The sequence below is a fragment of the Paraburkholderia sp. J11-2 genome (assembly GCF_905220185.1).
Lineage (GTDB): Bacteria > Pseudomonadota > Gammaproteobacteria > Burkholderiales > Burkholderiaceae > Paraburkholderia.
This window is the reverse complement of the sequence record NZ_CAJMYY010000010.1, coordinates 1-57,671: the sequence shown is the minus strand read 5'-3', so window position 1 is coordinate 57,671 and position 57,671 is coordinate 1. Positions and strand designations below refer to the sequence as shown.

Here is a 57,671-nt window from a genome sequence, read left to right as displayed (position 1 = left end):
CGTTCCATTTCGAAAGAGATCTACGATTCGATCCGGCGCGAACTGGACGTCGCGTGGAAGCTCGCGGTGCCGCGGGCGCACCCGGATCTGGTGCCGGGCGAGGCTGAAGCGAAGGCTAAGGCGGTTCATACGCGCATCGACGCATTGAACGGCGCCAATGCGCACACGGAGCCCGCTGCATCGGAAGCACCCGAAGCGGCGCCCGGCGATGCGGCCGCGCCGGTGGAAAACGCCTCCGCCGAGGAGCGGAGGGCGTCGCCATGACCGAAGTGCAGCAGGCCGTGCTCGTATTCGTGCTGCTGCTCGGAGGCACGGGCCTGGGCGTCCTGCTGCGGCCGTTGTTGCCCGAGGAGCATCGCAAGCATGAAACCGTGCAGCTCGTGCAACTCGTGATCGGCATGCTGGTGACGTTTGCGGCGCTCGTGCTGAGCTTGCTCACCGCGTCGGCGAAATCGAGTTTCGATACGGCGACCAACGACATGCGCACCTACGCCGCCGACCTGATTCAGCTCGATCAACGCCTGCGCGATTACGGTCCCGACGCGGCAACGGCGCGCACCTTGCTGCGCGCCTATACGGCAAGCGCCATCGCCTCGACCTGGGAGCAGGAAAAGCCGCCGCCGGGCAACTACTATCCGCATGATCCAGGCGTTGGCAACGACGAACTCGAGAGCCGGCAGCTCGGCGCGCTGCTCGATTCGGTGGGGCACGAAATCGACACGCTCGTGCCGCACGACGCCTACCACCAGGCGCTCGTGAGCCCGCTCGCGCAGATGTTCGACCGCGTGACCGATACGCGCTGGCGTCTCATCGAAGAGGCGCATGGCTCGATTTCGCGGCCGTTCTTCACGATGCTGGCGCTCTGGCTGGTGCTGATCTTTCTGAGCTTTGGCCTCGTCGCGCCGCATAACGCGCTCGCGATCGTGCTGATCGTACTGGGCGCGGTGTCCATTTCGTCGGCGGTCTTCGTGATCGCCGACCTCGATACGCCGTTTACGGGACAGCTCGTGGTGCCGAGCGATTCGATGCGCGACGCGCTCGCGCACATGAATGCGCCCGCTACGTAGCGACGCGAGCGAGCCATTGCGCTAGACTCGCGCGACTCGATGCGTACAGGAAAGGAGATTCGCAATGTTGCGCAAGACGCTCAATGCTTCGCGGCTGCAAGAGGAAGTGCACCGGCGCATCCACAGGCTGCAGGAGGTGGTCGAAGACGGCGTGAAGATCGGCGTGCCGCGTCCGCAACTTCAAGCGCCCGATCGCAGCGGCTGCAACTGGACGATGCAGCACTTTCACAACGCGGCAGGCTTCGAGGCGAGCGTGGCGCGCGTGCTGGAGCAGATGCGCTCCGAGTACAACCTCACTGAGACACAGGACGAAGCTGTAGAGGACGACGCCGGCGAGACGCCCGACGCGCGCGATCCGTTCGGCGGGGCGAAGCGCGCTGCCGCGCAGAATCCGTTTGGCGGGGCGAAGCCCGCTTCGGCTGCGAACCCGTTTGGCGACGCGAAGCCGTCGGGCAAGCAGGATCCTTTTGGAAGTGCCACGCCCGCGAGCGACGAATCGCCGCCGGCCAAGGGCAAGCGGCCCGCGAATCCGTTCGGCGAATGATGGGTGCGCCGCGCGCCGCCCGTCTCGAGCGGCGTGCGCGGTGCGATATTCAGCCTATTTTCAGTTTTCTTCCGCGGCGGCCTTGCTGCGTGTGCGGCGTGCACGCGCGGGCGCTTTCCTGGCGGCGGGCTCGGCCGGCGTAGCGGCAGCGCTCGCTGGTTCGTCCGCGGCGCTCGGCGCCGGTTCGGCGGCTTTCTTCGACGTCTTCTTGCGCGCGGGGCTCTTGCGCGCAGCCGTCTTGCGCGCTCGCGCGGGGGCGGGCGCGGCGGTCTCGACGGTTTCGAAATCGGCCGCCGGTTCGGGCGTCACGGGCGCGTCGTGTGCCGCTTGCGGCGCGTGGTCACGCTCGTTCGCGTCGAATGGCTCGGCGAAGAAGGGCGGCGCGGCTTCGTGGCCGTGCGCTGCATGCGCTTGGACCGGCTCGAACGGAATCTCGCCTTGTGTCTCGACCGGTTGCTCGACCGCGGCTTCGCGCGCGTCCGCCGCACCGCCGCCGCGGCCATTGCGACGGCCTTTGCGCCTGCCGCGCGGCTCCTCGGTGCGCGGCGCCGGGCTTTCCGGCGCCGGCACGCTGGCGGCGGGCGCCGGGAGGGGCGGCGGGTTCAGCCGCGACACCCAGGTGCCCGACTTGTCGTCGCGGCCCACTTCAAGCAGGCCGCGCGACTGCGCCTCTTCGAGCAGATTGCCGAATGCGCGAAAGCCGTAGCGCGTTTCGTTGAAGTCGGGCCGGCGGCGCTTGATGGCGCTCTTGAGCACCGAGGCCCAGATCTTGCCGCTTTCGCCGCGCTCGAGCACGAGCGCGTCGAGCGTTTCGATCGCAAAGGTAACGGCCTTCGACTTGCGCTCTTCGCCGTCCTGCTTCGGCTGGCGTTCTTCGCCGCCCTGGCGTTTCGCGTCGCCGCCGTCCTTGTGCTTGCCTTTGCCGCGAGTCTGCTGATCGCGCACGAGGTCGCGCACCAGGTCGTCGTAGAAGATGAACTCGTCGCAGTTGGCGACGAGCAGGTCGGAGGTGGAGTGCTTCACGCCCACGCCGATCACCTTCTTGGCGTTTTCGCGCAGCTTCGAGACGAGTGGCGAAAAGTCGGAGTCGCCGCTCACGATCACGAAGGTGTCCACGTGCGACTTCGTATAGCAGAGATCGAGCGCGTCCACGACGAGGCGGATATCGGCCGAATTCTTGCCCGACTGGCGCACGTGCGGAATTTCGATCAGTTCGAAGCTCGCCTCGTGCATCGCGGCCTTGAAGCCCTTGTAGCGCTCCCAGTCGCAATAAGCCTTCTTCACGACGATGCTGCCCTTGAGCAAGAGCCGCTCCAGCACGGGCTGGATATCGAAGCGGTCGATCTTCGCGTCGCGCACGCCGAGCGCGACGTTCTCGAAGTCGCAGAACACCGCCATGCTGACGTTTTCCTGTGGGGAAGCCATGTGATTGATTCGTTCCATCTACGTTGAATTCACATGATAGCCGGTTGAACCGCGGCAGGCCGGGAATCGCGATAGCGGTGCCGCTCCCTGCGGACGAGCTAGTTGTGTGCGCCAAGCATGGTTCATTGCAGCCATTTTCGAGCGTCCGATCGTAAAGCCCCTCTTTTTCACGTAAGCGTCACAGCGCATTCGTAGCCTTACGCCGCCCTGGCTTTCCGGATCGGCAGGGTACCCAAAGCCGCAAGCGCTCCCAAGCCCCATAGCGGCAAAAAACCAAAAACGACTCGACGACGGTGGACGTTAAGCGCCGCGCGCCACATAGCCGAGCAGGGCGCTCACAGCCTGGGCCTCGCGGCGCACGGCGCGCCCGTTCGGCCCCTCGGGCGTCGCGTCGAAGCCGCCCGTGGCGCCCAGCACCGTGAGCGCGCCGCACAGCTTGCCGGTGTGATCGAAGAGCGGCGCCGAAACGGCGCTGATGCCCTTGAGATTCGTATCGCGCACGCTTGCGCAGCGCGCCGCCTGCACGTCGCGGCGCAGCGTGCCGATCGGGTCGCTCGCACTCAGTTGCGCACGCAACGAAGCGTCGGCGTGCGCGAGTTCTTCTTCGGCTTGCGCGAGCACGCGCGTGTCGTCGAGCAGGCCGAGGAAGACGCGGCCCGTGGACGACCATAGCAGCGACATCACCGACCCCACCCGCACGTTGACCGTCACGGGCAGCCCCGGCTCCTCGAAACGGATGATCGTGGGCCCCTTGTTGCCCATCACCGCGACGAACGACGTCACTTCGAGCGTCTCGCGCAGGCGCACGAGCGCAGGCTCCGCAATGCGCACCGGATCGGCCTGACGCATGGCGGCCACGCCGATCATCATCGCCTCGACGCCGAGCCGATACTGCTGGGTGGCGGTGTCCTGCGCGACGAGACCTTCCTCGATCAGGCTCACGAGGTACCGATGCACCTTCGCGGGACTCTCTTCCACGCAGGCCGCGAGACCCGAGAGGCTCGCACGGCCGCCCAGGCGCGCGAGCCCCTTCAGCACGGCCATGCCGGTTTGCGCGGACTGCACGCGCTGGCGGCGTTCGCGCGGTGCGGCGGCTTTCGTTTCTCGCGCGACTTTTGGGGCCGCCACCGTGGTGGCTGCTGCGGCCTCGGCGGCTTTGGCCGCGGGGCGGCGGGGAGTGGTTTTCCTGCTTTCCATGCTGGGCGGGGACGGACGTTCGGTTGGGTTCACGCGGGATTTTAGGGCGCATAGGCGCAGTACAGTGCCTGCCATGCTTGCACGTTAACCCCTATCTCACGATTACGCAATGCGTACTAGAGTTACGCAAAACGTAATTCATGCAGGATGCAGGAGAGGCATATGAGCGAGACATCTTCCCAGTCGGCGGGCCGCTGCCCGTTCCCCCACGCAGCGGGCGAGGCGCGAAACGCCGCGCCGCGCTGCCCGGTCAGCGCCAACGCCGCGGCATTCGACCCGTTCAGCGACGGCTACCAGCAGGACCCGCCCGAGTACGTGCGCTGGGCGCGCGAGCAGGAGCCTGTGTTCTACAGCCCGCAGCTTGGCTACTGGGTGGTCACGCGCTACGCCGACATCAAGGCGATCTTCCGCGACAACCTCACGTTTTCGCCTTCTATCGCGCTCGAAAAGATCACGCCCACGGGCCCCGAGGCGAACGCGGTACTGGCGTCGTACGGCTACGCCATGAACCGCACGCTCGTGAACGAAGACGAGCCTGCGCACATGCCGCGCCGGCGCGTGCTGATGGAGCCGTTCACGCCCGAACATCTGAAGCACCATGAACCCATGGTGCGGCGCCTCACGCGCGAGTACGTGGACCGCTTCATCGACGCCGGCCGCGCCGATCTCGTCGACGAGATGCTCTGGGAGGTGCCGCTCACCGTAGCGCTGCATTTTCTGGGCGTGCCCGAAGAGGACATGGACCTGCTGCGCAAGTACTCGATTGCGCACACGGTCAATACGTGGGGCCGACCGCGCGCCGAAGAGCAGGTCGAAGTCGCGCACGCGGTGGGCAACTTCTGGCAGTTCGCAGGCAAGGTGCTCGACAAGATGCGCCAGAACCCGGACGGCCCGGGCTGGATGCAGTACGGCATTCGCAAGCAGAAGGACCATCCGGAAGTCGTCACGGACTCCTATCTGCATTCGATGATGATGGCCGGCATCGTGGCCGCGCACGAAACCACGGCCAATGCCACGGCCAACGCGATGAAGCTGCTGCTGCAGAACCCGAACGCGTGGCGCGAGATCTGCGAGGACCCGAGCCTCATTCCGAACGCCGTGGAAGAGTGCCTGCGCCACAACGGGTCGGTTGCGGCCTGGCGGCGCCTCGCGACGAAGGACGTGCAGATTGGCGGCATCGACATTCCGGCGGGCTCGAAGCTGCTGATCGTGACGTCTTCCGCGAATCACGACGAACGCCATTTTGCGGACGCCGACCTGTTCGACATTCGTCGCGACAACGCAAGCGATCACGTCACGTTCGGCTACGGTTCGCATCAGTGCATGGGCAAGAACCTCGCACGCATGGAGATGCAGATCTTCCTCGAAGAGTTCACGCGCCGCTTGCCGCACATGCGTCTGGCCGAGCAACGCTTCACCTACGTACCCAACACGTCGTTCCGGGGTCCTGAGCATCTGCTGGTGGAATGGGACCCCGCGCAGAACCCCGAACGCGCGAATGCGGCGCTGCTCGGCGCGCACGTTCCAGTGCGCATTGGCGAGCCTTCGGCGCATGCGCTTTCGCGGCCCGTGGTGGTCGAGCGGGTGGACGCCGTGGCCGAAGGCATCGTCCGCCTGCGGCTCGTTGCGCCCGACGGCGGCGCGCTGCCGCGCTGGGCGCCGGGCGCGCATATCGACGTGGAATGCGGCGACACCGGCATCTCGCGCCAGTACTCGCTGTGCTCGGACCCCGCCGACACGCGTGCATTCGAGATCGCCGTGCTGCGCGAAACGCACAGCCGCGGCGGTTCGGCCTGGGTGCACGACACGTTGCGCACCGGTATGCGCCTGAAGATTCGCGGCCCGCGTAATCATTTCCGGCTCGACGAGGAAGGGCGTCGCGCGATCTTCATTGCCGGCGGCATCGGCATCACGCCGGTGAGCGCCATGGCGCGCCGCGCGCGCGAACTGGGCATCGACTATGAATTGCACTACAGCGGACGCTCGCGCAAGACGATGGCGCTTGCCGACGAACTCGCGCAACTGCATGGCGAACGTCTGCATATGCACGTATCGGAAGAGGGCACACGTAACGATTTCGCCGCGCTGCGCGTCGACGAACAGACGCGCGTGTACGCTTGTGGCCCCGCACGCATGCTCGAAGCGCTCGAAGCCTGCAGCGAGGCGTGGCCAGAAGACGCGCTGCGCGTGGAGCACTTCGCCGCGACCGGCGGCAAGCTCGACCCCGCGCAGGAACAGGCGTTCGAAGTCGAGTTGAAAGACTCGGGGCTCGTGCTGAACGTGGGCGCGGACCAGACCGTACTCGACGCGCTGCGCCGCGCGAACATCGACGTGCAAAGCGACTGCGAAGAAGGCTTGTGCGGCTCGTGCGAGGTGCGCGTGCTGGCGGGCGAGATCGATCACCGCGACGTGGTGCTCACGCGCGCCGAACGCGACACGCAATCGCGCATGATGACCTGCTGCTCGCGCGCGAAAGGCGGGCGGCTGGTACTCGAACTCTAGTCGCCGCAGCGCGATCGAGACAATAAAACAAGGATTGGAGACACAACATGAACAAGGCGGTGGAGGTCACCGGCATCATCGACGAAAGCCGGTTCGGGCCGTATCAGTTGCTCGTGGTCACGCTGTGCGCGCTATGCCTCGTCATGGACGGGTTCGACGTCCAGGCGATGGGATATGTGGCGCCGGTCGTGATCCGCGAGTGGGGCATTGCGAAGGAAACGCTCTCGCCGGTGTTCGGCGCGGGCCTCTTCGGCATGCTGGTGGGCTCGCTCACCTTCAGCACGCTCGCCGACAAGATCGGCCGCCGCCCGGTGCTGATCGGCGCGACGCTGTTCTTTTCCGCGTGCATGCTCGCCACGGGCTTCGCGCATTCCATTGCGGAACTGGTGGCCTGGCGCTTCGTCGCGGGTCTGGGCCTTGGCTGCATCATGCCGAACGCGATGGCGCTCGCGGGCGAGTACAGCCCGCGCCGCATGCGCGTCACGCTCATGATGATCGTTTCGTGCGGCTTTACGCTCGGTGGCGTGGTGGGCGGGCTCATCACCGCGGCGTTGATTCCGGCGTTCGGCTGGCGCGCCGTGTTCTTCGTGGGCGGGGCGATTCCGCTCGTGCTCGGCGTGCTGATGTGGCTCGCGCTGCCGGAGTCGATTCAGTTCCTCCTGTTTCGCGGCCGCGGTGAGCAAACCGATGCGCGCGTGCGCCGCAATCTGTCGCGCGTGGCGCCTGCGCTGCACCTGCCAACGGGCGTGCAGTTCACGACCGCGGAAACGCGCTCGCGCGGCGTGCCGTTCGTCGAGCTGTTCAAGGAAGGGCGCGCGCGGGTGACCGTGCTGCTGTGGATCGTGAACTTCGCGAACCTGCTCGCCATGTATTTCCTCTCGAACTGGTTGCCGACCGTGATCCGCGACGCCGGCTATTCGACCCAGACCGCCGTGTTCGCGGGTACGGCGCTGTGGGGCGGCGGCGTGATCGGCACGCTGCTGCTCGGGCGCGTCATCGACATGGCGGGCTTTACGCGCGTGCTAGGCACGACGTTCCTGATCGCCATCGTCTCGACGGCGGCAATCGGCAATCCGGCCGTGATGGTTTCCGTGGCCGCGATGTTCGTGGCGATCTTCGTCACGGGCTTTACGATCATCGGCGGGCAGCCGGCGCTCAACGCGCTCGCCGCGACCTACTATCCGACCTCGCTGCGCTCGACCGGCATCGGCTGGAGCCTCGGCGTGGGCCGTATCGGCTCGGTCGTCGGCCCGGTGCTGGGCGGCGCGCTTTTGCACCTGCAATGGTCGTCCGCGTCGCTCTTCATCGCGGCTGCCGTGCCGGCCTGTGTCTCGCTCGCGGGCATCGTGGCGATTCATCGGGCGAATAACGCTTCCAGGGGCGCGATGGGAGGCGAGCGTGCGGCGGCGCAGATGGAGTGACTGGCGGCAGCGCCTGCGTCTGGCGGCGCTCGCAGCCGCTAGGCGCCCGCACGGACATGGCGGCGACGGCGCGTGGACTGCGCCCGCGAGGCTGTGCGCGGAGCGCGCCGGCGCGAGCGCCCGCAGGCGCTTCGCCCGCATAACCAGCGAGGAGTGAACGCCCGGTCATCGGGGTCAACTCCGACTTCTCGGCAGACGAATGCCGGCTTTCTCGAAAACGAATTGTTGGCAGGCCGCGCCTGAACCACACTGATACCTGTCGCGATGCGGCGTGCCACGGCGCGCCGTACGCAGTCAAAGAGCAACGACGGGAGGTGACAGTGGTGAGGCGAGCGGCGCGCAAGATCAGCGATATCGCGCGACACTGGGCGGAGGTGTCGCCCGAGGCGGTGGCGATACGCGAAGAAGCAAAGGTGACGAGCTTCGGGCAGCTCTGGAGCGACGTTGAGCAGGCGCAGCGGTTTTTGCGCGAGCAGGGCGTGGACGTGGGCGACCGCGTGCTGATCGTGGCCGAAAATTGTTCGGCCGTGGTGACGCTGCTGTTCGCGCTTTCGGAAATCGGCGCGTGGCCGGCTGTCGTCAACGCGCGGCTTTCGGAGCGCGAGATTGAGACGATCCGCGCGCATTGCGGACCGCGTCTCATGCTGTTTACGCACGGCGCGTCGCCCGACGCGCTGCGTCATGGCGTGCGTTATCGCGCGCGCGAAATCGCTCCGGCCGGACTCGGGCCGCTGATGATGGCCGCGCCCGACTCCGACGCCGTGCGCGAGCCCGAAGCGCTCGCGCACGAAGTGGCGGTGCTCATCTATACGTCGGGCACGACGGGCCAGCCCAAGGGGGTGATGGCCACGCATCGCGGCTTGCTGCATTTCGCGCATGTCTCGGCCACCTCGCGCGACATGACGCAGGCCGACTGCGCCTACGCGGTCATGCCGATGTCGCATATCTTCGGCCTCGCCACGTTGCTGCTCGCCACGTTCGAAGCGGGCGCGAGCCTGCATCTCGCGGCGCGCTTTTCGGCGGAGGAGGTCGTGAAGGCGCTTGGCGCCTCCGAAATCTCCATTCTTCAGGGCGTGCCAACGCTCTTCACGCGTATCGTCGCCTATGTGCGCGAGCACGGCGGCGCGGTGCATGCGCCGCGTCTGCGCTACCTCTATACGGGCGGCGGTCCGCTCGATCCCACGCTCAAGCAGCAGGTCGAAACGCTCTTCGGCATGCCGCTGCATCACGGCTACGGCATGACCGAGTACGCGGGCTCGCTCTTCATCACGCGCATGGACCGGCCGCGCAAGGATGTGTCCTCGGGCGAGATCGTCGAGGGCGCCGAGCTGCGCGTAGTCGGGCCCGACGGCGCGGATGCGCCGCGCGGCGAGCCGGGCGAGCTGTGGGTGCGCGGTCCCGGCGTCATGCGTGGCTACTATCGCGAGCCGGGCCTGACCGCCGAAGTGCTCGACGCGCAAGGCTGGCTCAAGACCGGCGACCTCGGGCGGCTCGACGCCGACGGCGCGCTCTTCATCGTGGGCCGCTCGAAGGATCTCATCATCCGCTCGGGCTTCAACGTCTATCCGATCGAGGTCGAGTCGGTCATCAACACCTACGAGGCGGTGCGCCAGAGTGCCGTGGTGGGGCGGCGCGACGCCGAAGGCAACGAGGAAGTCGTGGCCTTCGTGGAAGCGAAGGAGGGCGCGACGATCGACGCGGCCGATCTCGCCCACTACCTGAGCGAGCGGCTTTCGGCGTACAAGCGTCCCTCGGAGATCGTGACCATCGACATGATTCCGACCACGGCGAGCGGCAAGCTGCAAAAGCAGCCGCTGCGCGAAATGGCCAAACGCGCCGTGCGCACTCGCTGAGCATTCCTGATTTTTTATTTCTCTCCGGGCGGCGCCGTGCCGCCCGATCAACGATTGCAGGGCATACACCATGATTCGCGACCAGGAAACGATGAACGTTCTGCTCGACAACGTCGCGCGCTTCGTGCGCGAGCGTCTCGTGCCGAACGAGGAGCGCGTAGCGGAAACGGATGAGATTCCGGCCGATATCGTCGACGATATGAAGGCCATGGGCCTCTTTGGCCTGACCATTCCGGAGCAGTACGGCGGGCTCGATCTCACGATGGAAGAAGAAGTGCTCGTGATGCTCGAGCTGGGCAAGACCTCGCCCGCATTTCGCTCGATCATCGGCACGACGGTGGGCATCGGTTCGCAGGGCATCGTGATCGACGGCACCGAGGAGCAAAAGGCCCGCTGGCTGCCGAAACTTGCGAGCGGCGAGATCATTGCGAGCTTCGCGCTCACGGAGCCGGGCGCGGGCTCGGACGCCGCATCCATCAAGACGCGTGCCGAGCGGCGCGGCGACCATTATGTGGTGAACGGCACCAAGCGTTTCATCACGAATGCGCCGCAGGCCGGCATGTTCACGCTGATGGCGCGCACCAATCCCGACGAGCCGCGCGCGGGCGGCATCACCTCGTTCATCGTCGACGCGAAAACGCCCGGCATCAGCTTCGGCAAGCGCGACAAGAAGATGGGGCAGCGCGGCGCGCATACCTGCGACGTGATTTTCGAAGACGTGAAGGTGCCCGCGGAAAACATCATCGGCGGCAAGGAAGGCGTGGGCTTCAAGACGGCGATGAAGGTGCTCGACAAGGGGCGCATCCATATCGCGGCGATTTGCGTGGGCGTGGCGCAGCGCATGCTCGACGACGCGCTGCGCTACGCAATGGAGCGCGAGCAGTTCGGCGAAAAGATCGCCGAGTTCCAGCTCGTGCAGGCCATGCTTGCGGATAGCCAGACCGAACTCTATGCGGCGCGCTGCATGGTGCTCGACGCCGCGCGCCGTCGCGACGCAGGCCAGAACGTGAGTACGGAAGCGGCGTGTGCGAAGCTGTTCGCATCGGAAATGTGCGGGCGTGTGGCAGACCGCGCGGTGCAGATCTTCGGTGGCGCGGGCTATATGTCCGACTATGGCATCGAGCGCTTTTACCGCGATGTGCGCATTTTCCGCATCTACGAAGGCACGAGCCAGATCCAGCAGATCGTCATCGCGCGCAACATGATTCGCGCGGCTGGCGGGCGGTAAGCAAGAGGCAGCGGCGCGCAGCACGCGCGCCGCTTGATGGGTTTATTCGGACTTATTCGAGCCGGCCGATGCCGTCGGCCACCAGCAGATCGACGAGCTTGCGCGCGAACAGCGGCAGCGCGTCGCGATCGGCCATGCAGATCTGCAGCTTGCGCACGGCCCATTCGTCGGTGAGCGGCACGATCTTCAGCGACATGGTTTGCGCGTGGCGGCGCGCCGTGCCCTCGGGCAGCACGCCAATGCCGATGTTCGCTTCGATCATGCGGCATGCGGCCTCGAAATTGCCGATCTGGATGCGCCAGCGTATGGTGCGCTGCAAATCCGACGACGCACGCTTGAGGAACGAGAAAATCGCGCTTTCTTCGGGCGGCCCGATGAAGTCGTAGTCGAGCGTATCGGCAAAGGCCATTTCGCTCGCCTGCGAAAGCGGGTGGCTCAGCGCTGTGACGAGCACAAGGCGGTCGCGCCGGTAGGGCAGCACCTGCAAGCCCTCGGTGCGCACATTGCCGGCCACGATGCCGATATCGATCGTGCCGTCCTGCACGGCGCGCACGATATCGGGCGAAAGACGCTCGTGAATATCCACGTACACGTCGGGATGGTTGATAAGGTAGGTGCGCAGCACGGCGGGCAGGAACTCGCTCATTGCCGTGGTGTTCGCAAACACGCGCACATGGCCCTTCACGCCCTGCGAGTACTCCTGCAGGTCTCCCGTGAGTTGCTCGAGTTGCTTGAGCACGCGGCGCGCGTGCGCGAGCAACGTCTCGCCGGGCCCGGTTAGCGTGACCCCCTGGCTCGTGCGGCTCAAGAGCTTCACGCCCACCTGTTCTTCGAGATTCTTGATACGCGTGCTGGCCGCGGGCAGCGAGAGGTGCGCGCGTTCCGCGCCGCGGGTGAGGCTGCTCGCCTCGGCTACGTGGGTGAAGAGCTTCAGGTCGACGAGATCGAAATGCATGGGTTGACTTGCCGTGACTCCAGTTCCTGCGGGTTTTCCTGCCTGCGTCTGCCTGCCCGTTCGTTCGAGAAGACACGGGGCACGAGCGGACTCCGAGCATTATTGCGCCGCAGCGCAATGCACGCCATTAGCGATAGTACGGGTTAATCCTGGCCGAAACGGGCGTTCGGCATATCCAAATTGTGCACCCGTACCCGATGCGTCAAGCTGCAACACGAACGGCACAGCTTGCCGCATAACGATTCAAATCGAATGAACGCCCGGCGCAAAGCGGGCTGGAGGAGCGAAAACGATGACGACGCAACGAATGCTGGACGGTAAGGTTGTGGTGGTGACGGGGTCGGGAGGCGGCATTGGCCGCGATATCGCGCTCATGATGGCGCGCCACGGCGCGAAAGTCGTGGTGAACGACGTGGGCGCTTCGCTTACCGGCGAGGGCCATAACGACGGTCCCGCGCAGGCCGTGGTGAACGAGATCAAGGCTTTCGACGGCCAGGCCACCGCGAACACCGACAGCGTGGCCGACGCCGCTGGCGCCGCACGCATCGTGCAGAACGCGCTGGATGTGTTCGGCCGCATCGACTGCGTGGTCAACAACGCGGGTATTTTGCGCGACCGCTTCTTCCACAAGATGAGCGAAGAAGAATGGGACGCCGTGCTGAAGGTTCACCTCTACGGCTCGTACTATGTCTCGCGCGCCGCCGCCGACCACTTCAAGGAACAGCGTAGTGGGGCGTTCGTGCATATGACGTCCACGTCCGGCCTGATCGGCAACCTTGCGCAGGCCAACTACAGCGCGGCGAAGCTCGGCATTGCGGGCCTGTCGAAATCCATCGCGCTCGATCTGGAAAAGTTCGGTGTGCGCTCGAACTGCATTGCGCCGTTCGCCTGGAGCCGCATGATCAACTCGATCAAGATCGACTCGCCGGAGCAGGAAGCGCGCGTTGCGAAGATCAAGCAGATGACGCCCGCGAAGATCGCGCCGCTTGCCGTCTACCTCGCGAGCGAGCAGGCCGCCGATGTGACGGGCCAGATTTTCGCGGTCCGCAACAACGAAATCTTCCTGATGAGCCAGCCGCGGCCCGTGCGTTCAGTGCATCGCGGCGAGGGCTGGACGCCGGAGACGATTGCCGAGCATGCCATGCCGGCCCTGCGCAAGTCGTTCCACACGCTCGACGTGTCGGCCGACGTCTTTAGCTGGGACCCCGTCTGATGATGCGCGGCCCGCGCGCGGCGCGCCAGGTCGATGCCGCGCAGCTCGATTTCGCGCAGTACGTGCGTCCGGGCGACACGGTTGCGTGGGGCCAGTGCGGTGCGGAGCCGTGCACGCTCACCGCGCTGCTGATGTCGCAGCGTCAGGCGATGGGCGGTCGGTTTCGCGTGTTCGTGGGCGCTTCGTGGTCCGAAACGCTCGATCCCGCGTTTGCCGACTGTATCGACTTCATGGCCTATGGCGCATCGGGTACGAACCGTCGGCTCGAACGCGAGGGCGTGCTCGACATCCTGCCGTGTCACTACTCGCAGTTTCGCAGCGTGCTGACTGGCGGCCCGAATCGCGTTGACGTGCTGCTGCTGCAAGTCGCTCCAGCGGACGAAGCGGGCTGCTACAGCCTCTCGATTGCGCATGAGTATCTCGTGCCGTTGATCGACAGTGCGCGCGTGGTGATTGCGGAGGTGAATGCGGCGGCGCCCTGGACTTACGGCGAGCGCAGGTTGCGAGCCGAAGACTTCGACGCGCTGATCCACACCGACCGCGCGCCGCTGGAAGCGCCGGCAACGCAGGCTGGCGACACCGAGCGGCGCATCGCGCAACATGCGGCCTCGCTGATCGAAGACGGCGCGACGATCCAGTTCGGGCTAGGCGCGCTGCCCGAGGCTATCGTCGCGCAGTTGCACGATCGTCGCGACCTGGGCGTGCATAGCGGCACCATCGGCGACGCTGTAGTCGACCTGATCGAAGCCGGTGTGGTGACGAATGCCCGGAAGTCGCGGGACCGAGGCGTGAGCGTGGCCGGCACGATGATGGGCACGCGCAAGGTCTACGCGCATGCGCACCGCAACGCGCGGATTCAGTTCCGCTCCACGGCTTATACGCACGACATCGACGTGCTCGGCGGCCTCGATCGGTTCGTGGCGATCAATTCGGCGCTGGAAGTCGACTTAACGGGGCAGGTCAATGCGGAAGCGGCTGGTGGCCGCTATGTGGGTGCGGTGGGCGGGGCGCTCGATTTCATGCGCGGCGCGGCGCGCTCGGCCGGTGGCGTCGCGATCGTTGCGCTCGCCGCGAGCACGCGGCACGGGAGCCGTATCGTCGCGCGTCTTTCCGGGCCGGTCAGCACGCCGCGTAGCGACGCGGCCGTGATCGTCACCGAGCACGGCGTGGCGGACCTGCGAGGGCTCACGCTCGCGCAGCGCGTCGAGCGCATGCTCGCCATCGCACCGCCCGAGTGGCGCGAACCACTCGCCGCCGAGCACCACGCGCGAAGGCACACGCTCGCAGCTTGACACCGTGTAGGCGCACAGCGAAGCGGCAGACAACCAGACAACATGAAAAGGAATCCGAAATGAGAAGAGCAGCGATAGTCGCGCCGGTGCGCACGCCGGTGGGCACGTTCGGCGGCAGCCTGCGCCCTGTTTCCGTCGAAACGCTCGCGGCCACCGTGCTGCGCGAAACCATCGCGCGCAGTGGCGTGGACCCGGCGCGCATCGAAGACGTGGTCTTCGCGCAATCGTACGCGAACAGCGAAACGCCTTGCATCGGCCGCTGGGCCGCGCTCGAAGCGGGGCTGCCGGTGCAGGTGCCCGGCATGCAGCTCGACCGCCGGTGCGGCGGTGGGCTTCAGGCGGTCGTGACCGCCGCGATGATGGTGCAGAGCGGCGCGGCCGATGTGGTCGTGGCCGGTGGCGTGGAGAGCATGAGCAATATCGAGTACTACACGACCGATATGCGCTGGGGCGCGCGCGCCGGTTCGGTGAAGATGCACGACCGCCTCGAGCGTGGCCGCGAACGCTCGCAACCCGAAGCGCGCTTTGGCTACATCTCGGGAATGATCGAAACGGCCGAGAACCTCGCGAAGGAATATGGCATCACGCGCGAGGAAGCGGACGCGTACGCGGTGCGCAGCCATCAGCGCGCGGCGGCGGCATGGGAAGCGGGCCGCTTCGACGAGGAAGTGGTGGCGGTAACGGTGCCGCAACGCAAGGGCGACCCCGTACGTTTCGCGCGCGACGAAGGCGTGCGCGCCGACGCGACCGAGGCATCGCTCGCCAAGCTCAAGCCGCTCATGAAAGGCGGCACGGTGACGGCGGGCAACGCGAGCCAGCAAAACGACGCTGCGGCCGCGTGCCTGATCGTCGCCGAAGATCAGCTCGACAAACTGGGCCTCGCGCCGCTGGGCTATCTGACCGGTTGGGCGGCCGCGGGATGCGAGCCTGCGACGATGGGCATCGGCCCGGTGCCCGCGGTGCAAAAGCTGCTGCAAAAGACCGGAATCACATTCGATCAACTCGATCTCGTCGAGCTGAACGAGGCCTTCGCGTGCCAGGTGCTCGCGGTGCTCAAGGGCTGGGGCTGGCACGATGAGTCGCGGTTGAACGTGAACGGCTCGGGCATTTCGCTCGGTCACCCGATCGGCGCGACCGGCGTGCGCATGTTGACCACGTTGCTCCATGAACTGCAGCGCCGCAAGGGCCGCTACGGCCTCGAAACGATGTGCGTGGGCGGCGGGCAGGGGATTGCGGCGATCTTTGAGCGCGCGGCTTGAGTACGAAAGATTCGCACCCCTACTGAACATAAAAAGGAGGAGACGATGCTCGATGCACTGAACGCGCAGCTAGCGCGACTGCAAGCGCATCCGTTCTACGAGGGACGTTTGCCGCGCAGCGTCGCGAGCGCGGCGGAGTTCGCCGAGCGCGTGCCGCTCATGACGCGCGCCGAACTCGTGGCCGAGATGAATCGGCCGGGCTACGGCAAGTTTGCGCCTGCGGTGCCGCCGGTGCGCGTGCACCTCACGCCAATGGGCGCTGCGCTCGTGCCGATCCTGCACAGTGCAGCCGATCTGCGCGCAATCGAAGCCGCGTGCGGCCAACATCTCGACGCATGCGGCATCGGCCCCGGCGACGTCTGCATGGTGACCTTTGGCTATCACCTCTTCGTTGCCGGGCTTTTCTATCAGACCCAGATGGAAGCGCGCGGCGTGGCGTGCATTCCGCACGGCCCCGGCGAAACCGAGCGTGCCGCGCGCGTTGCGCAGCAATGCGGCGTGACAGTGCTCGCCGGCAATCCGTCTCACGCGCTCAAACTCATCGAAGCGGGCTGCCCGGTTCCGCGCGTGTTCTTTGCGGGCGGCGAAGCGTTCACGGGTAATGCGGCGCTGTACGCGCGCGTGCGCGAAGCGATGCCGGGCACGTTGCTGATCGACAGTTTCTCGCTTTCCGAATGCCTGCCCGTTGCACGTACGTTCCCCGGCGATACGGGCGTGCATGTGTTCGATGAACTGCTGTATGCCGAAGTCATCGACCCCGACACGGGCATGCCTGTTGCCGAAGGCGAGCGTGGCGAACTTGTGCTCACGCATCTGAAGAAGGAACTGCAGCCGCTCGTGCGCTACCGCACCGGCGACCTTACCGTGCTCGAACATACCGCGCCCGTGCATGGGCGAACGGTGTCGTTGCCGCGCGTGGTGTTCGGCCGTGCCGATTCGATGGTGAAGATCAAGGGCGTGAAGGTTTATCCGTCCGAGTTGAAGACGGTGCTGCTGGGCGTGGAAGGCGCGTCGGGCACGTACCGCCTCGTGGTCGGCACCAAGGAACATGGCGGCGACCATCTTACGCTGCAGGTGGAAGGCGCGGTGGAGCGTTCCGCCATCGAGGCCATCGCGGAGCGCTTCAAGCGCCAGACGCTGATACACGCGGACGCGATCGAGATTGTGCCGAAGCTCGAAGGCGCAACGCTGGTAGAAGATCAACGGAGACAAACAACATGAATGCAAGCGCAACGAACACCCAAACCCCGTGGCGCCTCGTCGTAGGCGGCCACAGCTATGCTGACTTCTCGATTTCGGTATCGCCGGCGGTCGAGCGCGCCGTGGCCGAGAATCTCGCGCCACCCACGGTCTATCTGAACGTCTTCGACGAAGACAGCATAACCGTAGGCGTGAACGAAGATCCGAACCAGGTGCTCGATCTGCCGTTCTGCCGCGAAAACGAAGTGATCGCGCGGCGGCGCGTGAGCGGCGGCGGTGCGATCTATGCGGGGCGCGGTTCGGCCTTCCTCGCGTTCTATTTGCCGATCGGTCTGCCCGGTGTGCCCCAAACGGCGACGCAGGCGTTCCCCACGATACTCGGCCACGTTGCTGAAGCACTACGCGATGTGTTCGGCCTGCAGGCCGCTTACCGTCCGCTCAACGACGTCGAGATCGACGGACGCAAGCTCGTGGCTACGTCGCTGAAGATCGAAGGCGGCGTGCTGACATTCCGCATTCTGCTGAACGTGAAGGCGATCGACACGGCAATTGCGGCGCGCGCGATGCCGATGGCGCCCGAAAAGGTCAAGGACAAGAAGCACAAGGATCTTGGCTCGCGCTATACGTATCTGGAGCAGGAACTGGGCCGCGAAGTGCGCGCCGATGAACTGAGCGCCTGGGTTGCGGCCTGCGTTCGCCGCACGTTCGGTGACATGGCGCTGGAGTCAGGCGCGCTAGGCAGCGAAGAACTCGTTTTCGCGCAGCAATACGAGCGCGAACTGCATGAGGAAAGCTGGTTCCATGAGAAGAGCGAAGCGACGCGTTACAGCCCTGTCACCCGCGCGGGCGACCGTGTCGTGCGCGGACGCGAAAAGGCCCCGGCTGGGCTGATCTGGCTGAGCCTGCTCGTGCGTGACGGCACCGTTGTCAAAGCGATCGTGAATGGCGACTGGCATCCGCGTCCGCTCGCTTCGGTCGCGTGGCTCGAAGACGGGTTCACCGGTCTCGCCGCCACGCGCGAGGCGTGCGCGGCGCATATCGAGGCGTTTCTCGCGCGTCCCGACGTGGAGTTCGCGGGCGTCGAACCCGTGCATCTCATCACGGCGCTCGACAAGGCGCTCGCTGAACTGGCAAACGCGGGGGTGAGCGCATGAGCGAAAAGACGCTACGGGTCGAACAGGAGGCGGGCGTTGCGACGCTCACATTCAATCGCCCGGAGGCCAAGAACGCGCTCAACGCCGAGATGCGGGGGGAACTGCTTGAAGCCGTACAGCGCATACGCGCCGATCGCAGCGTGCGTGCGGTCATTTTGCGCGGCGCGGGCAATGACTTCTGCTCGGGCGGCGATGTACGCGCCATGAATGTGACCAGCGCCGACGCGGGACGCGATCGTATCGACGATCTGCACGGCTGGGTGAGCATGCTGATTGACCTCGATCGCCCGGTGATCGCGGCCGTGGACGGCGTGTGCTACGGCGCGGGCTTCAGCTTTGCGCTCGCCGCCGACTTCGTGATCGCCAGCACGCGCGCGCGTTTTTGCATGCCTTTCATGAAAGTCGGCCTCGTGCCCGATTGCGGGGCGTTTTATACGCTGCCGCGCGTGGTGGGGCTAGCGCGCGCGAAAGACCTCGTGTTTACGGCGCGCGAGATACGCGCTGCCGAAGCGAGGGAGATCGGCGCGGTGCTCGAAGTGGTCGAGCCGGACAAGCTTCATGCACGCGCCGCGCAGGTCGCGGGCGGCCTCGCGGCTGCGTCTCCCATTGCTTTCGGCCTCGCCAAGCGCGCGCTGAACCAGTCGCTTGGCAGCGATCTGCGCGCGATGCTCGAAATCGAGTCGGCGGCGCAGGGCATTGCGTTCACGACCGAATTCCATCGCGAAGCCGTGAAGCGCTTTCGCGAGAAGGCCGATCCGCTCTTCAAGTGGCCCGCCGCCGAGGCCTGATCTCTCACCGAGCACACAGCCATGACGATCGACTATCACACGCTGCGCAACTGGCCGTTCAAGGACGTTGAGCAGACCTATACCGCGCGCGACGCCATGCTCTACAGCCTGGCCGTGGGCTACGGCGCCAATCCCGTTGATTCGGACGACCTGGCATTCGTCTACGAAAAGGAGTTACGCGTGCCGCCGACACTTGCCGTCGTGCTCGGCTTTCCCGGCTTCTGGGCGCGCGACCCGCGCTCGGGCATCGACTGGGTTCGGCTGTTGCATGGCGAGCAGAGCCTCGTGATGCACAAGCCATTGCCGCCGTCCGCAACCGTGGTCGGCCGCTCGCGCATCACGCGCGTGGTCGATAAAGGCGCGGGCAAAGGCGCGCTGCTCGAAATCCAGCGTAGCATTACAGACAAGGCAAGCGGCGAACTGTACGCCACCGTCACGCAGCTCACGTTCTGCCGCGGCGATGGCGGCTTCAGCGCGGACAACGGCTTGAGCGACGAAGCGCCCGCGCCGCCGCCGCCGATGCCTGAGCGCGACCCTGATCATCATTGCGATCTGCCTACGCGCCCGGAAACGGCGTTGCTCTACCGCCTGTGCGGCGACGACAACGTGTTGCATGCCGACCCCCAGGTTGCGCGCGCGGCGGGGTTCGAGCGGCCTATCCTGCATGGACTTGCCACGTGGGGCGTGGCCGCGCATGCCGTGCTCAAGACGCTGTGCGCAAGCGACCCGCAACGCCTTGCGGCATTTCACGCGCGTTTTACCGCGCCGGTTTATCCGGGCGAGACGATCCGTACCGAGATGTGGCGTGACGGCAACGAGGTGAGCTTTCGCGCGCGTGTGCTGGAACGCGACGTGCTCGTGCTCAACCACGGCCGTGCTCAACTGCGCTAAACGCTATTCTGTATAACGAAGGAATCAGGATTATGGCCCGTCAACCGAAACCGCTCGTGCGCTCCGATATTGCGTACAGCACACCCGATCGTATTGTCGTGCGCGGCAAGAGCCTGCCCGACGAAGTGCTCGGACACATGAATCTCGGCGACTTTGCATTTCTGCAACTCACGGGCAAGACGGCCACGCCGCAGCAGTCCGCGATGTTCAACGCCATCGTCATTACGCTCGTCGAGCACGGCATGACGCCTAGCGCCATCGCCGCGCGCATGACGTATGCGGGCGCGCCCGAGTCGCTGCAGGCTGCCGTCGCGGCAGGGCTATGCGGGCTTGGGTCGGTGTTCGTCGGCAGCATGGAAGGGGCGTGCCGCATGCTTTCCGAAGCGCTGCCTTATGACGCCCAGTGCGACGACCTGGAAAAGCTCGCCGTCGATACCGTCGCCGCATGGCGCGCGCGCGGCACGCCGATTCCGGGGCTCGGTCATCCACTGCACAAGCCCATCGATCCGCGCACACCGCGCCTTTTCGAACTGGCCGCGCAAAACGGCATGTCGGGGCGCTATGTGAAGCTCATGCAGCTGATTGGCGAGGAGGCCGAGCGGGCGTCGGGCAAAGCCCTGCCGATCAACGCAACGGGCGCAATCGGCGCGATTTGCTGCGAATTCGGCTTTCCCTGGCGCATCGTGCGCGGCTTCGGCGTGATGGCGCGCGCGATCGGCCTCGTTGGCCATCTGCTCGAAGAGGGCGAGCGCCCCATGTCGTTCGAGCTGTGGCAGCGTGTGGAAGACGAAGCCTCCACTCATCTGCGCGGCGAAGCGTAAGGGCGGCGCGCGGCTGTGGTTGAAAGCCGCGCGCAAGTATCGCGCAGCAATGGTCGGGGGATTAACGAAAGCGAAAGGGCTGATTCGGCAAAGGCAACTTCGCGAAACGGCGTGAGCCGTTCATAGTATGGCAACTAGTCTCGCAACGGAGAAACGCCATGCCGGAATCGCAAACGCCATCGCTCAGTGCGTGGCTCGACAAGACCGAAACGCTCACCGACGATATCACCGCGTTCCCGCTGCGCGCGCTCGCCGCCACACTCGACCGCGAAGCGCCCGGTAGCGCCGTGCCGCCGCTGTGGCACTGGCTCTATTTTCTGCCTGTCTCGCCCCTCGCCGAAGCGGGTCCCGATGGACACCCGAAACGCGGCGGTTTCCTGCCGCCCGTCGAACTCCCGCGCCGCATGTGGGCGGGCGGGCGCTTGACGTTTCATGCGCCGCTCCATGCGGGCAACGTGGCTGCGCGCACTTCCACTATCGCGAACATCGAGGACAAGACCGGTCGCAGCGGCCGCCTCGTGTTCGTGACGGTGCAGCATCGCTACGAGAGCGGCGGGGCGCTGTGCATCGAGGAAGAGCACGACATCGTCTATCGCGACGCGCCGCAGCCCGGTGCGAGCGCGCCCAAGCCCGTCGTGGCGCCGCAAGGCGAGACCTGGTCGCGCACGCTCAACGCCAGCGCGCTCATGCTGTTCCGCTATTCCGCGCTGACCTTCAACGGTCATCGCATTCACTACGACTTCCCGTATGTCACGCAGGAAGAGGGCTATCCGGGCCTCGTCGTGCACGGCCCGCTCATCGCCACGCTGCTGCTCGACCTCGTGCACCGTGAGCGGCCCGACGCCACGATCGCAACGTACGCATTTCGCGCGGTACGGCCCACGTTCGCGGGCAACGCATTCACGCTGTGCGGCAAGCTCTCCGACGACGCGCGCTCGGTCGAACTCTGGGCGAAAGACCACGACGGTTATCTGACGATGCAGGCCACCGCAACGCTCGCCTGAACGGCACCACGAACATTCATAGCGACTTCATATCGATCATGCAAACCACGCAACAAGATTCGTTTCAGGACATCCGCGAAGCCGTACGTGACCTGTGCCAGCAGTTTTCTGGCGAATATTTCCGCAAGATCGACGAGGCGCGCGGCTATCCCGAGGAATTTGTCGACGCACTCACGAAAGCCGGCTGGCTCGCTGCGCTGATTCCTCAGGAGTACGGCGGATCGGGCCTGGGCCTGACCGAGGCGTCGGTCATCATGGAGGAGATCAACCGGGCGGGCGGCAACTCGGGCGTGTGCCACGGCCAGATGTACAACATGGGCACGCTGCTGCGCCACGGTTCGGCCGAGCAAAAGCGCAAGTATCTGCCGAAGATCGCGAGCGGCGAACTGCGCCTGCAGTCGATGGGCGTGACCGAACCCACCACGGGCACCGACACCACGAAGATCAAGACCACGGCGGTGCGCAAGGGCGACCGCTACGTGATCAACGGGCAAAAGGTGTGGATTTCGCGCGTGCAGCATTCGGACCTCATGATCCTGCTTGCGCGCACTACGCCGCTCGCCGATGTGAAGAAGAAGTCCGAGGGCATGTCGATCTTCGTGGTCGACCTGCGCGAAGCGATCGGCAACGGCCTCACCGTGCAGCCGATTCTCAACATGGTCAATCACGAGACCAATGAGCTCTTCTTCGACAACCTCGAAATTCCGGCGGAAAACCTGATCGGCGAAGAGGGCATGGGCTTCAAGTACATCCTCGACGGCCTGAACGCCGAGCGCACGCTTATCGCGGCGGAATGTATCGGCGACGGCTACTGGTTCATCGACAAGGTGAGCGCCTATGCGAAGGAGCGCATCGTGTTCGGACGGCCTATCGGCCAGAACCAGGGCGTGCAGTTTCCCATTGCACGCGCGTTCGTCAACGTCGAAGCCGCGAGCCTGATGCGCTTCGAGGCCGCGCGCCGGTTCGACGCGCACGAAGCCTGCGGCGCACAGGCCAACATGGCGAAACTGCTCGCAGCCGACGCTTCGTGGGAAGCCGCGAATGCCTGCCTGCAGTTCCACGGCGGTTTCGGCTTCGCCTGCGAATACGACGTGGAGCGCAAGTTCCGCGAAACGCGCCTCTACCAGGTCGCGCCGATCTCCACCAATCTGATCCTCTCGTACGTGGCGGAGCATGTGCTCGGCCTGCCGCGTTCGTTCTGAGCTGAGGCGCGCGCCATGAGACCACTCGACGGTATCAAGGTCGTCACGCTCGAACATGCGATTGCCGCGCCGTTCTGCACGCGCCAGCTTGCCGATCTCGGCGCGCGCGTGATCAAGATCGAGCGGCCTGGCGTGGGCGACTTCGCGCGCGGCTACGACGAGCGCGTGCATGGACTCGCTTCGCACTTCGTGTGGACGAACCGCTCGAAGGAAAGCCTCTCGCTCGACGTGAAGCACAAGGAGGCCGCACCGATTCTCGACGCGTTGCTCGCCGACGCCGACGTGCTCGTGCAGAATCTCGCACCGGGCGCAGCGGCGCGGCTCGGGCTCAGCTACGAGGCGCTCAGCGAGCGCTACCCGAAGCTGATCGTGTGCGATATCTCCGGTTACGGCGACGACGGCCCCTACCGCGAGCGCAAGGCGTACGACCTGCTGATCCAGAGCGAATCGGGCTTTCTCTCGATCACGGGGTCGCCCGGCGAACCGGCGAAAGCGGGTTGCTCGATTGCCGACATTGCCGCGGGCATGTATGCGTATTCGAACATTTTGAGCGCGCTGCTGATGCGTGGGCGCACCGGACGTGGGTGCCGCATCGACGTTTCGATGCTGGAAAGCATGGTGGAGTGGATGGGCTATCCGCTCTATTACGCGATCGACGGTCAATCGCCGCCGCCGCTCGCAGGTGCCTCGCACGCGACGATCTACCCGTATGGCCCGTTTCCGGCAGGCGACGGCAAGTCGGTGATGCTCGGCCTGCAGAACGACCGCGAATGGAAGCTCTTTTGCGAACACGTTCTGTCGCAGCCGGAGCTAGCCGCCGATGAACGCTTTGCCGCGAATTCACAGCGCTCCGCGCGCCGCGACGAATTGCGTGAGTTGATCGTCGAGGCGTTTTCGAAGCTCAGTGCGGCGCAGGTCATCGAACGGCTCGACCGCGCTGGCATCGCCAACGCGCAAATGAACACGATGGCCGATGTGTGGGCGCATCCGCAGCTGCAGGCGCGCGAGCGCTGGCGCGAGGTGCAGACACCGGCGGGAACGGTGCCGGCGCTGTTGCCGCCAGGCGCGCCCTGCGCATTCGATGCGCGCATGGATGCCGTTCCCGCACTCGGTCAGCATACCGAATCTATTTTGCGTGAGCTTGGCTTTGACGCGGCGCGTATCGGTGCGCTGCGCGAAGACGGCGCAATCTGATCGCGCCTCGCGCGTCGCAAACCGACATTACTGAACTACGCTGCCATGACAGATCATCCCAGCCGCGCGCTCGCGGCCTTCGCCTCGCAACTGCGTTTCGATTCGATTCCGCCTTACGTGGTCGAGCGCACCGTCAATCTCTATGTGGACTGGCTCGGCTCCGCGCTGGGCGGCAAGGGCGCGCGTCCGGTCGAGACGATCGCGCGTTTCGCGCGCGCCGCGCGCGGTGCGCCCGACGCACAAGGTCCGTGCGACGTCATCGTCGACCGCACTCGCACCACGGCGTATTTCGCGGCCATGACCAACGGCGCCGCTTCGCATTTCGTCGAGCAGGACGACGTGCACAACGGCTCAGTGCTGCATCCGGCTACCGTCGTGTTCCCGGTGACACTCGCGCTCGCACAGGCGCTGGGCGCTTCGGGGAAGGAGTTCATCGCAGCTTCGGTGGCCGGCTATGAAGTGGGTATACGGGTAGGCGAATTCATGGGTCGTTCGCACTACAAGATATTTCACACGACCGGCACGGTGGGCACGATTGCGGCGGCTGCCGCGGCGGGCCGGCTGCTCAAGCTCACGCCCGAGCAGATGCTCGACGCGTTCGGCTCGGCGGGTACACAGGCGAGCGGCTTGTGGGAGTTCCTGCGCGACGCGGCCGATTCGAAGCAACTGCACACGGCCATGGCGGCCGCAAACGGCTTGATGGCCGCCCAACTCGCGGTCGATGGCTTTCGCGGCGCGCAGCGTATTCTCGAAGGCGCGCAGGGCATGGCGGCGGGCATGTCGAGCGACGCCGATCCCGCAAAGCTGGTCGATCGCCTTGGCGAGCGTTGGGCGACGGTTGAAACGTCGTTCAAGTATCACGCGGCGTGCCGCCACACGCATCCGGCCGCCGACGCGTTGCTGTCTGTGATCGAAGCGCACCGTCTGAATCCCGACGAGATTGCGAGCGTGACGGCGCATGTGCATCAGGGGGCGATCGACGTGCTCGGCAGCGTGATCGTGCCGAGCACCGTTCACCAGGCGAAGTTCAACATGGGGACCGTGCTGGGCCTCGTTGCTTATCGCGGGTACGCGGGCGTGAACGAGTTCGAGCGCGACTATTCGGCGGGCGATATCGCCGCGTTCCGTGAGCGTGTGACGATGGCGCTCGACGAGGAAGTGGACCGCGCGTATCCCGCTCGCTGGATCGGCAAGGTGAGCGTCACGACGCGCGATGGCCGCACGTTGCAAGGGCGCGTGGATGAGCCGAAGGGCGACCCGGGCAATACGCTCTCGCGAGACGAGATCGCAGCGAAGTTCGCGCGCCTCGCCGCATTTTCGGGCGCAGCGAGCGATAGCGACGCACAGCGCCTGCTCGACGCCGCGTGGGGCATTGCCGAGGCGCAGCGAGTTGGCTCGCTGTTCGGCGCAGGGGCGAGCGCATGAGCGCGACGCTTTCCCGCTCCTATCTGTTCGTGCCGGGCAACCGGCCCGAGCGATTCGAAAAGGCACGCAGCGCAGGCGCCGATGCCGTGATCGTCGATCTGGAGGATGCGGTTCCGCCTGCGGAAAAGGGCGCCGCGCGCGACGCCGTGCTCAAGGCGCTGGACGCTGCGCGCCCCGTGTGGGTGCGCGTGAACGGCACCGACACACCCTGGTTCGCCGACGATGCCGCTGCGCTTGGCGCACACGCGGGCGTGGCGGGCATCATGCTGCCGAAGGCGGAAAGCGCGGAGCAGATCACGGCGGTACGCTCAGGCGCGCACGGCACGCTGCATGTGCTGCCGATCGTGGAGACCGCGCGCGGCATCGCGGGCCTGAACGCGCTGTGTGGCGCGCAAGGCGTGCTACGCGTGGCGTTCGGCACGCTCGACTTTCAGGTGGACATGGGTATCGACGGAGACGGCGAAGAACTCGACACGTTCCGTTCGCAGATCGTGCTGGCCTCGCGGCTCGCGGGCATTGCAGCGCCCGTCGACGGCGTGTCGACCGTATTCGACGACGCAGAGGCGCTGGAGCGCGAGGCGCGGCGCGGTCGGCGATTTGGCTACGGCGGCAAGCTTTGCATTCATCCGAAGCAGATCGAGCCCGTGCATCGCGCGTACGCGTGGAGCGAGGCGGAGCGCGCATGGGCGCAGCGCGTGCTCGACGCAGTGCAGGCGAGCGGCGGGGCGGCCGTGGCGCTCGACGGCAAGATGGTGGACATGCCGGTGATCCTCAAGGCACGCCGGATTTTGGGTGTTTGATCACGAAAGCAGCTGAGCTTGCTGCGGTAGCGTCGATAAAGAAGGCGCCTTTGTTTTCGCAAAGGCGCCTTGGTTTTTGCTAGCGAGCTTGCGGCTGGTTTTAGCCGATTGCGCCTGCCAGTTCGGGCACGGCCGCAAACAGGTCGCCCACGAGGCCATAGTCGGCCACGCTGAAGATCGGGGCTTCTTCGTCCTTGTTGATCGCGACGATGACTTTCGAGTCCTTCATGCCCGCGAGATGCTGGATTGCACCGGAGATGCCCACCGCCACGTACAGTTGCGGCGCGACGATCTTGCCGGTCTGACCGACCTGGTAGTCGTTCGGGACGTAGCCTGCGTCAACTGCCGCGCGCGAAGCGCCGAGCGCTGCGTTGAGCTTGTCGGCGAGCGGCTCCAGCACCTTCGTGTAGTTCTCGCCGCTGCCAAGACCCCGGCCGCCGGAGACGATGATCTTCGCGCTCGTGAGTTCCGGGCGGTCGAGCTTCGTGACTTCGCGGCTCACGAACTGCGAAAGGCCGCTGTCTGCTGCGGCTTCGATCTTTTCTACCGTTGCGTTGCCGCCTTCGGCTGCCACTGCGTCGAACGCCGTCGTACGAACCGTGATGACCTTGATCACATCCTGAGATTGAACCGTCGCGATCGCATTGCCTGCGTAGATCGGGCGCTCGAACGTGTCGGCGCTATGCACGGCGGTGATGTCGCTGATCTGCGCGACGTCGAGCTTCGCGGCGATACGCGGCGTGACGTTCTTGCCCGCTGCCGTGGCCGGCGCGAGGATATGCGAGTAGTGCTTCGCCGCATTTTGCACAAGGGCAAGGACCGTCGATTCGACGTTCTCGGCAAGGCCTTGCTCGAGTTGCGGGGCGTCGGCGAGCAGCACCTTCGCAACGCCTGCGATCTTCGCGGCTGCGTCGGCTGCGGCCTGCGCGTTGTGGCCCGCGACCAGCACGTGCACGTCGCCACCAATTTTCTGTGCTGCTGCGACGGCGTTCAACGTCGCGGCCTTGATGCACTGATTGTCGTGTTCGGCAATAACCAGATTCGTCATTTCTCTCAACTCCTTTACAGCACCTTGGCTTCGTTCTTCAGCTTCGCGATGAGCGCCGCAACGTCCGGCACTTTCACGCCTGCGCTACGCTTGAGCGGCTCGGCAACCTTCAGCGTCTTCAGACGCGGCGTGACATCGACGCCCAGGTCTTCCGGCTTGACCGTTTCCAAAGGCTTCTTCTTCGCCTTCATGATGTTCGGCAGCGTGACGTAGCGCGGCTCGTTCAGGCGCAGGTCCGTCGTGACCACGGCGGGCAGCTTCAAAGACAGCGTTTCCGCGCCGCCATCCACTTCGCGCGAAACCGTGGCTTTACCGTCTGCGACGACAATCTTCGAAGCGAACGTCGCTTGCGGCAGATTCGCAAGCGCAGCGAGCATTTGCCCGGTCTGATTCGAATCGTCGTCGATAGCCTGCTTGCCGAGAATGACGAGCGACGGTTGCTCTTTATCGACGAGCGCCTTCAAAAGCTTCGCCACCGCGAGCGGCTGCAGATCGTCATTCGACTCGATCAGCACGGCGCGATCTGCACCGATGGCCAGCGCCGTGCGCAGCGTTTCCTGCGCTTGCGTGACGCCCGCGGAAACGGCGATGACTTCGGTCGCCACGCCCGCTTCCTTCAGGCGTACCGCTTCTTCAACCGCAATTTCATCGAACGGGTTCATCGAGAACTTCACGTTGGCGATATCCACGCCCGTGCCGTCCGACTTCACACGAACCTTCACGTTGTAATCGACCACGCGCTTGACGGGCACCAGAATTTTCAAGCTCTCTCTCCTCGATAGGGACAATGCTTTCGTCGTTGACGAACGCCTTCGTCACTGTGACAGACGCGTGAGCGGCGTGGAATTCAGCTTTGTGGAAGGCGTGCTTCGAGCGCGTTGAAGCGGAGCAAGCAAGCCGCGCGCGCCGCAATCGTCCGTTCGAACGAAGCGGCGCACGCGCACGTACTGGCGAGAGGGAAGCGTCAGTTCTTCTTGTCGCGCACGAAGCGCAGTGCGAAGCGCACGAGTCGCGGCATGGTTTCAGGCCGCAGCAAGCGCGTGTCGTAGCCCGAAAAGCGCCGGTCGTTTTCGGCGAGGCACAGGCGCATGAGATCCGGCACGCTGATATCCACGTCGGTCACCTGCTGTGCGCCGTTCATCGTGAAGTTGTTGTCGTGCTTGTGCTCATTGCCCTCGGCATCCATGGCGCGCGCGAGTCCGATGCGCTCCCACGCCAGAAAGGCCCATACGCCGGCCACTTTCAGCTCGAAGCGAATGCGTTGCCACCAGGAGAGCCGGGCGCGGTGCCAGGCAACCCAGTTCGCGAATAGCAGGATATGGCGGCATTCTTCCTGCATGACGGGCTCGAACGTGTCGATGAGCTCGGGCGGAAAGAGGCCCGAGCGATGTGCGACTTCGAAGAGGCCGAACGCGAAGAAGCTGTCCACGCATTCGCTATAGCCCGTCACGAGATAAGCCCATTCGGCGTCCTTAGGGTAGACGTAGGGCGGCTCGCTCGCCAGCTTGATGCCATACGCCGCCACCATGCGCGAAAGCACTTCCTTGTGGCGGTGCTCCTCCCACGCGTTGAGCGCGAGCGCGTCGCGCATCACCGCGTCGTCGAGCGAGGCGGCGTAGGCGGCCATGCGCAGGCGCGCGCGGCCTTCCGTTTGCACCGCGATGTCCCAGATGGGCAGATCGGTGATGCGCTTGAGCGCGGCGGGTTCAAGCGTGGGCCAATCGAGCACCGAGGGCCGGTAAGGATTGAAGGTCTCGCGGAACATGCGGCACATTTCGTCGCGGTGAACGTCGGTGCCGCGCGTAAGCGCACCACTTACACGGCTCGTCCAGTGGCGCGTGTTGTGCTCGGCGGCGTCGAGCGTCTCGCGGTCCGGACGCTCGACGGGCAACGCCGGCGCATGGAAACCGGGAATGAGTTGCGACGCATCGAAGGCGTCGAGTATCAGGTCGTCCATCTCGCTGTTCTTTTGCTGGTGGCCAGGACACGCGCTTTGCAGGCGATTTTTTCACGGCCGCGCGCCGCCGCGGCAGGGGCCTGGCAGGAGCCTTCGACGGGTGTCGCCGTGCGTGCACGAGTTGATGCAGAAGAGATCGCTATCGTCTCACGAGCTTACTTCGAACCCGCGCAAAACGCGACGAGCGTGCCGGCTCGTTGAGTCGTTAGCTATCGTTCATGCTCGCGCATGGACGAATGCGGCTTGAATATCGAATACGTCTCGCCCGAAGCAATAATCGTTCGGGTCATATCGATTCCTTGAACAATCGCGGCGCAACCGGACGGGCTGAGCTTTGCGTCGCGGCACGCCCGAACGCAATGGTCTAATTAAGCATGTAGAGTACGGCTGACCGGCCCGTTAGCCGCCTTCAACGAGGCGGCAGCGAACAGATGGCCGGCGCAATGGCATGAAGACAGTCGGTAAAAGGGGGCGTCGGGCAACGCCGCGGCGCCTGGACACTCCAGCTAACCGGAAACCTGCCTGTGCGCATCCTGTCGATATTCGGTACGCGGCCCGAAGCCATCAAGATGGCGCCGCTCGTCAAACGTCTTGAGGCTGAGCCAGGTGTGCAGTCCATCGTCTGCGTGACGGGACAGCATCAGACCATGCTGCAGCAGGTGCTCGATCTCTTCGGCATCGTGCCCGACCACAACCTTGGCGCGATGACCGCGAACCAGACGCTCAACGGCCTCGCCGGGCGCCTGTTCGGCGGGCTCGACGACGTGCTCGCTGCCGAGCAGCCCGAACGCGTGCTCGTGCACGGCGACACCTTGACGAGCATGGCCGGCGCCATTGCCGCCTTTCATCGGCGCATACCGGTTGGGCACGTGGAGGCCGGGCTGCGCACCGGCAATCTGTTCGAGCCGTGGCCCGAGGAAATGAACCGGCGCGTGGTGGACGTGGTGAGCGATCTGCTTTTCGCGCCTACGGCAAGCTCGCGGGCGAATCTCGAAGCGGAGGCGTTGGGTGGGCGCGTGGTCGTGACGGGCAATACCGTGATCGATGCCCTGCATCTCATGTGCGAGCGGCTCGACAACGACGCGGCGTTGCGCGAGCGCCTCGATGCGCAATTTCCGTTTCTCGAACCCATGGACAGCGGCCGCCCGTTGCTTCTCGTGACCGGCCATCGGCGCGAGAGCTTCGGCGAGGGCTTCGAGCATATCTGCGCGGCGCTCGCCACGCTCGCGCATTCCGGCAAGATGCAGATCGTCTATCCCGTGCATCTGAATCCCAACGTGCGCGGCCCCGTGCTCGCCACGCTCGGCAACGCACCCAACGTTCACCTTACCGACCCGCTCGATTATCCCGAGTTCGTGCGCCTCATGCAGCGCGCGGCGATCGTGCTGACCGATTCGGGCGGCGTACAGGAAGAGGCGCCCGCGCTCGGCAAGCCCGTGCTCGTGATGCGCGACGTGACCGAGCGCCCCGAAGCGCTCGCTGCGGGCACGGTGAAACTCATCGGCACCGACCGTGTGGCGATCGTGCGCGCGGTGCTCGAACTCGTCGAGAACGAAGACGAGCGGCGCGCCTATGCACGGCGCGTCAACCCCTACGGCGACGGGCACGCTTCGGAGCGCATCGTCGCGTCGCTCACCGGCCGGCCGTTCGAGCCATTTCCGAGCCGCGAGTTGCCTGGCTACCGGCATCCGGTGGTCGCCATGCGGCCGGAGCCCGGCGAGACGGATGAGGCCGACGCGGCGTCCTGACGCCGATTCGACACCGGCTTGGCAGTTGTATCGCAGTACCAGGCAATCAGTGCATTCCATAGGCGGGATGGCCAGTACCGCGACGCGGCGGGTGCGCCGCCGCGCCCACAAAATGAGGCATGACACGTGAGACTCCATTCGATCCGGCAGGTGAGTGCAGCGGGGCGCAAGGGCGTGGGTGCGCGGCATTGCGCGTATGTGGGCGCAGCGCTTCTCGCCGCGCTGGGGCACTGCGCGTACGCAGCGCCTGGCGACCTGGCCGGCACGTTTGCGCAGTTGGGGGCCGGGCGCGTGGAATCGCGAACCGTGTCGCTGGCCGATCTCGGCGTGCGCGATCCGGTCGTGCTGCGCGCGCCCGACGCGATTCAGGAACTCTATTTGCCCGTGCCCGCGGGCTTGCCGATCAGCAACGCAACGCTGCAGCTCGACGCGAATTATCTGCGCGGCAACGGCGGACGCACGACCTTCCTGCTCTCGCTCGACGGCTCGCCCGTACAGGTGCGCAACGTCACCGACGCGCAGGGCGACGGGTCGCTCAACATCGGCGTGGATGGCGCACCGCGCCCTTCGGGTTTCGTGCGCGTGGGGCTGCAATGGTCGTCGGTTCTCAACGAAAACGTTTGCACGGACCAGACGGCTATCGGCAATGTCTGGAAGGTCGCGCCCACCACGCGCCTCACGTATCAGTTCGACACCTCGGCCGTGAACGACGTGCGCACCGCGTGGAGCGCGCTGCCTGCGAAACCAGTGGTGCTCGTGAGCGGCGGCAAGCTCGACGCCGCGGCTTATGACGTCGCGTGGCGGCTCGAAGCCCTGTTGATGCGCGGCGGTGCGACACCCGTCACGACGCGCATGCCTGCGGTGGGCGACACTGTGAATCTCGGCACCGTGCAGGTGCCGGCCGCGCTGCAGGCGATGCCCGCTTTCGCCGCGCTCGCAGCGGGCGGTTCGCACAAGATCGCGAATCCCGCCGAACTGGGCGCGCTCATCGCGCTTGCGCCGGCGGGCGCTTTCGCGCCCAACGTCGTGGTCGCCGACGACGCACTGCGCGCGCAGGCGGGTGCAGCGCTCGACGCGTTGCGCGGCGAAGCGCTGGCCGTTTCCGCCGATGCCGCGAGCGCCTTCGATGCATGGCGCACGCATTCCGGCGGTGCGCTTGCCACGCCATTCGAGAAGGGCGAGCTGCGCCTCGCGCATCTGGGCGGCCTGCCCACCGTGGTGGTCGGCGACGACACCGGCGTGAGCGCGCTTTCGCGCACGTGGAGCGGGATCGACGTGTCGCGCAGGCTCGTCGTGCACGAGCTGGCTGCGTCGCCGAACCTGAGCGCAGGAGGCACGAGCGACCGGATCGCACTGTCGCTGATCGGGGGCACGCCGAGAACGGTAGATGTGCTAACGAGCGCGGCATGGGACGCCAACTTCGATCTTGCAGCCGTCTCGGGCGATGGACGCATTCCGCGCCGCGTCGTCCTCGACCTGGCTGCCGCGCCTGCAGCGGACCGCAATGGCCAGACGGCGTCGATTTTCTTCAACGGCGTGCTGATCGGCTCGCATCTGCTCGACACCGACGGTCATGCGCAGCGAGTGAGCGCGGACATTCCCGTCTATGCGCTCGGCACCACCAATACGCTGCGCGTGTTGTTCCAGCGGCAGCCGGCGGGCGGCTGCCGCCCGCGCGAGCAGGGCTATCCCGCGGCCGTGCTGCCAGGTAGCCATCTGGTCGTCGGCCAGGGTCCGCTCGGCGAGAATTTCACGGGCATGGTGGCGCGCTTCTCGCGTACGGCGGACGTGCTCGTGCCCGACGCCTATCTGGCCGACCCGGTAACGACGCTGCCGCGCGTGGCACGGCTTGCGAACGCGTCGGGCGTCGCGCCCACGCGCGCGACGCTTCAGGTGGTGCCCAACGGCCAGAGCGCGCAACCGAAAGAGGCCTTTCTCGCCGCCGACGTCGCGCTCGACAGCGAGGCGGGCCATGCGAGCTTCGCAGACGGCCGCCTCACGCTCAAGGCGCGCGGCGGCTCGATGCTCGCCGACATGTCGGGTCTCGCGAATCTCGGGCTGATTCAGGTGGTGCGAGCCGGCACGACGCCCGGCGTCGTGTACCGCAGCGTGGGCAATGCGCCCGTTCTGCCGCCGGGCATGCAGTTGCAGCAGGGCGACGTGGCCATCGTCGACGCGAGCGGCGTACTCAAGACCTTCGACACGCAGTATCCAGGCGGCGTGCCGCCGACCGACGATCAGCGCGGTTGGCTCACGCGGCACTGGGCGGGCTGGGGCGTGCCGAGCATCGCCACCGCGGTGCTGGTGTTGCTGCTGCTCGCCGCGGGCTTCGCGCGCAAGCGGGCGCGAGCGAGGACGGCGGCGGCCGCCGCGGCGCGCGCGGCGCAGGAGAGCGCCGAAAACCCGGACAACACGCAGAGCGGATCGTGAGCACGCACGCCATCGACTGGTGGCTCAACTACTACGCCGGCCGCTATTACGAGGGCATGGAGTATCTCGCGGCGGTGGTGGCGGTGGTGATCCTGCTATCGAGCATCGACGATCTTTTCATCGACGCGTGGTACTGGGTTCGCCGCGTCATCCGTCACTTCACGATCGAGCGCCGCTACGAGCCGTTGCGCGCCGAGCAGCTCTACACGCGCGAGCAGCAGCCGCTGGCGATCATGGTGCCTGCCTGGCGCGAGGAGGATGTGATCGCCTCGATGGTGACCGATCTCGTGCGTGTGCTCGACTACAAGAACTATGTCGTGTTCGCCGGCACCTACCAGAACGATGCGGCGACCATTGCCGAAGTCGAGCGCATGCGGCGGCGCTACAAGCAGCTTCACCGCGTGGAGGTGCCGCACGACGGTCCCACCTGCAAGGCCGATTGCCTGAACTGGATCGTGCAGGCGATCTTTCGCATGGAGAAAGAAACCGGCATCGAATTCGCGGGCGTGATCCTGCACGACAGCGAGGACGTGCTGCATCCGCTCGAGTTGCGCTTCTTCAACTATCTGTTGCCGCGCAAGGACATGATCCAGTTGCCAGTGGCTTCGCTCGAGCGCGAATGGTACGAGCTCGTTGCGGGCACGTATATGGATGAGTTCGCCGAGTGGCATGCAAAGGATCTCGTGGTGCGCGAGAGCCTGGCCGGCACGGTGCCGTCGGCGGGTGTGGGCACGTGCTTTTCGCGCCGCGCGCTGGCCGGGCTCGCGGAGCAGACGCAGAATCAGCCCTTCAATACGGAAACGCTGACCGAAGACTACGACGTGGGCGAGCGCCTGGGCCGCATGGGCATGCATTCGATCTTCGCACGCTTTCCCGTGGAGTTCGCCACGCGGCGCAAATCGTGGTTCGGCTTCGGGCCCGAGCGCGACGTCACGCTGACCATGCCGCTGTGCGTGCGCGAGTTCTTTCCCGATACGTTTCGGACCGCTTACCGTCAACGCGCACGCTGGACGCTCGGCATCGGCCTGCAGGGCTGGGAGCAAACAGGCTGGGTCGGCACGCTCGCCAACCGCTATCTGCTTGCGCGGGACCGCAAGGGCATCGTCACGGCGTTCGTCGGCATCATTGCTTATGTGCTGCTCGCGCAGTTCCTGCTCTTTGCGTACGCCGAGTTCCTTGGCATCCGGCCTGATCTCATTGCGTCGCCGTTCGCGAATTCGCGCTTTCTGACCATTGTGCTGTGGGCCAACGGTGTCGCGTTGCTGCTGCGCGTAGTTCAGCGCGTGTACTTCGTTTCGCGTCTGTACGGCTGGGAGCATGGCGTGCTTTCGGTGCCGCGCATGGTGATCGGCAACTTCGTGAACTTCATGGCGGTCTCGCGCGCGTGGAAGATGTATCTCGCGTATCTCGTCACCGGCAAGCGGCTCGTGTGGGACAAGACCATGCACGACTTCCCCTCGTCGGACGGTTTTACGGATCGCAAGCAGCGTCTTGGCGAGCTGTTGCTTTCCTGGCAGGCGATCGGGCCGAAGGAACTGGAGCAGGCGCTAGCGGAAGAGCACGCGCATGAAGCGCCGCTCGGGCGCGTGCTGATGGCGCACGGCTGGCTCGATGAAGAAACGCTCGCGGAGGCCATCGCGTTCCAGGCAGACCTGCCGCGCGGCCGGCTCGATCACGAGCGGCTCACGCGCTACGCGGGCGATGTGCCGCTCGAACTCGCGGTGCGCTACCGCGTGCTGCCACAAGGCGACGACGGCAAGGGGCACGAGGTGCTGCTATGCGCGAGCCCGCTTGCGCAAGCGTCGCTCGCGGAACTGCAGGCCCAATGCGCGTTGCCGATCGTGCAGCGCATTGTGCGCGAGGGCGAGGTGGCGGACGGCTTGCGCCTGTTGCGCGGCGTGCCGCCGGTGCAGGTGCGCGAAGCGCATGAGGCGAAGGCGAGTGCCGAAGCACGCGGCGCCGCCACGCCGGGCGTTCCGCTGCTAGGCGATCTGCTGATCGAACGCGGTGCGGTGAAGCGCGCCGCGTTCGAAGGCGCGCTGCAGCGCTACCGGCCTGCCGAGCACGGGCGCATCGGCGATTTCATGGTCGAGCAGGGCGTGATCACTCGGGATGCGCTGGCCGCGGCGATCGCGGAGCAGGAACGTTTGCGCACCGAAGGCGCCGCTACGCCATGAGACGGACTCCGAAGCATTTCGCGGCAAGGCGATTTTCACGCGGTAACACGAACGTGCCGCGAGCGTTGCTGCTCGCCGCGTTGTGGGGTGCGCTCGCAGGCACGGGCCGCGCCCATGCCCAGGCGCTGCCGCAAGGCACGCAGCCTTTGCCGCTGAGCGGCGCGGCTTATCGCGTCGCCCAGCAAGGCTACGAAGCCTTCGCACGCCACGACTACGCTGGGGCCGAGCGCTACGCGCGCGAGGCGATCCGTCAACGGCCCGATCTCGCTTCGCTGCGTTTGTTGCTTGCCAATTCGCAGGCGGCGCGCGGACAGTGGCGCGAGGCGAGCCGCACGCTGTCCGACGCGATCGCGCAGATCGGTCCCGACGCGACGCTCACGGCACGGCGCCGCGAGGTCGATGTGCAGGTAGCGGCACTGGCGCGGCCAGGCGCAGCGACAAGTGGTGCTCGCACGGCGCGCCCGGCGCCGCCGCCGGGCTCAGGACCGCCCGACTATCTGACTGGCCGGGCATGGCAGCTTGCTCAGGATGCCTACAAATCATACGGCGCGAAGCAATACGACGCCGCCTGGCGCGAGGCGAACGCCGTGATCGCGTTGCGGCCGGACATATTGCGTCTGCGCCTGCTCGCCATCGACGCCGCCTCGGCGGGCGGCCACGACCGCGAAGCCTGGCAGGCGGCGCAGGAAGCGCAGCGGCGTTTCGGCGACAGCCAGGCGCTGCGCGAGCGCCGCACGCAGATCGGCGCGCGACTCGCGCCCACGGCGGTGCAAGCGGCGCAGGCCGCGCGCACGCGCGGCGACAATGCGCAAGCGATCGCGCTCATGCGCGAAGCGACCGGCTACGCGCCAACGCAGATCGGCAACTGGCTGCTGCTGTGCCAGATGCTGCTCGAGCAGAACGACATGGCCGGACTCGAGACCGCGGCGGGCGATGCGATTGCATCGGGCGCCACGCCGACTCTCATGCCGTACGTGTTGCGCGGCTATGCGCGTGCGGCACAGGGCAGGGCGGCACAGGCCGATGAGGATTTCGCGCAGGCGCTGCTGAGCGAAGGCGCGTCGGTGCGCGACGAGCGGGTGGCGCACGCGATCATCGCCGATGTGTGGACGGCCGAAGGCCAGCCTCAGCGCGCGCTCGATCTGCTCGCCACGCTGCCGCCCGTTGGCGACGACACCGACGCGCTGATCGCCATGCGCCGCTACTACGCGCGCGCGGCGCTCGCGCAGCCTGCCGGTCCATCCACGCCCGGCGAGCGTGTTGCCTCGAGCGCTCGCCCGGTGCTCGATTGCACGATCGACCAGTACGGCAGCGCCTGCGATGTGTACGCAGCCGATCCCGGCTTCGCCGACCGGCGCGCCGCGATCGTCGCAGCGCAAAGCGGCGATCAGGTAGCCGCGCTCGCCGCGCAGCGCCGGGCTGTTGCCGCAGACCCGCGCAATCCGCAGCATCGGCTCGAACTGATCGATGCGCTCACCGCCGCAGGCGACACGGAGGGTGCAAAGCGCGAAGCACGTGCGATGGCCGACGCGGGTCTGCTCGACGCGCTGCCGCCGCTTTCCGCGGCGTACCTGGCGCAACGCGCAGGAGAGGACCGCCGCGCCGCCACGTATTTCGCGCGCGCCGACGAAGCCGGGCAGTTGCCGCCGCAGGCTGCCGGCGATGCGGGCTACAGCGCGTATCGCGCGAATTTCGACGCGCTGGCCGCAAGCTATTTCAAACGCGCGATCGACTACGGCACCTCGCCGCCGCCCGGTGTTGCGCCCGCCACGTTGGTGCAGCTGCAGGACCTGCGCAACGCGCACGCGGACGTCACGCGCGACTGGGGCGCCATCGCCGCGGTCAACTATCGCGGCTCGGGCCTGCAGCCCGGCGTGTCGACGGGTGAAGTGCCAGGCTCGTACAACAACTGGCAGATGGGCCTCGAAGGATACTGGCGTCCGTTCGGCGCGCTCGGCGACCGCAACTTCGAGGTCTACGCGCGCGTGTATCAGGACGTCGGCGCGAAGGGCGACGCGCCTAGCGGCATTTCCACGGCGCTCGGGGCGATCGGTGCGCGTGCGAAGCCGTTCGAAACGGTCAATGCGGTTATCGCGTTCGAGCGGCTCATCCCCATTGGCTCGCGCGCGCCTTCCGACTGGCTGCTGCGTCTGGCTTACTCGGGTGGCATCGGCACCGAGCGGCGGCTCGACGTGCCGTCGTGGTGGACGGTGCAAGACTACGGCGAAGTCGGCCATTACGTGAGCAACGGCTGGAACTACGGCACTGGCTATATTGAGGCGGGCCGCACTTGGCGGCTCGACACCATCAGCCCGAAGCTCACGGTCTTTCCATACGCGGTGGCCGGCGTGGATTACGATTCGAGCATCAACCACAGCGTGCCGGTGGGGATGGGGGTAGGCGTTTCCACGCGCTACTGGTTCCGCGACAGCTTCTACGATATGCCGCGCTCGTATGTCGACGTGACGGTGCAATACCGTTGGCGTATATCGGGCGACGACCGGGCGGGCGGCGTGTTCTTCGGCGCCGTGCTTTCTTATTGAGGAAACCTGATGATCGTGCGAAGAACGGCCCAGGGCAATGCGGGCCACGCGGCAGAAGCCGCACGAAAGCGCTCGTGCGTTGTGCGGCGCTGCGCGCGTCTGGCAGGCGCGGCACTGTGCGCGCTGGCTGCCGCCGGTTGCACGCTGCAGGTTCCCGCACACGCCGATGCGCTCGCGCAAGGCATCGTCTGGCAGCCCGATAACGACCATCTCGACCTGCGCGGCAACTGGGACCGGTTAGGCGTGAACGAACTGCTGGTGCAATGGATCGCCGTGGACGACGTGGCGTTCATGGCGGGCGCGGGCATTCCCGCGCCGCGCGTGCCCGACTGGGTGCGCATTGCCAATGAACCGTGGGCGCGCGGCGTGATCGTCGGGCTGGCGGGCTATTCGGACGAGAAGAAAGCGCGCGAGAACCTCGAAACGCTGGTCGAACGATCGCTGAAGCTAGCGGCTGTGCGGCCGCCGGTGCACATCACGGGCTGGTATTTCCCTGTCGAAGTCGATCCCACCTGGGCCGACGCACCACGTATGGCGCCGCTGCTGGAAAAGCTGCCGCATCCGTTGTGGATCAGCGTGTACGACACCAGCAACATGGGCGGCGAGGCGCTGGCGAAATGGCTCGACACCTGGCTGCCGAAAGATGTCGGCGTGCTGCTGCAGGACGGCTGCGGTGTTTATGCGCGCGGCCCGGCGGCGGCGCGCGAATACGCGGACGCCTTATCGGCGCATCTGGGCCACAAGCGCGTGCGCATCATTGCGGAGGCGTTCCGCCCGAAGCAGGGTGGGGGCTTTCGTGCAGCCACGGCCGCGGAACTCGCGCCGCAGCTCGAGGCGTATCACGGTTATCGCGTCTATCTCTTCGACGGGCCGCACTATATGTCGCCGGAACTCGTCGAGGGCCTGCTGCAGCAGCAGAAGGCGAGGGGCGCGGCACAGTAGCGGCGCATGCGCCGATCGCCAACCGCGTGTTGAGTGGGCGCGCGTGTTAGCGCAATTGCGCAAATGCGATCAATAGCACCATGCCGCCGATGGCGCCGTCGAGCACGCGCCACGCACTCGCACGCCGGAACAGCGGCGCGAGCGCACGTGCGCCGTAGCCTAGCGCGACGAACCATACCGCGCTCACGCACATGGCGCCGATCGCAAAGGCGAGGCGGCTGCCCTGCGGTTCGCGCGCGCCGGCCGTGCCGATCAGCAGGAAGGTGTCGAGATACACGTGCGGATTGAGCCAGGTGAACGCGAGCGTCATGAGGATGATCGGCCATGCGCGCTGCTCGGGCGCATCCGCCGCGGCATGGCTTTCCAGCACCGCGTGCGAAGGGCGCACCGCGCGCCGCAGCGCGCCAATGCCGAACCACACGAGCCAGGCAAGCCCCACATACAGCACGACATGCACGAAAGTCGGATAGCGCTCGACGAGCGCCGAGGCGCCGCCCACCCCCGCGCCGATCAGCACGAAGTCGGACAGCGTGCAAAGCAGGACGATCTTGCCGACGTGCGAGCGCAGGATGCCCTGACGCAGCACGAACGCATTCTGTGCGCCAATCGTGACGATGAGCGAGGCGCAAAGCGCTGCGCCGTGAGTGAAAGCGAGCCAGTTCATGACGGTTGCGGGCAAAGTGGGAGCGCGGGCGGCGCGGTACGCGGCGCCTGCGATCGTTGGACATCGACAGGGAATGGCGCTAGTCTGCCGCCATGAGCCGCATAAGAACAGCTCATTTTCATTAACCGGATTAAGGAACGCTAATGCTCGACTATGCCTTGCTCGATGCGCTCGCCGCCGTCGTGCGGCATGGTTCGTTCGATCGTGCTGCGGGCGCGCTCAACGTCACGCCGTCGGCGGTCTCGCAGCGCGTGAAGCTGCTGGAGGAGCGCGTGGGCACCGTGCTCGTGAAACGTGGCCAGCCTTGCGTCGCGACGGCTTCGGGTGCGCTGCTGTGCCGTCACACGGAGCGCGTGCAGTTGCTCGAGGCGGAGTTGGGCGGGGCGATGCCGACCTTCACGAGCGCGCTGGGGGCAGCGCGGCCGACGCTGCGGGTGGCAGTGAACGACGACAGCGTGGGCACCTGGTTCATCGACGCCGTGGCGGCCTTCTGCGTTGAGCGCGGCATTCTGCTCGATCTTGTGATCGACGACCAGGATCACACCGCGCAACGCATGCGCGACGGCAGCGTGCAGGGCGCCGTCACGACGCAGGCCGAGCCCGTGCAGGGCTGCCGCTCCACACGCCTTGGCCGCATGCGCTATCTCGCGGTGTGCTCGCCGGCGTTCTTCGCGCAGTATTTCGCGCAGGGCGTGACGCGCGACACGCTGCGCCGCGCGCCGTGCGTCGAGTTCAATCCCAAGGATCAGCTGCAAAAGCGCTTCATTCGCCGCATCACGCGTGCGCAGATCGATGCGCCGCTGCACTGGATTCCGCATGTGGCCGGTTTTCTGCGTTGCTGCCTGAATGGTCTGGGCTGGGGCATGTGCCCCGAGCGCATGATCGCGCCGCATCTCGCGCGCGGCGAACTCGTTGAGCTCACGCCGGGCCGGGCGCTCGACGTCGAACTCTACTGGCAGAGCTGGCGGCTTTCCATTGGCTGGCTCGACGACTTCGGCTCGATGCTCAGAGTACGCGCCGGCGAATTTCTCGATCAGGGCCGCGCCACCTGAGGCGAAACCAGGACGCACCTAAGACGCACCTAAGACGAACCGCGCGATATCTTCATTCGTTTGTCTTTATCCGCGGATTCAATGGGGGTTTAGTGTGCATTCTTTCGGTGCGGATGATGGTGCTTGTAACATCACCGCTTTGTTGCTATTCGTATGGAACGCATCGCACAATGACAGGATTGACAGGTAGCAAAGCCGCTAAAGGAATATTCAAAATCCATTAATTGCTATTCCGAATAGTGGAATGTCTCGATATTCGATGCACAGGATGATGCAAGCTTCGTGCGAGAATATTACGGTCAATAGACTGACGTTTAGTATGTGATATGTCTGATGCGCCTATGTCGAATAGGGCATTGCGTTTCATTGATCGGTCACGTGTCGTGTGTAAGAGTGGAGCCAGTGCGTTCCGCGTAAAGACCGCTAGATGGGCACTGGGCGGGCGTTTCGGGCGGCATGCGCCTATCGGACGCAGCGGGCGCTGTAACAATTCAGTTATGTTCGAAAGTCACGCCGCTAGTGACATCAAGCCAGAAACCGGTTATTTTTTCCGCAGCGGGATTGTTAAGTATCATCAAATCGGCAAAAAAGTTCACGGATGTAAAGAAACCAACATTGGAGGCTTACAGTCGGAACTGAAAGCTCCGCCATCTCGTTTTTTGCGTTTGGCATTATCGTGTGAAAATTGCGTTTTTCCTGTGGATTGCGAGTTAGACACGCTATAATCCGGACGTGGCAGAGTGCTTATTCGACCGGCATATTTGAATCGTTTCCACGTGCACGAGGTGCATTATGACGAAATTAGATACCGGCAGCGTTTGGCAACAAACCATTGACCTTCTGTCCGCGGCTTCCGAGCCGCTAAGCCTGGACAGCGAATTCGAAGGCGGCAGAAGCTGCAAACCGGTACCCATCACACGCGGCGCTTCGGAGGCGGCCAACCGGCGGCGTGCCACCGTACGTTCGTGGGACGCGCAGGGCATTACCTTGATCCGGCGGCATGATCCGGACAGCATCACCGTTTGCTGGAGCGACGCCACCTATGGCCGGTACTCCGACCAGTTGTGGCGGGTTTGCACAGCGCGCCGCAGCGCCGTTTGCGCACTGACCGGCGAGAAGATCCGCCGCGGCGACGCGGTGTTCCGGCCGAGCCCGAATCGCCGTCATCGTCCGGCCAATGCCGACGCGATGATCCTCGCGAGCAAGCTCGACAACCTTCCCAACGCCGTCGTCGCGGCGCGTCTGGACGAGGCACTGGCCGCCTGAGCGGCGTGCACGGGCGTACCGGTCGCCCGCGCGGGTTTGCGGGGTTTGCCTCTTTCTTTGTCTGTGAACCGGGCCACACCCCGTCAGCCACCGTCATGAATTTGCACGAACCGGCGCCCTGAGGGCGCCGGTTTTCGTGCGTCCCGACAAAAGCGGGTTGCCACCGTCCGCCGGGGCAGGCGCAACCGGCGCCCGCTGCGGCGGCGCACCGCTCAAACCGTGGCGTCGCGGGCGTTTTCTTCTTCGAGCGCGTCGCGCGTCTCGGGCATCGCAAGCCAGACCATCAGCACCGCAGCGGCGCCCGCGCTCGCGAGCGCGAGGAAACTCACCGTATTGCCCAGGTGGTCGGCGATAAAGCCGGCAAGCGCCGTCGAGAGCGTGGCCCCAATCCCCGCCGAAAGTCCGAAGAGCCCGATACAGAGGTTGTAGCGGCCCTTGCCGCCCGCCACGTCGGCGGCGATGAGCGGCAGCATCACGCCGAACACGGCAGCCGAAAGGCCGTCGAGCATCTGCACCGGCACGAGGAAGTACGGGTTGCCGACCGCCGCGAACAGGAGCGCCCGCAGCGGGAGCGCACAGAAGCCGAGAATCAGCACGGGGCGGCGCCCCCAGGCCTGGGCGGTGCGGCCCACCCACGGCGACATCAGCGCGACGATGGCCTGAGGCACGATGATGCACGCCGCGATCACGAGCTGAACGTTGTCGCCCATACCGGCCGTCACCTCGCCGGCGGCGAGGTTGAGCATCGCTGCGTTCGAGAGGTGGAACAGCACCACACAGGCCGCGAAGGTCAGCATGCGCCGGTCGCGCAGCAGGTCGAAAATCGTCTCGCGAGCTTCGCCCGAGCCCGCCGCGGCGCCAGCCTTGCCGGGCTTGGCTGCGGGTTTGGCGTAGGCGGCATTCTGGTCGTATTTGATCATCGCGAGGGCGACGAGTGCGGGCAGCGCGAGCGCGGCCGTCAGCCAGAACACGGAGCGCGGCGAGAAGTACTCGCCGCACAAGCCCATGAGCCCGGCGGCCACCGCGCTGCCGATCGAGGCCCAGCGCGCATTGCGGCCGAGCCGGTCGCCCAGGTTCTGGCGGCCCACCAGCGCGAGCGCGAGCGCCGCCATGGCCGGCACGAGCATGCAGCTGGCGAAGCCGTGGAACACCTCGGCGGCCATGACCGCCACGACAGTCGGGCTTGCGGCGAGCAGCACGGCAGAGACGATGATCGCGATGATCGCCCACGCGGCAGCGGCCTTCTTGTTGCGCAGGGCATCCACCGCCGCGCCGCCCGGCACCTGGCTCACCATCGCGCTGATCGTGCCCACCGAAAGGGCGAGGCCGATCTCGCCCTGCGTCCACTTGTGCGATGCCAGATACGACGCGATGAACGGCCCGAAGCCCGTCTGCACGTTCGCTACGAAGAAGTTCAGCCAGTCGAGCGCGCGCACGCTGCGCGGGTCTGGATTGGGTTGTTGCATGGTGCCGTCCGTCATTTGGCACCGTGGGCATTGGCTGCGGAGGCGACAGGCGATGCAGCGGGCGCGGCTTGGGCCGGCGGGGCGGCTTGTCCAGCCGGGGCGGCCGGGGGCGGCGGAGCCGCGGGCGTCACGGCGCGCACCGGCTGATCGGGAGCGTAGGGCGGCGAGGCATCCACCTGCTGATCGCTCATTTCGAGCTGCGCCTCGAGCGCATTGTTCTTCGTGACGAAGCGCAGCGCGGACCAGTCGGCCGCGATCGTATGACGCTTCTCGAGCGTGCCGCTTACGTCGAGCACCACGGCCTGCGGGGCGGCGCTGCCGTCGAGCAGCACGTCCACCACGCGGCCCACCTTGGCGCCGTTGGCGCGCTCCACGTCCGCGTCGAGCATGGGCAGGCGCGTCGCGCTCGCCTCGGGGTTGCCGGGCTGCGGCGCGCCGGCCTTGGGCCGGTCGGGCACCTGCAGCTGGCTCGCGGGCAGGGCGAGCGTGATGGCGGGCGTTTTTGCCTGAGTGTTCACGCGCACGCCGCTCCACGGGAAGTTGGCCTTGCGATCGCCAATGCCCATGAAGCCTTGCAGGTTCACCACGACGTCGACCGGCTTGCCGCCGGGGCCCGTGACCATATCGACGGCACGGCCCACGACCTTGCCGTCGGTTTTTTGGACTTCGCTGTCGAGCAGCGTGCGGAAGGTGCCGCGCTCGAGTGTGCGTACCTGCACGAGCGGCGGCCGGGGCGGTGCCGGCGGGGCACTCGCGGGCGCGGGCGGCGGCGGCGCCGGACGGGGGCGGCGCACCAGCGCGGGCCGCGGCTTCTTCGGCGCAGGCCTCACCGTGCTCTCCGTTTCCGGCTCGCTCGCCGCCTCCGGCGCGGACGCGGCCTCGGGCTCGCTTGCGGCCGGCTCGGGCTCCGTGGCCACGGGCGCTTCCGGCTCGGGCGGCGGGGCCGGCCGGAACAGGCTGCAGCCCGAAAGCGTGAGCAGCATCAGCAGCGTCAGGGCGTACGGAAAGTGAAAAACAGGACGTGCGGAACGCAAGATGCCGCGTCTCATCTACTGAAACTCCTTGGAGCAGCCGGCGCGACGCGCGCGGCGGGGGGAAACCGGGTCGGGATGCGTGAGTGTAACCCGCGCGCCAGGCCGATCCGCTTAATGACGACGCGGTTGACGTGCCGCAAACGCCGCGCCGGGCGGCAGGATGCCCGCTCGAGCCGTAGCGATGGCGATTCGTCGCGCCTTCGTCAGACGAAACAGGTCAGGCCGCCCTGAAAACCGCCCGCGCCGCGTTCAGGGGCTTCCAGGCGCGTCCAGGTGTAAACGCGGGGCCAGCCCGCGCGGCGCGCCCAGTACACGGGCATATAAGCATCGCGGCATGAACTCAATGCGACTCATGCGATGGGAGCGCATAACGTGTTCGCCTAACCTTCGCTCCATCCATAAAGAGATGTCAAAACGATGAGCGCCGGACGTTGAGCCAGGCGCCGGCAACGCGTCGACACAACTACATCATTCGAGACAAACCTGATGACGGATCGGCTGGTGAGCCGTGAACCGTTTCAGCATGCTGATAAAGGAGGCACTCACCATGATCGAACCCCACGCGCAGCCGCTTGCCGGCACGACCGCCGCCGAAGCCGAGCCCATCGAGTTGGGCGAGGCCTCGGGCTTCATCGACCGTTATTTCGACATTGCCGCGCGCGGCAGCTCGCTGCGCCAGGAGGCGATTGCGGGCGTCACGACCTTCCTCGCGATGGTCTACTCCGTGTTCGTCGTGCCGGGCATGCTCGGCAAGGCGGGCTTCGACACCAGCGCCGTGTTCGTGGCCGTGTGTCTGACCACGGCGTTCGGCTCGCTGCTCATGGGCCTGTGGGCGCGCCTGCCGATCGCCATCGGCTGCGCCATCTCGCTCACGGCGTTCACGGCCTTCGGCCTCGTGCTCGGCAAGGGCTTGAAGCCGGAAGTGGCGCTCGGCGCGGTGTTCCTCATGGGCCTCGTGTTCACGGGCATTTCGGTGACGGGCGTGCGCTCGTGGATCCTGCGCAACCTCCCGCACGGCATTGCACATGGCACGGGCATCGGCATTGGCCTGTTCCTGTTGCTGATCGCCGCCAATGACGTGGGCCTCGTCGTCAAGAATCCGGGCGCGGGTCTGCCGGTCTCGCTCGGCCACATCACTTCGCTGCCCGTGATCCTCTCCGTGGTCGGCCTTGCCGCGATCTTCGGCCTCGTGCGCCGCCGTGTGCCGGGCTCGATCCTCATCGTGATCGTCGCGATCTCGGCGCTCGGCCTCGCCATCGACCCGGCCGTGAGCTTTCACGGCGTGTTCGCGTGGCCGTCGCTTTCGGCGCCGGGCCATGCCTCGCTGATTGGTGCGATGGATATCAAGGGCGCGCTCTCGCTCGCCGTGCTGCCGAGCGTGCTGGCACTCGTGATGACGGCCGTGTTCGACGCCACCGGCACGATCCGCGCCGTGGCGGGGCAGGCCGGTCAACTCGACGCGAACGGACGTATCGTCAACGGCGGGCGGGCACTGACGGCCGACTCGGTCAGCTCGATCTTCTCGGGCTTCCTGGGCGGCGCGCCGGCGGCGGCCTATATCGAATCGACGGTGGGTGTGGCCGCAGGCGCGAAGACGGGCCTCGCCGCCGCTACGGTGGGCGTGCTGTTCCTCGCAGTGATGTTCTTCGCGCCGCTCGCGGGCCTCGTGCCCTCGTACGCCACGGCGCCCGCGCTGATGTACGTGGGCCTCATGATGCTGTCGAGCGTGAGCCGCCTCGACATGGCCGATATGGTCGATGCGATGTCGGGCCTCGTGTGCGCTGTGTTCATCGTGCTCACGGCGAACATCGTCACCGGCATCATGCTGGGCTTCTGCACGCTCGTGATCGGCCGCGTGGTGAGCGGCGAGATCCGCAAGCTGAATGTGGGCACGGTGGTGATCGCCGGCGTGCTGGCCGCGTTCTACCTGGGCGGCTGGGCCATCTGAGAATCGGATGACCCGGTCATTCGCCCGGCGGCCACGGCGGCCCGTCCGGGCGGCTGCACGGCCCGCGTCGCTTCACGGCGGCGCGGGCCGTGTGGCTTTCGGCGCGTGATTTTCTTGCCTCGTTACTCCGGCAGCACGCTGTTGCGCCCCTTGCCCGCGTTGCGGGGCTTGCGCGGCTTAGGCTCCACGCCGATGCGCGGGTCGCGCGCTAGGGCGAGCGCACTCAACTGCGCGGCGGTATCTTCGAAGGCCGCATCGGCTTGCGGCACATACAGCCATTTGCCGAGCACGGGATGCGCTCGCAACGCCGGGATCGTTTCGATGAGCGACGCGTGGTGCTCCCGCGACGTGCAGACAAGTACGCCGTTGAACGGCGCGTCGCGGTCGGCGGCCACAAGGCATAGCAGGCCGTCCAGATACGCGGCGTCGCAGCCGAACATGGGCTTGCGGACGTAACTGGGCTCGCGCTCGAAGGCGTCGAAGATCCAGAGCAGCGAGTTGCGGATTTTGGACGGCATGGCGTGACGTGGCAGAGGTGGAATGGCGCGACGCGGTGAAACGGCCATTCTAGTGGCGGCTGTGCGGTCGTGCGCGCCGCCGCCAGTCCATGCCGACGCTTTCCTTGACATCGCGCGCTCGCCGTCTATGCTTAACCGCATGGTTAAGTATGAAGACGACACCCTCGACCGCACCTTCGCGGCGCTCGCCGATCCCACGCGGCGCGCGCTGCTCGCGCGCCTCGCGCAGCACGACGAACTTTCTGTGAGCGCGCTCGCGCAGCCGTTCTCGATGTCGTTGCCCGCGGTCATGAAGCATCTGGATGTACTCGCCCAGGCGGGCCTCGTCACGCGCGCGAAAACCGGCCGCACCGTGGCGTGCCGGCTCGCGGCGGGGCCGATGGAGGACGCGATGCAGTGGCTCGCGCACTATCAACGCTTCTGGAGCGAAACGCTCGATCGACTCGCCGCTTTCGTGGAGGAAGATGCATGTCTACCCAGCCCGCAGCCGGACCCGGCACCTGGCAAGCTCCAAGTCTCACCATCCGGCGGCGGCTCAACGCCACTGCCGCGAAGGTCTACGCCGCGTGGACGCAGCCGGCGCAGCTGATGCGCTGGATGCAACCGCTCGACAACACTTGCATCCACGCTGAAGCGGATGTGCGCGTGGGCGGGCGCTTTCGCGTGATCATGCGTGGCGCGAACGGCGAGGAGCACGACGTGAGCGGCACGTATCTCGAAGTCGTGCCGGACGAAAAGCTCGTATTTACGTGGGCGTGGCGCAGCACGCCGGAGCGCGAGTCGCTCGTCACGGTGACGCTGCGCGCCGATGGGCCCGCCACCGACCTCACGCTCAAACACGAACGCTTCTTCGACGAAGCGGCGCGCGATTCGCATAACGAGGGTTGGACAAGTGCGATGGATCAACTGGTGGCGCTGTTCGCCTGAACGGCGCGCATGTAACCGAAAGGAGGATTGGACGATGGAGACGCACAAGATCGTTTCGGAGGCCGAATGGCTGGAGGCGCGCAAGGCGTTGCTGGCAGAGGAGCGCGCATTCACGCATGCACGCGACGCGCTGGTGGCGAAGCGTCAGGCGCTGCCGTGGGTGAAAGTCGAGAAAACCTATACGTTCGATACGCCGCAAGGTGCGCGCACGCTTGCCGAGCTATTCGGGTCGCGCAGCCAGCTGATCATTTACCACTTCATGCTCGGGCCGGAGTGGGAAGAGGGGTGCCCGGGCTGCTCGTTCCTCTCCGACCACGTGGACGGCATGCTGCCGCATCTGGAGCATCACGACGTGACCTACGTGGCCGTATCGCGCGCGCCGCTCGCGAAGATCGAGGCGTTCAAGCGGCGCATGGGCTGGCGTTTTCCGTGGGTGTCGTCGAATGCGAGCGACTTCAACTTTGACTATCACGTGTCGTTCAGCGAGGCCGACAAGGCGCGCGGAAGGGCGATCTACAACTACACCGAGCAGGAATACATGAGCGACGAACTGCCCGGCGTCAGCGCGTTCTATCGCGACGAAGCGGGCAACGTGTACCACACGTATTCGACATACGCGCGCGGCGGGGACATGCTGATCGGAACGTATGCGATGCTGGAACTCACCGCGAAGGGGCGCAACGAAGAGAAGGACATGCGCGAGTGGATGCGTCACCACGATCGCTATGAAGATGCGCCCGCGCAGTCGTCGTGCTGTGCGCACGAGAAGCAGTAAATGCCGCGCAATGACGATAGACGGTTGTTAGTACAGCGAAAGACTGCTGCGATGTCAGCGTAAGAAATGGGCTAGAGCGACATCTCGAACGCGGGGCGCAGCAGCACTTCGATCGCCATCACGATCAGTCCCATCGCGCTGGCGGCGAGCGTCAGCGTGCCATATTCATCGTAGCGCGTGTCGTAGAGGCACGCGACGATGATCAGGACGGCCAGCAGATTGGTCAGCCAGTAGAAGTTCAGCGCGAGTAGCATCGGCGTATCCGGTGCCGGCGCGCAACGCGCCAGCAGCTAGTGCAAGACGCTCGGATTCTAGCGAATCGACCTTACGGATACGCAACAATAACGTGCTCTACAGCACTTATCTTTGCGGTTTTGGCATCTCTTTACGAATCCAGTCGGTGACCGAGGTGCGCTGCGGCTGCCAGCCGAGCAGCTTGCGGGCGCGCTCGCCGCGCACGCGGCTGTTCGAGCCGAGGCCGTACGACGCCATCTCATAACCCCATTCCTCGATTGCTGCTTCGAGCGGCCAGTCCTGCGGCGCGCCGAGACCCATCACATCGGCGAGCGCCGTGGTCATGTCGCGGAAATTCGCTTCGCCGCTTTCGACAAAGTAGAACGTGCCCGCCGGCGTATTTTCGAGCGCGAGGCGATAGAGTTCGGCCACGTCGTCGACATGCACATTCGACCAGATATTCAGGCCGCGCCCGACGTGGCGCATCACGCCACTCTTCTGCGCCTGACGGATGAGCCGCGGCAGTTGCACGCTTGCGGCGCCCGGCACGGCGCCCACGCCATAGATCAGCGTGTTGCACAGCACGGCGCTCTTCACGCCGCGCGCCGCCGCCGCGAGCACGAGATTATCGATCGCCACGCGCGGCGCCTTGTCGGCGGTCGGCTCGGGCAGGGCGTCTTCGTAATAGATGCGATCGGTCGCTTCGCCGCCCGATGCGTCGCCCACGATGCTCGAGCCGCTCGTGTGCAGGAGCGGCTTGCCGGAGCCTGCGAGCGCGTCGATGAGCGCCTCGACCGCGCCGCGATGGTCGCTGCTGGCCGCGTTGATCACGGCGTCGGCGGCGCGCGCTTGCTCCATCAGCGTCGCACGGTCGTCGAGATCGCCCTGCACGGGTGTGATGCCGAGTTTTTCGAGGTCGGCGAACTGCTCGGGGCGGCGTACGAGGCCGCGCACCGTGTGGCCCGCGCGCACGAGATGCGCTGCGATCGTGCCGCCGATAAAACCGCCTGCGCCTGTCACGAATACTTTCATGGGTTGCTCCTGGTTCTGTTCGATTTGCGACGGCGATCAGTATCGGCGCATTCCGGCTTTGCAAAAACCGCTTTAGTCTCAAATGAATCTTGACTCGCGATCAATAATGCGGACGACGACGAGCCGCACCGCGCTCAGGCCGTTGCGTGGGTGGCACGAGTGAAGGGCAATGGCACGTCGGCGGGAATCGGGCATTCGTACGGCTTGCCGCGACGGCGTTCGATCAATTCGGCTTTCGCTTCGGCCGCGAGCCGTGGGTGGGCGAGCAGATCCAGCGCGGCGGCGGCCAGCGTTTTCGCTGCGAGCAGCATGCCTTTGTGCGCAAGGGAGGTCTTGCCTTGCGCGACCAGCTGCCACGAATGGAAGGGCGTGCCGAACGCGAAGCAGCTCACGAAGCATTGCGCCGTCGGCGTGACCCAGCTGACGTCGCCGACGTCGGTCGAGCCATAGAGCGGTTTTTCGTTGCCTGGCTCGTAGGGATCGATGCGGTCGAAAAGCGGTTGCGGTTCGCGCCACGCATGGGTGAGCGAGCGCGCCGCGCTGTCTATGTCCTCGGCGCTCAAGGTTTCCTGTTGGAGCGCGCGTGCGAACGCGGTCTCGGGCTCGCTCCAGGCGGGCGCGCCGAACGCATGCAGATGGCGATCGACGACGCGGTTGAGGATCGTGTTTTGCAGCAGGTTCGAACAGGCCTTGTCGAACACGATCTCGAGACGGCAGCCCGTCATCAGCGCCGCGCCGCGCGCGACGTCGCACACGCGCGCGTAGAGATCGCGCGCCTGATCGTTGCGAGGCGCACGCACGAGGTAGAGCACTTCGGCGTTCGCCTGCACGACATTCGGCGAGAGTCCGCCCGTGTTGGTCACGGCGTAATGCACGCGCGCTTCCGGCAGCATATGCTCGCGCAGATAGTTGACGCCCACGTTCATCAATTCGACGGCGTCGAGGGCGCTGCGTCCGAGATGCGGTGACGCGGCCGCGTGCGACGCCCGGCCGTGAAACCGGAAGTACGCCTGAATATTGGCGAGCGAACTGGCCGCGAACACGCCTGTGTGCGTCGCGGGGTGCCACGAGAGCGCGGCGTCGACGTCGTCGAAGCAGCCGGCGCGCGCCATGAAGGTTTTGCCGGAGCCGCCTTCCTCGGCCGGGCAGCCGTAGAAGCGCACCGTGCCGGGCCGGCCGGTCGCTTTCAACTCGGCGGCAGCGGCGACCGCCGCGAGATGCGCGGCGGTGCCGAGCAGATGGTGGCCGCAACCGTGGCCGTTGCCGTTGGCGATGTCGCTGGCGGGATGGCAGGCGAGTGCGCTTGCTTCCTGACTCAGCCCCGAGAGCGCGTCGTATTCGCCAAGGATCGCGACCACCGGCGCGTTATCGGCCGTGGCGGCGCCTTGCGAGTCGTTCGTGTATTCGGCGACGAAAGCAGTGGGTATGCCGGCAACGCCGCGTGTCACGCGAAAGCCCGCGGCTTCGAGTGCGTCGATATGCAGGGCCGCCGAGACGGTTTCCTCGTAGCGCACTTCGGCGAGTTGCCAGATGGCGTCGGCGAGCGCGGTGTAGCGCGGCGCATGTTCGTCGATGAATGCGGTGGCGAGCGAGGCGAGAGCGGTAGGAGGTGTCATGGTTTCGAGGCAGGTGAGAGAGTCGATCAGAATTTTTTGCGCAGACCGAGCGCGACGACGAGCGGATTGAGACCCGGCGACGCGAGCGGATCGGAGCCGAACGAGAGCTGGGACTGGCCCTGGTTGCGGAATCCGCCCACGCGCGCGTACAAGCCGGTGAGCTTGGAGAACTGATAGTCGTAGCCGAGCAGCAGGCCGAACGCGCTGTCCTCGCGGCCCGACACGTTGCGGTAGATCGCACCGGCGCGCACGGCGTGCGGCCCCTGCGACCACACCGCGCCGAGCGAGTACACGCTCGCCACGTAAGTGTTGATGGCGGTGGGGCGCGTGAGCGTGAAGGTCGCCGAAGCGCCGAGCGCGCCGAACTGATAGAGCGCGCTTGCCATCACGAGGTCGGTGCGCGGACCGTCCGGTGTGCCAGGTGCCTTGCCGTGCGGCGTGTCGGCCCAGATCGCGTTGTACGAGACGGTGAGGTCGAGCGGACCGTTCGCGTAATCGACGAGTCCGCCCACGTTGCGGGCGACTGGACTCGCGCCGGCCTCGTTGCGCAGTGCGTAGAGCACGGTCGCGCTCAGGCCGTTGTAAGTCGGCGTCTGATAGCTCACGGCGTTGTCCACGCGCGCCTGCACGGTCGTCGCGCCGGGGCCCAGGTCGCCGACCGCGAGCACGGCGCTCGCCCACGGCGACAGCATGCCGACGGCATAGAACGGGTCGGCGCCTTCGGGTGGAATTGCCGGATACTGCTTGCCGAGTTTCAGGCGGCCCCAGCGCTCGGAGCCGATCCAGAGATTGGCCTCGCGATTGAACATCGAGGTGGCGCTCTGCTGCTGGCCGTTCATCAGGTTGATGCCGCCTTCGAGCTTGAAACCCGAGTAGACGCCCGCACCCAGGTCCTCGGAGCCGGTGATGCCCCAGCGCGAGGTGGACGCGCCGCCGCTTTGCAGTCGCAGCGCGGTGTCTCCGCTGTTGTTCGAGTATTGCAGGAAGCTGTCGACGGCGCCGTAGACCGTCATCGACGCCTGCGCGCCATGAGCGGCCAAGGCGAGGATTGCCAGCGCGAGTGGGCGCAAGCATTGCGAAGCGGTGGGAAAGAATGTCTTCATGTCTCTAATGTTGTTGGTCTGATGGATCACGGATGCGATGCGCACGGGACTCAAGCTGGCGCGCGCACGCCTGCCTCCGACGCGCCGAAGGCGCACCGGAAAGACGAAAAAGCAGACGTTGCCCAGGAGGGGCGCGGTGCGAGCGATGGTTAGCGCTCGATCACCGTGCGGTCATTGCGCGGCGCCGATGCCGCGCCGTTCGGGAAAGCTCGCGATGGCGACGAGGCTGACCGTGCCCGCCGCGAGCAGATACCACGCGGGCGACATGGCGTCCCCGGTGTGCTGGAGCAGCCACGTGACGTTGAATTGCGCGAAGCCGCCGAAGACCGTCACGCCCACGCTGTAGATCACCGCGAGCGCCGTGGCGCGCACCCGCTGAGGAAAGGCTTCCATGATGAGCAGAAAGAACGACGAGGTACCGAGCGTCGCGAGCCCCATGACGACGGTAACGATCGCGATCAGCACGGGGATCGACGGTGAACTGAGCAATACGCGAAACGACGGATACACGCACAGCAGCGAAAGCAGCGTGGTCACGAACACGAGCGGCTTGCGGCGCGGCAGGCGGTCGATGATGCACAGGCCCGCGAGCAGCGCGGCGAGCGTCATCGTCAGACCCGAAGCGCAGCCGGCGAGGAACGACGTCGCCACCGGCAGATGCAGCGCGCGCACCGCGTAACCCGGCATATAGAACACCATGATGTAGAGCATCGAGGTCGGCCCGACGATCATCAGCACGCCGAGCAGCAGGCGCGATTTGTAGCCGGCGAGCAACTCGCGCACGGCGCTCTGCGTTTTCGGTTCCGGCGTGTGGGTTTCGTCGAGATGGCGGCGGATGTACAAGCCGACCGGTCCGACCAGCAGGCCGAACAGAAAAGGCAGGCGCCAGCCCCAGGCTTCGAGCGCATCGGGCGGCAGCACGGCCGAAAGCAGCGCGCCGCTGAGCGCGCCGAGCAGCGCCGCGACGCCCTGGCTCATCATCTGGAAACTCACCATGAAGCCGCGCCGCGAGAGCGGCCCCGACTCCATGAGAAACGCCGTCGCGGTGCCGATTTCGCCGCCCGCCGACAACCCTTGCAGCAGACGGCCCGCGACCACCGCGATCGGCGCGGCAACGCCGATCTGCGCGTAAGTGGGGGTGAGCGCGATGAGCGCCGTGCCGGCCATCATCAGCGCGATGGTGAGCGTGAGCGCGGCCTTGCGCCCCTTGCGGTCCGCGTAGCCGCCGATCAGCACGCCGCCGAGCGGCCGCATCACGAAGCCCACGCCGAAGGTCGCGAGCGCGAGCAGCATCGAGCCCGCGCCGGAATCGACCGGGAAGAACGCCTTGGCGATCAGCGCGGCGAAGTAGCTGAACACGGTGAAGTCGAACATCTCCAGCGCATTGCCGGCGGATGTGGCGATGATCGTACGGGTCCGCGAGCCTCGGTGGGAAGCAGCTGAGGCGGTGTCGATCGATGAGGCGAGGTTTTGCTGCACGCGCGGTCTCCTTGATTGATATATCGCGCATTGCGTCGGGACAAACGTCGTGCAATGTCATGCGGCAAATCATAGGAACGTCTCTATAATCGAAATAGACATAAATTCTTATTCCGATAAAAACGGTTTATCAGGTGAATCCCGTGTCAGAACTGACATCCATGTCGCGGCGTGCAGCGCTGCCAGCGTCGTCCGGCGCAGACCGCTTCGCGAAGGCGCATAGGTCATGAAGCTGCATCAGTTGCGCGCACTCGTGGCGGTGGCGCGGGCGGGCAGCGTGCACGAGGGCGCGCGCCTGCTGTGCGTGACGCAGCCTGCCGTCACGCGTGCGCTGCGCGATCTCGAAGACGAAGTGGGGCTCTTGCTCATGACGCGCAGTTCATCGGGCGTCACGCTCACGAGCGACGGGCGTGTGTTGCTCGCGCGCGCGGAGCTGATCGTCAACGAAATCCTGCGTACCGAGAACGCGTTGGCGAACCTGCGCGATCAGCGTCAGGGGTGCGTGACAATCGGCGTGACGCCGCTCGCAGGCATCAGCGTCCTGCCGGGCGCGTACGACCGGTTCCGGCAGCGTATGCCCGACGTCGCGCTCGAGTTCGTCGAACACGCGCCTTCGCAGCTCGTCGAACTGTTGAAGAACGGCGAGCTGGATTTCGCACTTGCCCCGAGCGTGCAGCCGCGCGAGTTCGCGACGGTGCGTTGCGTGGAGTTGGCGACGTTTCCGATGTGGTTCGCTGTGAGCCGTCGCGGTGGTTTGACGAAGGCGAAGTCGCTCATCGATCTTCAGGATGCCGAATGGCTGCACACGGGGCCGTCGGAGGAGTTTCGCGCGTTTCTCGCCGCACAGTTTGCCGAGGCGGGTTTGCCGCCGCCGCGCCGGGTGACGCGCTGCGCCTCGCAGGCGCTCTATTACGGGCTCGCGCTCAACGCCAACGTGGTGACATCGTGGACGCATCTCGCCTTGCGCGCCGAAGAGGCGCTCGAGCATCTGCAAACGCTCGACCTGATCGGGCAGCCGCCCGCGCGACGGCTCTACCTGCTGTTCCGCCGAGATGCGGTGCTAACCGCGATGGCCCAACGCTTTGTCGATTGCATCACCGAAACCATTCAGGCGATCGACGAAACGCCGCGCGGCCGCGGTGCGCCTGCCAGACGGCCGACGGCGGCACGCTGAGCGCGCCTTGCCGAGCGCCGCTGGCGTCTCACGCAGACGCTTGGCGTTGCCCGCGCCGTGGGCGACAATCCGGGCGCTAGAGGCGCGCCGCACCCGTTGCGTGCCAACGCAGTCCAGGCGCGAACCGACCATGAAAACCTCCACCGACGAACTGCTCGTATTCGTCACCGTGATCGATGCGGGGTCGATCACCGCCGCCGCCGAAAAGCTCGAGCAAACCGTATCCGGCGTGAGCCGCGCGCTGACGCGGCTCGAAAAGCAGCTGGGCGTCGCGTTGATTTTGCGCACCACGCGGCGCTTGCAGCTCACGGAGGAGGGCGAGCTGTTCCTCGATCGCGCCCGCGCCATTCTCGCGGCGATGGCCGATGCCGAAGAGGCCGTCACGCGCCACCGCGAGCGTCCTTCGGGGCGCTTGCGCGTGGATGCGGCCACGCCGTTCATGCTTCACTGCATCGTGCCGCACGTCGCGGCGTTCGCCGAGGCGTATCCCGAGATCGAACTCGAGCTCACGAATAACGAGCGCATCGTCGATTTGCTGGAGCAGCGCGTGGATATCGCCATTCGCATCGGCACGCTGCAGGACTCCACGCTGCACGCGCGCGCGCTCGGCACGAGCCGTTTGCGCATCGTCGCGAGTCCCGCCTATCTCGCGGCGCATGGCACGCCGCGCAGCGTGGCCGCGTTGCGCGAACATCGGCTGATCGGTTTTACGGCGCCCGCGCATCTGAACGGCTGGCCGCTGCGTGCGGCTGGCGGCGGCGAAGCGGGCACGGCCGCAAGGACGCAAGAGACCGAATCCGGCTACACCATCGCACCCGCGCTTTTGGCGTCGAGCGGCGAGACGATACGCCAGCTCGCGCTCGCCGGAAGCGGCATCGCGTGCCTTTCCGACTTCCTCACCACGGCCGACCGTGGGGCGGGACGCCTCGTCACGGTGCTGGACGACGCGCTGATCGAATCGCGCCAGCCGATCCACGCCGTGTATTACCGCAGCGCGGCGCTTGCGGCGCGCGTGCAGTGCTTCCTCGCGTTTATTGGGGGCAGGCTGCAACTCGATGCGTGACGGTCGCTCGCGGCCTTCTCGTGGATAGTCCCAGGCCACAAGGGCCGCAAAGAGGAGTTGTATAGACAGGCGCGCCAGGCTAGACTTCGGCCACTTTCGCGACTTGTATAGACAGGATTCGACCATGCTCCCGACCCTTCGCCTCACGCCCGGCCATCTGACCCTGCCCCAACTGCGCCAGATCGCGCGCGAGGCAGTGCGGCTCGAGCTCGATCCGGCCAGCTTCGCGGCCATCGACGCCGGCGCACGCGCCGTTGCCGAGATCACGGCGAAAGGTGAGCCCGCCTATGGCATCAATACGGGCTTCGGGCGCCTCGCGAGCACGCACATCCCGAGCGACCAGCTCGAACTGCTGCAGCGCAACCTGGTGCTTTCGCACGCCGTGGGCGTGGGCGAACCGATGTCGCGTCCGGTCGTGCGCCTTTTGATGGCGCTGAAGCTGTCGAGCCTGGGCCGCGGCTATTCGGGTATCCGCCGCGAAGTGATGGACGCGCTCATCACGCTTTTCAACGCCGACGTGCTGCCGCTCATTCCCGTGAAGGGCTCGGTGGGCGCCTCGGGCGACCTCGCACCGCTCGCGCATATGTCGGCCGTGCTGCTCGGCATTGGTGAGGTGTTCATCCGCGGCGAGCGCGCCAGCGCCGAGGCGGGTCTCGCCGCTGCGGGCCTCAAGCCGCTCGCGCTGCAGGCCAAGGAAGGTCTCGCGCTGCTCAACGGCACGCAGGCCTCCGCCGCGCTCGCGATCTACAACATGTTCGCGATCGAAGACCTGTACCGCACGGCGCTCGTATCGGGCGCGCTGTGCGTGGATGCAGCGGCCGGTTCGGTGAAGCCGTTCGACGCCCGCATTCACGAACTGCGCGGTCATCGCGGCCAGATCGATGCCGCCGCGGCCTACCGCACGCTGCTCGAAGGCTCGGCGATCAACCTCTCGCACCGCGACTGCGGCAAGGTCCAGGACCCGTACTCGCTGCGCTGCCAGCCGCAGGTGATGGGCGCGTGTCTCGACCAGATGCGCCACGCGGCGCAGGTGCTGCTCA

48 protein-coding genes and 1 pseudogene (1 of these 49 running past the window's edge) are annotated in these 57,671 nt (G+C 66.1%); 34 read left to right on the top strand and 15 right to left on the bottom strand.

Annotated elements, in window-relative coordinates:
• From U5A57_RS15800 to U5A57_RS15790, 3 genes and pseudogenes are all read left to right on the top strand, one after another.
• Positions 1-264 carry the 3' end of a cation:proton antiporter gene (locus U5A57_RS15800; RefSeq protein ID WP_321912343.1) on the top strand. Its footprint begins 1,986 nt before the window's first position, so 264 of the gene's 2,250 nt are visible here — the last part of the coding sequence; its start codon lies beyond the left edge, outside the window; the stop codon is at positions 262-264.
• Entirely contained in the window at positions 261-1,067 is an 807-nt protein-coding gene (locus U5A57_RS15795) for a hypothetical protein (protein ID WP_321912341.1), read from the top strand. The genes U5A57_RS15800 and U5A57_RS15795 overlap by 4 nt, the downstream gene beginning before the upstream one ends.
• 64 nt (positions 1,068-1,131) lie before the next feature.
• A pseudogene (locus U5A57_RS15790) lies at positions 1,132-1,377 on the top strand (hypothetical protein); the annotation flags it as partial.
• A 294-nt stretch (positions 1,378-1,671) separates the two neighbouring features.
• Here the strand turns inward: U5A57_RS15790 and U5A57_RS15785 are convergent.
• Positions 1,672-3,036, bottom strand: a complete 1,365-nt coding sequence (locus U5A57_RS15785) for an NYN domain-containing protein (protein ID WP_321912339.1) — start codon at positions 3,034-3,036, stop codon at positions 1,672-1,674.
• 300 nt (positions 3,037-3,336) lie between these two features.
• The gene (locus tag U5A57_RS15780; protein WP_415774633.1) at positions 3,337-4,233 is read right to left on the bottom strand and encodes an IclR family transcriptional regulator; all 897 of its coding nucleotides are present in this window, start codon (positions 4,231-4,233) and stop codon (positions 3,337-3,339) included.
• A 162-nt stretch (positions 4,234-4,395) separates the two neighbouring features.
• Here U5A57_RS15780 and U5A57_RS15775 point away from each other — a divergent pair, with 162 nt between their 5' ends.
• The 4 genes from U5A57_RS15775 to U5A57_RS15760 all read left to right on the top strand — a co-directional run bounded on the left by U5A57_RS15775 (position 4,396) and on the right by U5A57_RS15760 (position 11,237).
• Positions 4,396-6,735: a cytochrome P450/oxidoreductase gene (locus tag U5A57_RS15775; protein ID WP_321912335.1), complete on the top strand. Its 2,340-nt coding sequence runs from the start codon at positions 4,396-4,398 to the stop codon at positions 6,733-6,735.
• Between the two features lie 47 nt (positions 6,736-6,782).
• A complete protein-coding gene (locus U5A57_RS15770) occupies positions 6,783-8,156 on the top strand; it encodes an MFS transporter (protein WP_321912333.1) in 1,374 nt (457 codons plus the stop codon).
• Positions 8,157-8,476: 320 nt separating this feature from the next.
• Positions 8,477-10,009 (top strand): class I adenylate-forming enzyme family protein, encoded by a 1,533-nt coding sequence (locus U5A57_RS15765; RefSeq protein WP_321912331.1) that lies wholly within the window; start codon positions 8,477-8,479, stop codon positions 10,007-10,009.
• 70 nt (positions 10,010-10,079) lie between these two features.
• The gene (locus tag U5A57_RS15760) at positions 10,080-11,237 is read left to right on the top strand and encodes an acyl-CoA dehydrogenase family protein (RefSeq protein ID WP_321912330.1); all 1,158 of its coding nucleotides are present in this window, start codon (positions 10,080-10,082) and stop codon (positions 11,235-11,237) included.
• 52 nt (positions 11,238-11,289) lie between these two features.
• On the opposite strand, the gene U5A57_RS15755 is transcribed toward U5A57_RS15760, so the two are convergent.
• Complete coding sequence (locus tag U5A57_RS15755; RefSeq protein ID WP_321912329.1) at positions 11,290-12,192, bottom strand: LysR substrate-binding domain-containing protein; 903 nt, start codon at positions 12,190-12,192, stop codon at positions 11,290-11,292.
• A gap of 307 nt (positions 12,193-12,499) precedes the next feature.
• Between U5A57_RS15755 and U5A57_RS15750 the strand changes: the two genes are divergently transcribed.
• The 13 genes from U5A57_RS15750 to U5A57_RS15690 all read left to right on the top strand — a co-directional run bounded on the left by U5A57_RS15750 (position 12,500) and on the right by U5A57_RS15690 (position 26,435).
• Positions 12,500-13,405 carry an SDR family NAD(P)-dependent oxidoreductase gene (locus U5A57_RS15750; protein ID WP_028208307.1) on the top strand — a complete coding sequence of 302 codons (906 nt, stop codon included), beginning with the start codon at positions 12,500-12,502 and terminating at the stop codon, positions 13,403-13,405.
• A complete protein-coding gene (locus U5A57_RS15745) occupies positions 13,405-14,697 on the top strand; it encodes an acetyl-CoA hydrolase/transferase family protein (RefSeq protein ID WP_321912328.1) in 1,293 nt (430 codons plus the stop codon). The genes U5A57_RS15750 and U5A57_RS15745 overlap by 1 nt, the downstream gene beginning before the upstream one ends.
• Positions 14,698-14,756: 59 nt before the next feature.
• Positions 14,757-15,956 (top strand): acetyl-CoA C-acetyltransferase, encoded by a 1,200-nt coding sequence (locus U5A57_RS15740; RefSeq protein WP_321912326.1) that lies wholly within the window; start codon positions 14,757-14,759, stop codon positions 15,954-15,956.
• Between the two features lie 45 nt (positions 15,957-16,001).
• Positions 16,002-17,177, top strand: a complete 1,176-nt coding sequence (locus U5A57_RS15735; protein WP_321912325.1) for a hypothetical protein — start codon at positions 16,002-16,004, stop codon at positions 17,175-17,177.
• Positions 17,174-18,310 carry a lipoyl protein ligase domain-containing protein gene (locus U5A57_RS15730; protein ID WP_321912323.1) on the top strand — a complete coding sequence of 379 codons (1,137 nt, stop codon included), beginning with the start codon at positions 17,174-17,176 and terminating at the stop codon, positions 18,308-18,310. The genes U5A57_RS15735 and U5A57_RS15730 overlap by 4 nt, the downstream gene beginning before the upstream one ends.
• Positions 18,307-19,098, top strand: coding sequence for an enoyl-CoA hydratase/isomerase family protein (locus tag U5A57_RS15725; protein WP_321912321.1), 792 nt, complete (start codon positions 18,307-18,309; stop codon positions 19,096-19,098). Before U5A57_RS15730 ends, U5A57_RS15725 begins: the two co-directional genes overlap by 4 nt.
• A 21-nt stretch (positions 19,099-19,119) precedes the next feature.
• On the top strand, positions 19,120-19,989 hold the full coding sequence (locus U5A57_RS15720) for a MaoC/PaaZ C-terminal domain-containing protein (protein WP_321912320.1): 870 nt from the start codon (positions 19,120-19,122) through the stop codon (positions 19,987-19,989).
• 32 nt (positions 19,990-20,021) lie between these two features.
• On the top strand, positions 20,022-20,810 hold the full coding sequence (locus U5A57_RS15715; protein ID WP_321912318.1) for a citryl-CoA lyase: 789 nt from the start codon (positions 20,022-20,024) through the stop codon (positions 20,808-20,810).
• A 158-nt stretch (positions 20,811-20,968) separates the two neighbouring features.
• Positions 20,969-21,814 carry an FAS1-like dehydratase domain-containing protein gene (locus U5A57_RS15710; RefSeq protein ID WP_321912317.1) on the top strand — a complete coding sequence of 282 codons (846 nt, stop codon included), beginning with the start codon at positions 20,969-20,971 and terminating at the stop codon, positions 21,812-21,814.
• Positions 21,815-21,852: 38 nt separating this feature from the next.
• Positions 21,853-23,016 carry an acyl-CoA dehydrogenase family protein gene (locus U5A57_RS15705; RefSeq protein WP_321912316.1) on the top strand — a complete coding sequence of 388 codons (1,164 nt, stop codon included), beginning with the start codon at positions 21,853-21,855 and terminating at the stop codon, positions 23,014-23,016.
• Positions 23,017-23,031: 15 nt separating this feature from the next.
• Positions 23,032-24,210 (top strand): CaiB/BaiF CoA-transferase family protein, encoded by a 1,179-nt coding sequence (locus U5A57_RS15700; RefSeq protein WP_321912314.1) that lies wholly within the window; start codon positions 23,032-23,034, stop codon positions 24,208-24,210.
• A 45-nt stretch (positions 24,211-24,255) separates the two neighbouring features.
• Positions 24,256-25,635 carry an MmgE/PrpD family protein gene (locus U5A57_RS15695; protein WP_321912312.1) on the top strand — a complete coding sequence of 460 codons (1,380 nt, stop codon included), beginning with the start codon at positions 24,256-24,258 and terminating at the stop codon, positions 25,633-25,635.
• On the top strand, positions 25,632-26,435 hold the full coding sequence (locus tag U5A57_RS15690) for a CoA ester lyase (RefSeq protein ID WP_321912309.1): 804 nt from the start codon (positions 25,632-25,634) through the stop codon (positions 26,433-26,435). The genes U5A57_RS15695 and U5A57_RS15690 overlap by 4 nt, the downstream gene beginning before the upstream one ends.
• Positions 26,436-26,535: 100 nt before the next feature.
• Here the strand turns inward: U5A57_RS15690 and U5A57_RS15685 are convergent, their stop codons facing one another.
• From U5A57_RS15685 to U5A57_RS15675, 3 genes are all read right to left on the bottom strand, one after another.
• Entirely contained in the window at positions 26,536-27,483 is a 948-nt protein-coding gene (locus U5A57_RS15685) for an electron transfer flavoprotein subunit alpha/FixB family protein (protein ID WP_321912307.1), read from the bottom strand.
• Positions 27,484-27,497: 14 nt separating this feature from the next.
• Positions 27,498-28,247, bottom strand: coding sequence for an electron transfer flavoprotein subunit beta/FixA family protein (locus U5A57_RS15680; protein ID WP_321912305.1), 750 nt, complete (start codon positions 28,245-28,247; stop codon positions 27,498-27,500).
• A 200-nt stretch (positions 28,248-28,447) separates the two neighbouring features.
• Positions 28,448-29,440 (bottom strand): ferritin-like domain-containing protein, encoded by a 993-nt coding sequence (locus tag U5A57_RS15675; RefSeq protein WP_321912303.1) that lies wholly within the window; start codon positions 29,438-29,440, stop codon positions 28,448-28,450.
• Positions 29,441-29,958: 518 nt separating this feature from the next.
• On the opposite strand from U5A57_RS15675, the gene wecB reads away from it, so the two are divergent.
• The 5 genes from wecB to U5A57_RS15650 all read left to right on the top strand — a co-directional run bounded on the left by wecB (position 29,959) and on the right by U5A57_RS15650 (position 39,280).
• On the top strand, positions 29,959-31,188 hold the full coding sequence (gene wecB, locus U5A57_RS15670; protein ID WP_321912640.1) for a non-hydrolyzing UDP-N-acetylglucosamine 2-epimerase: 1,230 nt from the start codon (positions 29,959-29,961) through the stop codon (positions 31,186-31,188).
• A 126-nt stretch (positions 31,189-31,314) separates the two neighbouring features.
• Complete coding sequence (locus U5A57_RS15665) at positions 31,315-33,618, top strand: cellulose synthase (RefSeq protein WP_321912301.1); 2,304 nt, start codon at positions 31,315-31,317, stop codon at positions 33,616-33,618.
• Positions 33,615-35,795: a glycosyl transferase family protein gene (locus tag U5A57_RS15660; RefSeq protein ID WP_321912299.1), complete on the top strand. Its 2,181-nt coding sequence runs from the start codon at positions 33,615-33,617 to the stop codon at positions 35,793-35,795. Before U5A57_RS15665 ends, U5A57_RS15660 begins: the two co-directional genes overlap by 4 nt.
• Positions 35,792-38,338, top strand: a complete 2,547-nt coding sequence (locus tag U5A57_RS15655) for an NfrA family protein (RefSeq protein ID WP_321912297.1) — start codon at positions 35,792-35,794, stop codon at positions 38,336-38,338. Before U5A57_RS15660 ends, U5A57_RS15655 begins: the two co-directional genes overlap by 4 nt.
• A 9-nt stretch (positions 38,339-38,347) precedes the next feature.
• A complete protein-coding gene (locus tag U5A57_RS15650) occupies positions 38,348-39,280 on the top strand; it encodes a hypothetical protein (protein ID WP_321912295.1) in 933 nt (310 codons plus the stop codon).
• A gap of 46 nt (positions 39,281-39,326) precedes the next feature.
• Here the strand turns inward: U5A57_RS15650 and U5A57_RS15645 are convergent, their stop codons facing one another.
• Positions 39,327-39,944 carry a LysE/ArgO family amino acid transporter gene (locus U5A57_RS15645; protein ID WP_321912293.1) on the bottom strand — a complete coding sequence of 206 codons (618 nt, stop codon included), beginning with the start codon at positions 39,942-39,944 and terminating at the stop codon, positions 39,327-39,329.
• 143 nt (positions 39,945-40,087) lie between these two features.
• Between U5A57_RS15645 and U5A57_RS15640 the strand changes: the two genes are divergently transcribed.
• Positions 40,088-40,996, top strand: a complete 909-nt coding sequence (locus U5A57_RS15640) for a LysR family transcriptional regulator ArgP (RefSeq protein ID WP_321912291.1) — start codon at positions 40,088-40,090, stop codon at positions 40,994-40,996.
• A gap of 792 nt (positions 40,997-41,788) precedes the next feature.
• Positions 41,789-42,262, top strand: a complete 474-nt coding sequence (locus U5A57_RS15635) for a DUF3331 domain-containing protein (RefSeq protein ID WP_051482004.1) — start codon at positions 41,789-41,791, stop codon at positions 42,260-42,262.
• 212 nt (positions 42,263-42,474) lie between these two features.
• Here U5A57_RS15635 and U5A57_RS15630 read toward each other — a convergent pair whose 3' ends face one another.
• Both U5A57_RS15630 and U5A57_RS15625 read right to left on the bottom strand, forming a co-directional pair.
• Positions 42,475-43,728 carry an MFS transporter gene (locus tag U5A57_RS15630; protein ID WP_321912289.1) on the bottom strand — a complete coding sequence of 418 codons (1,254 nt, stop codon included), beginning with the start codon at positions 43,726-43,728 and terminating at the stop codon, positions 42,475-42,477.
• Between the two features lie 11 nt (positions 43,729-43,739).
• Positions 43,740-44,777: a PRC-barrel domain-containing protein gene (locus U5A57_RS15625; RefSeq protein ID WP_321912287.1), complete on the bottom strand. Its 1,038-nt coding sequence runs from the start codon at positions 44,775-44,777 to the stop codon at positions 43,740-43,742.
• A 532-nt stretch (positions 44,778-45,309) separates the two neighbouring features.
• Between U5A57_RS15625 and U5A57_RS15620 the strand changes: the two genes are divergently transcribed.
• On the top strand, positions 45,310-46,710 hold the full coding sequence (locus tag U5A57_RS15620; protein ID WP_321912285.1) for an NCS2 family permease: 1,401 nt from the start codon (positions 45,310-45,312) through the stop codon (positions 46,708-46,710).
• Positions 46,711-46,832: 122 nt separating this feature from the next.
• On the opposite strand, the gene U5A57_RS15615 is transcribed toward U5A57_RS15620, so the two are convergent.
• Positions 46,833-47,228 (bottom strand): hypothetical protein, encoded by a 396-nt coding sequence (locus tag U5A57_RS15615; RefSeq protein WP_321912283.1) that lies wholly within the window; start codon positions 47,226-47,228, stop codon positions 46,833-46,835.
• 139 nt (positions 47,229-47,367) lie between these two features.
• Here U5A57_RS15615 and U5A57_RS15610 point away from each other — a divergent pair, with 139 nt between their 5' ends.
• From U5A57_RS15610 to U5A57_RS15600, 3 genes are read left to right on the top strand one after another with little or no spacing between them, the layout of a single operon-like run.
• Positions 47,368-47,817 carry a metalloregulator ArsR/SmtB family transcription factor gene (locus U5A57_RS15610; RefSeq protein WP_321912281.1) on the top strand — a complete coding sequence of 150 codons (450 nt, stop codon included), beginning with the start codon at positions 47,368-47,370 and terminating at the stop codon, positions 47,815-47,817.
• Positions 47,817-48,155 carry an SRPBCC domain-containing protein gene (locus U5A57_RS15605; protein ID WP_321912279.1) on the top strand — a complete coding sequence of 113 codons (339 nt, stop codon included), beginning with the start codon at positions 47,817-47,819 and terminating at the stop codon, positions 48,153-48,155. Before U5A57_RS15610 ends, U5A57_RS15605 begins: the two co-directional genes overlap by 1 nt.
• A gap of 34 nt (positions 48,156-48,189) precedes the next feature.
• A complete protein-coding gene (locus U5A57_RS15600; RefSeq protein WP_321912277.1) occupies positions 48,190-48,930 on the top strand; it encodes a thioredoxin family protein in 741 nt (246 codons plus the stop codon).
• A gap of 71 nt (positions 48,931-49,001) precedes the next feature.
• Here U5A57_RS15600 and U5A57_RS15595 read toward each other — a convergent pair whose 3' ends face one another.
• The 5 genes from U5A57_RS15595 to U5A57_RS15575 all read right to left on the bottom strand — a co-directional run bounded on the left by U5A57_RS15595 (position 49,002) and on the right by U5A57_RS15575 (position 54,394).
• Positions 49,002-49,184, bottom strand: a complete 183-nt coding sequence (locus U5A57_RS15595) for a hypothetical protein (RefSeq protein WP_321912275.1) — start codon at positions 49,182-49,184, stop codon at positions 49,002-49,004.
• A 106-nt stretch (positions 49,185-49,290) separates the two neighbouring features.
• On the bottom strand, positions 49,291-50,196 hold the full coding sequence (locus tag U5A57_RS15590; protein WP_321912273.1) for an NAD-dependent epimerase/dehydratase family protein: 906 nt from the start codon (positions 50,194-50,196) through the stop codon (positions 49,291-49,293).
• Positions 50,197-50,330: 134 nt separating this feature from the next.
• On the bottom strand, positions 50,331-51,812 hold the full coding sequence (locus tag U5A57_RS15585; protein ID WP_321912271.1) for a M20 family metallopeptidase: 1,482 nt from the start codon (positions 51,810-51,812) through the stop codon (positions 50,331-50,333).
• A gap of 26 nt (positions 51,813-51,838) precedes the next feature.
• On the bottom strand, positions 51,839-52,915 hold the full coding sequence (locus U5A57_RS15580) for a porin (RefSeq protein ID WP_321912270.1): 1,077 nt from the start codon (positions 52,913-52,915) through the stop codon (positions 51,839-51,841).
• 171 nt (positions 52,916-53,086) lie between these two features.
• Positions 53,087-54,394, bottom strand: a complete 1,308-nt coding sequence (locus tag U5A57_RS15575) for an MFS transporter (RefSeq protein WP_321912268.1) — start codon at positions 54,392-54,394, stop codon at positions 53,087-53,089.
• Positions 54,395-54,620: 226 nt separating this feature from the next.
• Between U5A57_RS15575 and U5A57_RS15570 the strand changes: the two genes are divergently transcribed.
• From U5A57_RS15570 to U5A57_RS15560, 3 genes are all read left to right on the top strand, one after another.
• Positions 54,621-55,568, top strand: a complete 948-nt coding sequence (locus U5A57_RS15570) for a LysR family transcriptional regulator (protein ID WP_321912266.1) — start codon at positions 54,621-54,623, stop codon at positions 55,566-55,568.
• 130 nt (positions 55,569-55,698) lie between these two features.
• Complete coding sequence (locus tag U5A57_RS15565; RefSeq protein WP_321912264.1) at positions 55,699-56,631, top strand: LysR family transcriptional regulator; 933 nt, start codon at positions 55,699-55,701, stop codon at positions 56,629-56,631.
• Between the two features lie 124 nt (positions 56,632-56,755).
• Positions 56,756-57,671, top strand: a 916-nt coding sequence (locus U5A57_RS15560; protein WP_321912263.1) for an aromatic amino acid lyase, incomplete at its 3' end; no start/stop codon positions are given.

Excerpts from the sequence above, each read along its gene's own strand:
- U5A57_RS15655 (WP_321912297.1), top strand. The coding sequence starts at position 35,792 with ATGAGACGGACTCCGAAGCATTTCGCGGCAAGGCGATTTTCACGCGGT.
- U5A57_RS15685 (WP_321912307.1), bottom strand. The coding sequence starts at position 27,483 with ATGACGAATCTGGTTATTGCCGAACACGACAATCAGTGCATCAAGGCC.
- U5A57_RS15610 (WP_321912281.1), top strand. The coding sequence starts at position 47,368 with ATGGTTAAGTATGAAGACGACACCCTCGACCGCACCTTCGCGGCGCTC.
- U5A57_RS15725 (WP_321912321.1), top strand. The coding sequence starts at position 18,307 with ATGAGCGAAAAGACGCTACGGGTCGAACAGGAGGCGGGCGTTGCGACG.
- U5A57_RS15730 (WP_321912323.1), top strand. The coding sequence starts at position 17,174 with ATGAATGCAAGCGCAACGAACACCCAAACCCCGTGGCGCCTCGTCGTA.
- U5A57_RS15715 (WP_321912318.1), top strand. The coding sequence starts at position 20,022 with ATGGCCCGTCAACCGAAACCGCTCGTGCGCTCCGATATTGCGTACAGC.
- U5A57_RS15600 (WP_321912277.1), top strand. The coding sequence starts at position 48,190 with ATGGAGACGCACAAGATCGTTTCGGAGGCCGAATGGCTGGAGGCGCGC.
- U5A57_RS15635 (WP_051482004.1), top strand. The coding sequence starts at position 41,789 with ATGACGAAATTAGATACCGGCAGCGTTTGGCAACAAACCATTGACCTT.
- U5A57_RS15705 (WP_321912316.1), top strand. The coding sequence starts at position 21,853 with ATGCAAACCACGCAACAAGATTCGTTTCAGGACATCCGCGAAGCCGTA.
- U5A57_RS15630 (WP_321912289.1), bottom strand. The coding sequence starts at position 43,728 with ATGCAACAACCCAATCCAGACCCGCGCAGCGTGCGCGCGCTCGACTGG.
- U5A57_RS15700 (WP_321912314.1), top strand. The coding sequence starts at position 23,032 with ATGAGACCACTCGACGGTATCAAGGTCGTCACGCTCGAACATGCGATT.
- U5A57_RS15640 (WP_321912291.1), top strand. The coding sequence starts at position 40,088 with ATGCTCGACTATGCCTTGCTCGATGCGCTCGCCGCCGTCGTGCGGCAT.
- U5A57_RS15580 (WP_321912270.1), bottom strand. The coding sequence starts at position 52,915 with ATGAAGACATTCTTTCCCACCGCTTCGCAATGCTTGCGCCCACTCGCG.
- U5A57_RS15720 (WP_321912320.1), top strand. The coding sequence starts at position 19,120 with ATGACGATCGACTATCACACGCTGCGCAACTGGCCGTTCAAGGACGTT.
- U5A57_RS15625 (WP_321912287.1), bottom strand. The coding sequence starts at position 44,777 with ATGAGACGCGGCATCTTGCGTTCCGCACGTCCTGTTTTTCACTTTCCG.
- U5A57_RS15745 (WP_321912328.1), top strand. The coding sequence starts at position 13,405 with ATGATGCGCGGCCCGCGCGCGGCGCGCCAGGTCGATGCCGCGCAGCTC.
- U5A57_RS15605 (WP_321912279.1), top strand. The coding sequence starts at position 47,817 with ATGCGCTGGATGCAACCGCTCGACAACACTTGCATCCACGCTGAAGCG.
- U5A57_RS15785 (WP_321912339.1), bottom strand. The coding sequence starts at position 3,036 with ATGGCTTCCCCACAGGAAAACGTCAGCATGGCGGTGTTCTGCGACTTC.
- U5A57_RS15735 (WP_321912325.1), top strand. The coding sequence starts at position 16,002 with ATGCTCGATGCACTGAACGCGCAGCTAGCGCGACTGCAAGCGCATCCG.
- U5A57_RS15755 (WP_321912329.1), bottom strand. The coding sequence starts at position 12,192 with ATGCATTTCGATCTCGTCGACCTGAAGCTCTTCACCCACGTAGCCGAG.
- U5A57_RS15775 (WP_321912335.1), top strand. The coding sequence starts at position 4,396 with ATGAGCGAGACATCTTCCCAGTCGGCGGGCCGCTGCCCGTTCCCCCAC.
- U5A57_RS15780 (WP_415774633.1), bottom strand. The coding sequence starts at position 4,233 with ATGGAAAGCAGGAAAACCACTCCCCGCCGCCCCGCGGCCAAAGCCGCC.
- U5A57_RS15585 (WP_321912271.1), bottom strand. The coding sequence starts at position 51,812 with ATGACACCTCCTACCGCTCTCGCCTCGCTCGCCACCGCATTCATCGAC.
- U5A57_RS15795 (WP_321912341.1), top strand. The coding sequence starts at position 261 with ATGACCGAAGTGCAGCAGGCCGTGCTCGTATTCGTGCTGCTGCTCGGA.
- U5A57_RS15565 (WP_321912264.1), top strand. The coding sequence starts at position 55,699 with ATGAAAACCTCCACCGACGAACTGCTCGTATTCGTCACCGTGATCGAT.
- U5A57_RS15645 (WP_321912293.1), bottom strand. The coding sequence starts at position 39,944 with ATGAACTGGCTCGCTTTCACTCACGGCGCAGCGCTTTGCGCCTCGCTC.
- U5A57_RS15740 (WP_321912326.1), top strand. The coding sequence starts at position 14,757 with ATGAGAAGAGCAGCGATAGTCGCGCCGGTGCGCACGCCGGTGGGCACG.
- U5A57_RS15570 (WP_321912266.1), top strand. The coding sequence starts at position 54,621 with ATGAAGCTGCATCAGTTGCGCGCACTCGTGGCGGTGGCGCGGGCGGGC.
- U5A57_RS15695 (WP_321912312.1), top strand. The coding sequence starts at position 24,256 with ATGACAGATCATCCCAGCCGCGCGCTCGCGGCCTTCGCCTCGCAACTG.
- U5A57_RS15675 (WP_321912303.1), bottom strand. The coding sequence starts at position 29,440 with ATGGACGACCTGATACTCGACGCCTTCGATGCGTCGCAACTCATTCCC.
- U5A57_RS15590 (WP_321912273.1), bottom strand. The coding sequence starts at position 50,196 with ATGAAAGTATTCGTGACAGGCGCAGGCGGTTTTATCGGCGGCACGATC.
- U5A57_RS15750 (WP_028208307.1), top strand. The coding sequence starts at position 12,500 with ATGCTGGACGGTAAGGTTGTGGTGGTGACGGGGTCGGGAGGCGGCATT.
- U5A57_RS15770 (WP_321912333.1), top strand. The coding sequence starts at position 6,783 with ATGAACAAGGCGGTGGAGGTCACCGGCATCATCGACGAAAGCCGGTTC.
- U5A57_RS15710 (WP_321912317.1), top strand. The coding sequence starts at position 20,969 with ATGCCGGAATCGCAAACGCCATCGCTCAGTGCGTGGCTCGACAAGACC.
- U5A57_RS15595 (WP_321912275.1), bottom strand. The coding sequence starts at position 49,184 with ATGCTACTCGCGCTGAACTTCTACTGGCTGACCAATCTGCTGGCCGTC.
- U5A57_RS15760 (WP_321912330.1), top strand. The coding sequence starts at position 10,080 with ATGATTCGCGACCAGGAAACGATGAACGTTCTGCTCGACAACGTCGCG.
- U5A57_RS15620 (WP_321912285.1), top strand. The coding sequence starts at position 45,310 with ATGATCGAACCCCACGCGCAGCCGCTTGCCGGCACGACCGCCGCCGAA.
- U5A57_RS15615 (WP_321912283.1), bottom strand. The coding sequence starts at position 47,228 with ATGCCGTCCAAAATCCGCAACTCGCTGCTCTGGATCTTCGACGCCTTC.
- U5A57_RS15650 (WP_321912295.1), top strand. The coding sequence starts at position 38,348 with ATGATCGTGCGAAGAACGGCCCAGGGCAATGCGGGCCACGCGGCAGAA.
- U5A57_RS15690 (WP_321912309.1), top strand. The coding sequence starts at position 25,632 with ATGAGCGCGACGCTTTCCCGCTCCTATCTGTTCGTGCCGGGCAACCGG.